The organism is Microbacterium sp. B35-30 (genome assembly GCF_010634855.1).
In the GTDB taxonomy this organism is placed as follows: Bacteria; Actinomycetota; Actinomycetes; order Actinomycetales; family Microbacteriaceae; genus Microbacterium.
The window spans coordinates 57672-111442 of the sequence record NZ_MWLQ01000007.1; the positions used below are offsets into that span (position 1 = coordinate 57672).

Genomic DNA, 53771 nt, shown 5'->3' on the forward strand with positions numbered 1-53771 from the left:
CTGAGACGTGCTCAGCGTCTCGGCGATGTCTGCCTTGACCGCCGCGAGGTCGAGCGCTTCGAACGCCGCCTTGTAGTCGAAGTCCTCGCCGAGCGGGTTCGCCACCGCGGGGTTCTTAGCCAGGATCTTGAGGTTCAGCTGGTTGGGCCACCACACACTATTGGCGTTGCCGGTGGTCGGGTGCGGCTGACCGCCGTGGATCACCGGGCAGCTCTCCGACTCGTTCGGGCGCGGGCGGGTCTCGCCGTCCGCGCGCTCGTCGACCGGCGTGTCGATCGGCGTGACCGCCTGGTCGGCGTCGGTGGGGTTCTCGCCGATCTCCGGGATCGTGTCGTTGGTGTCGGTCATGAGCTTCCTTCCAATCGGGATGGGCTATCAGAGGGTCGGACAGGAGGTCAGGGGCGTGCGGCGACGAGCGGCTCGGCGGTGCTCGCCGGCCGTAACGCAGGCGGGGCACACGCCCCAGAAGGTCACCTCGGCCGCCTGCAGCGCGTAGCCGTGCGCATTGGACGGCGTCAGGCAGGGCGCCTCGCCCACGACGCAGTCGACATCCTGCACGGCGCCGCACTCGGAGCAGATGAGGTGGTGGTGGTTGTCGTCGACGCGCAGCTCGAACAGGCCGGGTCGCCCCGCGGGCTCGATGCGACGTGCGAGCCCCGCGTCGACGAAGTCGCCGAGCGCGTTGTACACCGACTGCAGGCTCGTGCCGGGGACCGTCCGCGCGACGATGCCGAACAGCACGTCGGCGCTCGCGTGCGGGCGCTCGATCAGGGCCTCGACGACCGCGCGCCGGGATTCGGTGACCCGCAGCCCGGCCGCGCGCAGTCGCGCCGCCGTGTCGACCGCATGAGTGTCGACGGCTGCGTGCGGGTGCATGCCCTCAGCCTACCGTTGTTTTGATCCATTCAAAACAGTGATATGCGGCATCCGCCCCCTCGTTCCCCGCCCCATCGTTCACTTGCGCTGAACGTACGTCGATCTCGGTGTAGAGCGTACGTTCAGCGCAAGTGAACGATGGGAGACAGGGGAAGACGCCGCAGGCGAGGCGGATCAGCCGGCGACGAGGGTCGGGGTGCCGGCCTCGTACTCGGTGAGGTCGCCGCTCTCGCCCAGGCGGTGCGCGCGGCGGCCGACCACCAGCATGTAGACGAGGAACAGCGCGAGCGCCGCCGCGCCGATGCCGATCTTGAGCGGCCACGGCCAGGGCTGCGCGGTCACGAATCCCTCGATGATCCCCGAGACGCCGAGCGCGATGACGAGCCCGATCGCGATGGTCGCGAGCGACCGGCCGGCCGCCGCCAGCGACTCGCCGCGCGAGCGCGGACCCGGCGCGACCCAGGCCCAGAAGATCTGCAGTCCCGCCGCCCCGGCCACGAAGATGCAGGTGAGCTCGAGCAGGCCGTGCGGGAGGATGTAGAGCACGAAGACATCGCCGCGATCGAAGGCCGCCATGATCGCCGCGGCGGTGCCGACGCCGACCGCGTTCTGCACGAGCACCATGACGGGCCATACCCCCGTGATGCCGAACAGCACGCACTGCGCGGCGATCCAGGCATTGTTGGTCCAGACCGTGCCGGCGAACACCGCCGCCGGGTTCTCGCTGTAGTACTCCGTGAACTGGTTCTCGGCGTACTGCTCCAGTTGCGCCTCGCTCCCGAGGCTCGCGACCAGCGCCGGATCGCCCGCCACCCACAGCGCAACGACGACGGCGACTGCCACGAATCCCAGCGCGATGGCGAGCGTCGCCCAGCGCACGCGGTACAGCGCGGCGGGCAGCTGCAGGGCGAAGAATCGCGGGATCTGGCGCATGACGTTCTCGGGCGCGCCGGTGAGCCGCAACCGCGCCCTCCCGAGCATGGTCGAGATGTGGTCGCCCTGGATGCTGCGTCCTGCCGATGTCTTGGCGTCGGCGAGGTCGGCGGATCCCGCTCGGTAGCGCGTGACGAGCTCGTCGACCTCTGCGCCCGAGAGACGCCGGGACCGGCTGAGTTCGTCGAGCCGCTCCCACTCCTCGCGGCGAGCGGCCGTGAGCGCGTCGAGATCCATGTGTTTCACTGTAGCCATGACCGCTGAGCGCCCCGCGATCGTCGACATCCATCAGGACGAGGTGCTCACCGGCGAGGCCGTCGCGCTGGACGTGCAGCCGCTCGGCTACTTCCTGCGCGCGCTCGGCGTGCTCATCGACATGGTGCTCGGCGTCGTCGTGCTGCTGCTGTTCGCCTGGGGGGTCGGGTGGTTGCTGAGCATCGACGCCGTGGACCCCGCCGTGGTGCCGATCCTCACGATCGTCGTGTTGGTGCTCGTCATGGTCGTGATTCCCACGGTGGTCGAGACGACCACCCGCGGGCGCAGCCTGGGACGCCTCGCGGTCGGCGGGCGCATCGTCCGCGTCGACGGCGGAGCCGCCGGCTTCCGCCACGCCTTCATCCGCGCACTGGTCGGCGTCTTCGAGCTGTGGTTCACCGTCGGCGCCGTCGCCGCACTGGTCGGCGCCTTCACGCCGCGCTCGCAGCGGCTCGGCGACCTGCTCGCCGGCACCTACTCGGAACGCACACGCACCCCGCGACTGCCCGACGTGAACCTGGGCATCCCGCTGACGCTCACGGAGTGGGCCGCCGTGGCCGACGTCGCGCGACTGCCGGAGCGGCTCTCGCGGCGCCTGGCGCAGTTCGCACGCTCAGCGGTGAACATGGAGCCCACCGCACGCGCGCGGGTCGCGGCATCCCTCGCGCAGGAGGCGTCCGAGCACGTGTCCCCCGTGCCTGCCGTCGACAACGAGACGTTCCTGATCGGCGTCGTGGCCGTGCGCCGCGAGCGAGAGCTGCGCGCGCTCCAGCTCGAGACCGCGCGCGCGGATGCACTGGCGGGTCCGGTCTCCTCCGCGCCGCGCGGGTTCCCGACGCGGTGAGTCGCCTCGCGACGCTCGTAACGTGACGGGGCGAGCCGTCAGTAGCGGTAGTGGTCGAGCTTGTACGGGCCCTCGACCGGCACGCCGATGTAGGCCGCCTGCTCGGGGGTCAGCTCGGTGAGCTGCACGCCGAGCGCGTCGAGGTGCAGTCGCGCGACCTTCTCGTCGAGGTGCTTGGGCAGCGTGTAGACGGCGGTCGGGTACTCGTCGCGCTTGGTGAACAGCTCGATCTGCGCGAGCACCTGGTTCGTGAACGAAGCGCTCATGACGAACGACGGATGCCCCGTGGCATTGCCCAGGTTCAGCAGCCGGCCTTCGCTCAGCACGAGCACGCTGCGTCCGTTCGGCAGGCGCCATTCGTGCACCTGCGGCTTGATCTCGACTTTCTCGATCCCGGAGAGCGACTCCAGCGCGGCCATGTCGATCTCGTTGTCGAAGTGGCCGACGTTGCCGACGATCGCGAGGTGCTTGAGCTTCAGCAGATCGTCGGTGGTGACGACGTCCTTGTTGCCGGTGCCGGTGATGACGATGTCGACCTGGCCGGCGACATCCGCCAGGCGCGCCACCTGATAGCCGTCCATCGCGGCCTGCAGCGCGCAGATCGGGTCGACCTCGCTCACGATGACGCGCGCACCCTGGCCGCGGAGCGCCTCGGCAGCGCCCTTGCCGACATCGCCGTAGCCGCACACGAAGGCCACCTTGCCGCCCATGAGGACGTCGGTGGCGCGGTTGATGCCGTCGGGAAGGGAGTGGCGGATGCCGTACTTGTTGTCGAACTTCGACTTCGTGACCGAGTCGTTCACGTTGATCGCGGGGAAGAGCAGTTCCCCTGCCGCGGCCAACTCGTACAGCCGGTGGACACCGGTCGTCGTCTCCTCCGTCACGCCGAGCAGGTCCGCCGCGATGCGCGTGAAACGCTGCGGGTCGCGGGTGAGGCTGGCGCGCAGCGTGTCGAGGATGATGCGGTACTCGGCGTTGTCGTCGGCGGCTGCATCGGGAACCGCGCCCGCCTTCTCGAACTCGACGCCCTTGTGCACGAGGAGGGTGGCGTCACCGCCGTCGTCGAGGATCATGTTCGGACCGTCGAAGCCTTCGGCCGACCAGTCGAAGATGCGATCGGCGAGGCGCCAGTACTCCTCGAGGGTCTCGCCCTTCCACGCGAACACCGGCACGCCGGCCGGAGCGTCGACGGTGCCGGCCGGCCCGACGACCACGGCCGCGGCCGCTTCGTCCTGGGTGGAGAAGATGTTGCAGCTCGCCCACCGCACCTGGGCGCCCAGAGCGACGAGGGTCTCGATGAGCACCGCAGTCTGCACGGTCATATGCAGCGATCCGGCGATGCGTGCGCCCTTCAGCGGCTGCGACGCACCGAACTCCTCCCGCAGGGCCATGAGGCCCGGCATCTCGTTCTCGGCGAGGCGCAGCTGATGGCGTCCGGCTTCGGCCAATGAGAGATCGGCGACCTCGTACTCGAATCCCTCGACAGAGTCGGAGACCGCGGAGTCGGAGAGCGTGGCGGCAGGCGTGTGGGTCGGCATCCGCCCATTCTCCCACGCCGGCTCAGGCGCGCAGGGTCTCGTGCCGCACGACCACCCAGCCCTTGGGCACCGACAGGCGGTCGGTGTGGATGGCGCACAGGTCGTGCGCGTGAGGATCGCCCCCGGCGCCGAGCGGCCCGAGGGCCGCCATCTGGTCGCCGTAGTCGTAGGTGAGCGTCGACACCGCCTCACGGGCGCAGCCGACCTTGGAGCAGACTCTCTCACGCATCGGGTCGACGCTATCGTGCACCGGTGGCGTGGGGACGGATGCCGCGCCGCAGCGTCTCGTCGTCCACCAAAGGAAGCGGGAGAAAGCGCCCCCGTCGTTAAGCGAGCGATGAACGTGGTCGTTGAGTGAGCTTGCGAGTCGAAACGCAGAGACGAAACGCGCTGAACCGGCGCCAACCTCAACGCGAGGCGTATCCTCTCGGTCGCTGGCGATCCCTCGCTCAACGACCGAAAAGCCCGGGCGCGCACGCCGTCCTAGGATGGGAGCATGGCGTGGCGGCGTACCCGGATCAGCGAACGCACGCAGCCGCGTGCGTCCCGTCACGGACGCCACGGCCGCGAAGGACGCAGCCCTGTCGTGCGGCCTCCCCTGCCGCCCCTCGATACCCGGGTCGACCGCTTCGACCTCTCGGTCGGCACCGCGGCGGAGTTCCTGCGCTCGGCGTGGCCGGAGCTGCGCGACGTGCGGTTCGAGGTGGCCGACATGCCGGCCGGGACGGATGACGACGGCATCCCCCGCTGGACGGCGCTGCCCGATGCGGGCCGCATCATCCTTTACCGCCTGCCGATCGAGCGCCTCAGCCACCTGCACCGCGACGACGAACTGCACCGGCGCATGCTCGTCGAGGGCGCCGTCTTCCGGGCGGCGGCCGAGTACCTCGATCGCGACCCGTGGGACCTCGGCCCGGAGCGCTTCCGGTACTTCTGACACGGCTCGGCCGGAAGTGAGCGCGGGCGCGCGCGCTGCCCAGTCTCAGGGGTAGACGACGACCTCGGGAGTCGCCACATCTGCGGGCCACAACGGCACACCCGCGAGCGCGCCGTCGCCCGCGAACGACAGACCCGCATGCACCGGCGCCTCGGGCTGGAGCCGGTACACGGTACGCGCCGAGAGACGCACGGCGACGGATCCGTTCGCCGGCACCGTGAGCGCGATCGGCGACCCGCCGTCGATCGCGGTGACCGCCACGGCCACCGGTTCGCTCGACGGGTTGACCACCGAAAGCGACGGCGTCGGTCCTCCGGGCGTCGCGAACAGGGAATCGACCGACACCTCCGGCGCCGGCGTGTACCACGCGAAGTCGTCGCCCGCTCGAACGCCGGTCGCCTGCCACACCGCGGACACGACGGGCGCGTCTGCATCGACGGCGACCGTGTACGACCCGGCGGTGAGTGCGTCCAGCGCCAGTTCCAGCGGCTTGCCGGCCTCGAGTGCCACCTCCTGGGGCTCCCCCACCGGCGCGCCGTTGCCCACCGCGGTCACCGTGACACGAGCCGTCGCAGCGGCCGAAGGCGCCAGCATCCGCAGCACCGTCACGTCGTCGGCCACGTCATCCAGCGCGCCGGCCTCGCCGCCGGCCCCGTCTTCCCCGGCGGACCGACGCATCACGGTGATGCCGGTGATGACCTCCGATGTCGCGGCCCGCGCCACCGGACCGACCTGGTCGACACCGCCGGGTGTGAGGGTGCGGATGATGCTCGCCTGCAGCGACGCGCGGATCGGCGCACCCACGGCCGAGACGCGCACCACCGGCGTCTCCTCACCGAGCGCGATGCCCGCGAGTGGGACCACGCGCTGCGTGCCGGGCGGGACCACGAGGTCCACACCTCCCGGCGGGGCCTGTGCCCCGGCTGCGCTGTACACCGTCAGCTGCACGGTCGCCGGAACCGTCCCCGGGTTCGCCAGCAGCACGAGGTCGGCGGCGCCGGTCGCGCCCGAGCCGCCGACCAGCCACGAGTCCAGGAGCGGCGGGCGGCACGCCGAAGCGGCGAAGCCCGAAAGGTCGTCGGCCGACGCGGTCGCGGCGCCTATCGCCGCCACGTCGATCGCCCGGTCGCCGATCGGCGGGGCGGTGAACGCCAGGGGGCCGGGTCCGACGTCGGTCGTCTCGAGCCGCTGCTCCGCGGGCGGCGGGCCCTCGCCCACCCCGACGACGACGGACTGGGGGGCGGCGATCGTGATGGCGGCGGCATCCGCCGGATCACGTCCGATCGACAGCAGCGCACCGTCGCAGGCGATCACCGACGCCGCAGGCGCCGGCGTGGCCGGCACACTCAGCGGTTCACGCACCAGCGTCGGCCAGGGCACCGAGACGGCGGTGACGACGGCGATGACCGCGACGATCGACACGGCGGTGCCGATCAGCAGGCGGGCGCTCGTCGTCGCCCAGCGGAACACGCGTCGGTCGCTCATCGGCCCTCCTGCCAGTGGGGTCCCACGACGCGCGGCGTGCGCCGAGCCTCGCGGACCGAGGTCGCCGTGGGCAGCGCGAGCAGCAGGGCGATGCCGAGGATCGCGAGCTGGCCGAACGCGATCCAGCGCCCAAGGCCGGTGACGGATGCCGGTTCCTCCGGTCGCGGCGCGATCTGGTCCACGACCCGCCAGAGCTCGCCCTTCGCGGTGTCGCCGACGACGACGAGCGTGTCGCGCTGGCCGAGCGCCGTCGTGGCCGACAGTCGCATCGTACGGGCGGCATCGCTCTCGGGGGGTGTGGTCGGCGCCAGGAGGATGAACCCGACGCCGCGGTCGGCGAGGTGCGCCACCACATCCTCCGACGACGGCGTGACCAGATCGGCGGCGAGTGCGGCGAGCTCCTCGTCCTGCGGGGTCGGCGTGGTGCGCGTGGACAGCGTGGTGGTCTGACCGCCGATGGTCTCGCTCGCGCCCCACACGACCTGGGCCGCGACCCCGGCGTCCGCCTGCGGCGTGAGGACGATGGTGCCGACATCGGGGTCATCGCGTCCTTCGGCGGCCACGAAAGCGGGAAGCGTGCTCGCCGGGCCGTTCGCGATCGTCGCGGTGCCGCGTGCGAACGCCGTGAGTGACGGCACGGCGAGCGTCACAGCGGCGGCGAAGACCAGAGTGGCCACGATGCCCCGCACCAGCGCGACGCGCGGGGCGAGGCCGGCGTCGAGAGCGACGAGCGCGCCTCCGAGCGCGCCGAGCCACGCCAGGCTGAGCCCGGTGCCCGGCCACAGCGGCACGGTGAGCGATTGCACGAACGACACGGACACCCCCACCGCGGCGAAGGCCGTGCCGAGGCCGAGAGCCGTGATCGCGAGCAGCCCGATGCCGGCTGCCCACCGTTGCGTCAACGGCGCGGCGAGCGCGAGCAGGGCGAGCGGCACGCTCAGCAGGGGCACCCACCACGTCGGCCCTTCCGGCAGCAGGGTCGCCCATCCCGCGAGGTCGGATGTGGGGATGCCGGCGGCGAGGAGGGCGCGGCCCGAGGCGTCCGCGGCGACCTGGGGGCCGGGCCAGGGCACGCCGGGATCCGCGACGAGCCCCCACGCGCCCGCATGCTCCAGCGCGTTCCAGACGAGCGGGAGCGCCAGTGCGAGGGCGGGGATGAGCGTCCACACGAGCCGGGCGACGCCGCGGCCGGCCCGGAAGAACACGGCGAGGAGCACTGCACCGAACCACAGCACCAGCGTCGCCGGAGCAAGCGACGGCGCGGTCGCGAGCACCGCGGCGAGCAGGAGGGAGGCCGCACCGGCGCCGGCCCACGACCGATGCGCGACGGCACCCGCGTAGAACAGCCAGGGCAGCAGCAGGTGCAGGAGCACGCCGGTGGGGCGCCCCTGGGTGAGCGCGACGAGGAGCGCGGGCGACAGCGCCCACACCGCGCCGCCGAGCAGTCGCAGGCTCGGCCGCTCGGTGACACGAGTCGCGGCGAACCAGCCGCCGAGCGCGGCGAGCGGGAGCGCGAGGACCCACAGCAGCACGAGTGCGCGCGAGGGCGCCCACGGCCAGAGCGAACCGAGCACGGCGACCACCGCCGAGAACGGATCAGCCGGCCCGATCGTGTCGAGTCCCAGTGCGCGCTGCCCGTACGCGGCGTCGTTCCACAGCTGTCCGACCGTGGTCGCGAGCGGCTGGAGGGCGCCCCCGCCGAGCACGGGCCAGGCCAGCAGCGCCGGGAACGCGGCGACCGAGACCGCGAGCGCAGCGAGGACGAGCCATGCGCCGCCGCCGGCGAAGAACCGCAGGTCGCTGCGCCGATGGCCGCCGATCGTGACCTCGGGATCGTCGTCGAGCCTCTCACGCAGTTCCGCCTGCGTCGTCCGCAGCGGGGCGAGCTGCGCCCACGACGCCGCACGGGCGTGCGCGATCCGCCGACGCGCGCGCCATACCGGCATGATGCCGATGAGGGCCACCGCCGCCGCGGCCCACTCCGAGGCGATTCGGCCCGGCTGCTTGCGCACCAGGTCGACGATCGTGCGCCACAGGGCGAGCGGCAGCAGCGACAGCCAGTGCAACGGTGCGGCGAAGGGCGGTGCGTACGCCAGCCGTCGGCGCAGCTGCGCAACGCGCTCGGCGTAGACCGCACGCCGTCGGCGCTGAGGGGTGAGCGGCACGGGCAGACCGGCCACCCCGTCGCCCGCCGTGGCGACCAGGGCGCTCGGGACGAGCGACACGCGGCCGCCGGCCAATCGCGCCCTCACGCCGAGGTCGAGTCCCTCATCGGCGCCCGCCAGCCCGCGGTCCAGTCCGCCCAGCCGGTGCCACGCGTCGGCGCGGACGAGGATGCCGCGTACGTCCGCGCCGAGCACATCGTCCTCGGCGTCGTGCTGCCCCTGGTCGAGCTCGTCGTCGGCGAGACCGACGGTGCGGCCGAAACGCGTCATGCTGACGCCGAGCGAGACGATCTCGGAGCGGTCGTCCCAGCGCACCAGCTTCGGCGCCACGAAGGCGACCGATGGCGAGAGCTCGAGCGCTCCCGCCAGCCGGGCGAGCGCGTCCGGCTCCGGCGCGGTGTCCTGCGCGAGCAGCCACAACGCGCCGTCTTCGCCGCCGGGGGACACCAGGGCGGTCGTCGCAGCGAAGCCCGTCGAGGCGGGCGCCCTCACGACGGACTCCGCGCCTGCGGCCTCGGCGACCTCGAAGAGATGGTCGTCGCCGCCGCAGAGCACGATCGTCAGAACGTCGACGGGCCGCGACTGATCCGCGAGTGCAGCGAGAGTGCGTCGCAGGTGGAACGCCGCTGGCGTGCGCCCGTCGGGACTCACCACGACTACGGCGTGGATCCGATTCGACCCGTCGGCGTGCGACGGCACGGCAGTGGAACGGGCGGTCTCCGAGCGGCTGGCGTCGGCCACGACCGCGTTCGACGTGTCACCGTCCGACGACGGACTGGTCGGCGGCACGGGGGTCGGTGCAGCGGTGGGCATGTCCTGGTCAGCCTAGGCGCGCTCTTCCCTCACCTCGGGCGAACGCGCCGGGTCGGCCGGATCGAACCGGCCGACCGGCGTGCGTTTCAGCCCGCTCGACGCTTGAGCTTGCGACGCTCGCGCTCGCTGAGACCGCCCCAGATGCCGAACCGCTCGTCGTTCTGCAGCGCATACTCGAGGCATTCGCCTCGCACGTCGCACGACGTGCAGATGCGCTTCGCATCACGCGTGGAGCCGCCCTTCTCAGGGAAGAACGCCTCCGGATCGGTCTGCGCACACAGTGCGTCGGTCTGCCATGCGAGCGGATTGTCCTCTTCCGCGTCGATGTTGCGGCGAACCCCCGGTACCCCCAGTTGAACCGGATCGACGAACCAGTCGTCGGGAACGCCGGAACGGTATTGAGAAACCGTCATGTCGTTCTCACCCCCCGTGATCCTGCTCCACGCTGGTGCGTGTACGGATAATTACACCCGTGTAGTTCACCGAGGTCAAGTCGCAGATAGTAAACGCTCAACAACCTCTTGAACCTTCACGACGCGCCGACGGCGTGTCGCGCTGTGATAACAGTCCGATGAGAAAGCGCGTCCGCGAGCGATCAGCGCCCGGGTTGAGCGATGAACACCTCGCCCTCCCCCACCACCCGCAGGCCGCCTTCGTCCGGGGTGACGAGGACGGCAGCCCCCGGGGTCAACACGGCGACACCGCCCGAGGTCAGCCCCGTGACCTGCGGTGTTCCACCGGTGGCGACGGCGATCGCCGGTCCTGCCAGCGCCACCTCCACACCGTCCGGGGCCGGGGTCACGGCGAGCAGCGCGAAGTCATCGACCGGCACGTCGTACTGACGGATGCCGTGACCGAGAGCGCGTGCATGGATCACGGGCGGCACGCCCGGCGTCGGGTCGAGCACGCTCACGAGCTCTGCCGCGTCGACGTGCTTCGGCGTCAGACCGCCCCGCAGCACGTTGTCGCTCGCCGCCATCAGCTCCACGCCGAGGCCGTCGAGATAGGCGTGCAGCACGCCCGCGGGCACGAACAGCCCCTCGCCGCGACGAAGGGTCACGAGGTTCATGAGCAGCGCCACCACGATGCCGGGATCGCCCGGGAACGCCGCATCCAGTGTTCGCGCCAGCTCCAGGTCCGCGGCGAACTCGTCGGACTCGGCCGCGACCGCGGCGGCGATCACCTCGCGCGCGGCGTCGGCGCCATCGGACAGGAGCCAGCCGATGACCGCCGAGAGCGAGGCATCCGATGCCTCCAGCTGCTGCGCGAGCGGCACTGCACGCGATCCGAGCCCGGCGACGAGGCGGCGTGTCGCCTCGAGATCGCGCAGGCCGGCCAGCGCACGGAACGTGTCGCTCAACGCCACGATCAGCTCGGGCTTGTGGTTCGCGTCGCGATACGTACGGTCGGCGGCATCTCGCGGGACCCCGGCGGCCTCCTCACGCGCGAAGCCCGCCTCGGCCTGCGCCTTCGACGGGTGCGCTTGAATGGAGAGAGCGGATGCCGCCGCCAGCAGCTTCAGCAGATACGGCAGCGGCTCGTCGATGCCCGATGCCGCCCCGTCGTCGGCGATCCAGCGGTCGAGCGTGCGGCCGTCGGGGATCTCGGCCGGGTCGCCCGGGTGATCTCCGAACCACACCTCCGCCTCGGGGCGGCCGGACGCCGCGCGTCCCTCGAGTTCGGCGAGCAGGGACAGCGAGCCCCATGCGTAGTCGCGGGGGTCGTTGGCAAGGGGGATCAGCACCCGGACAGCCTATGACGGAGCACTCGTCTCCCTGTGTTCCTCGCTCGCTCAACGGCCGGGATACGCCAGGGGCGCGCTGTACCCTGAGAGCGATGGCCGTCCACTCGAAGCATCCGGCGTCGGCGCCGCCGGGACCGCCGGTCCGCGAGAAGACCGGCCACCTCATGCTGCGCGGCTGGTGCATCCTCGTGCTGTTCATGGCGCTTTCGGGCACCGCCTGGGTGCACGCGTTCGGCGAGCTCACCGCCACCATCATCACCATCGCCGGCGGCGTGCTGTCGGCCGTGCTGTGGATCACCCTGCGCCCGCCCGTGCAGTGGCGGCGCCTCCCCTGGTTCGTGGTCGCGTACGTGGTGTGGGCGACGCTGTCGCTCGCGTGGTCGGCGTGGCCGGCGGCCAGCGCGCTCACGCTCCTGCTGCTGTGGATCACCACGCTGCAGGCGCTGTTCATCGGCAGCGTGCTCACCTGGCGCGAGCTCGTGCGCGCGATCGCGTCGGCGCTCAAGTGGACGATGGCGCTGTCGTTCGTCTTCGAGCTGTGGGTGTGGGTCTTCGTGCGCGCACCGCTGATGCCGGGCTTCGTCGTGGAGACGGCGGACGACCCGATCGAGTACTGGTCGCGCAACAACCTCTTCGAGTGGGACAAGCGCATCCAGGGCATCATGGGCAACGCCAATCTGCTGGCACCAGTGGCGCTGCTCGCGATCATCGTGTTCGGCATCCGTCTCGCATCCGGTGCACCTCGGCGGACGTTCCTGTGGATCTGGGTCGGGCTCTCGGCGTTCCTGTTCCTGCGAGCGGGATCGGCGACCGCCTACCTCACCGCCGCCGCGGTCGCCGTCGTCCTCGTCACCGTGCTCCTCATGCGCACCGCCACCAAGCCCGGCGAGCGCACCAAGTACTACGTCGGATACGCGGTGGTCGGGGTCGGTGGCCTGCTCGCACTGTGGCTGCTGCGCGACACGATCTTCACCGCCCTCGGCCGCAGCGCCGACCTGACGGGCCGGGAGGGCATCTGGGAAGACGTGCTCGAACGCGCGGCGGAACGCCCCTGGACCGGTTGGGGATTCGCGACACCGTGGGTGCCGTCGGACCCGGCATTCGACGAGTGGATCATCGACCACGGCCAGACCGTCATGCAGGCCCACAACATGTGGGTCGACGTCGCGATGCAGCTCGGGATCATCGGGGGCGTGCTGCTGGCCTTCCTCTACTTCGCCTTCGTGTGGCGGGCCTGGTTCTTCGCCGTCGACCGGCCGCGGTGGGATCTCCGCGCCGACCGCCCCTACTCGCCGCTCACGCTCCTGCCCACGCTCGTGGGCGCCATCCTGCTCGTACAGGGCCTCGCCGAGTCCACACCGCTGCTGCTCTGGGGATGGCTCTTCGTCGTCATGCTCGGCGCCAAGATCAAGCAGTCGCCGCACGTCGGCGTCGGACCCGCCGAGCAGAGCGCCGCGATCGAGCGCGGCGACGCCGTCGAACGCGACGAGCACGCGGGCAGGGAGCCCGGCTCCGAGGCGACCGGAACGACGGCGGGAAGCCGCCCGGCAGGGCGCGACGCGTGACCGACACACCGCGGGAGGGATCGCCCGGGTGGCTGGGGGCGCTGCTGGACTCGGCATCCTTCGCCCGCGCCTTCACGCTCATCGTCTTCGGGACGGTCTTCTCGGCGTACGCGATCGAGCGGATCGCCGGCCACGTCACCTACGTGACGATCGTCGCCGGTCTCTGCGTCCTGGGGCTGGCGGTCATGATCGCGCGCCGCCGCGAGATCTCGCTGCTGCGGCTGGTGCCCACGACCGTGCTCATCTTCATCGGTTGGGCGCTCGCCAGCGTCGCGTGGAGCGGGGACGCGAGCGCGTCGTTCTGGAGCTGGGTGTCGATGGCGGCGCTGGCATTCCTCGCCGTCGTCATCGGGCACGTGCGGGACACGCTGCAGACCGTGCGCGCGCTCGGCGACGTGCTGCGGCTGCTCCTCAGCGTGTCGCTCGCGCTCGAGGTGCTGTCGGGCATCCTTCTCGACATCCCCTTCACCTTTCTCGGCATCCAGGGCAACATCGCTCAGCTCGGGCCGGTGCAGGGCATCTTCGGCACCCGCAACCTGCTCGGCTTCGTCGCGGTGATCGCCCTCATCACCTTCCTCATCGAGTACCGGACGCAGTCGGTGCGGCCCGGCGTCTCGGTGGCCTCCGTCGTGCTGGCCGGAGGCCTGGCGGCGCTCAGCGACTCCCCCACCGTCGTCGTGCTCGCGCTCGGCGTCGGCCTCGCCGTCGGCGCGCTCGCGCTCGTGCGGCACGCCCGCGCCGAGCGCCGTGCCGCCCTGCAGCTCACACTCGGGGCCCTCGTCGTCGTCGGTGTGTTCGTCGGCTACGCGGCGCGGCATCCGATCATCGCGCTGCTCGGCGCCGGCACCGACTTCTCGATGCGCGTCGAACTGTGGAACCTCATGGTCGACATCCTGCGTCAGAAGCCGGTGCAGGGCTTCGGCTGGTTCGGAGTCTGGGACCAGCAGGAGTACCCGTTCAACGCCATCAACTACTTGCTCGACACCAACCACGCGACCGGCCTCAACGCCTACTTCGACGTCGCACTGCAACTCGGGTGGCTGGGCCTCGTATTGTTCCTCGCGGTTGCGGCATTGGCCCTGGCACGATCCTGGCTCGTGGCCGGCGAACGCCGCTCCGTCGTCTACGCCTGGACCCCGCTCATTCTCGTCACCCTCCTGATCGACTCGATGTTCGAGAGCTTCGTGCTGACCGGGCTCGGCTGGCTCATGTTCGTGCTGTGCGCAGTGCGGGCGGGACAGTCGCGGTCGTGGCGCGAGCGGCTGGGCAGCGGGACGGATGCCGGCGGCGACGGCCCTGCGGAGGCAGCGGCGCTTCCCCACGCTGAGGAAGGGAAGGCCTAGCGCGGGAGTGCCCCGTCCACAGGCATCAGAAGCAGCGCTCCGCGGCGCTTAGGATCGTCTGGCGGACGCAAGGGCGGCACCACTGGGGTGCGCCGCCTCTCTGACCACAGTGGGTCGCGACGCGGCTGGGGAGACACCTGTGGCGGCGATACTCGTCGAGCCTTCGCGGAGCCGTTCGACCGCACCGCGCCCCGGGTTCATTCCCGAGATCGAAGGCATCCGCGGGCTGGCGCTGACCCTGGTCGTGCTCTTCCACGTATTCGGCAACGGCCGTGTTTCCGGCGGTGTCGACGTCTTCCTCTTCATCACCGGTTACCTGCTCACGCGCTCGCTGGTCGCGCGGGCGGATATGCGGCGGATCCAGCTCCGTCGCCAGTACGCTCGGTCGCTCTCTCGACTCGTGCCCGCAGCCACCGCCGTCCTTGTCGCCGTAGGGATCGCGGCGTGGCTGTTCGCCCCTCGCACCCAGTGGATTCAGACAGCGCACGAAGTCATGGCATCCGCTCTCTACTACGAGAACTGGGAGCTGATCGAGTCCCAGCTCGCGTACGGTGCCGCCGGGCCGTCGACGAGCCCGCTGCAGCACTTCTGGTCCCTTTCGGTCCAAGGCCAATTTCTGCTGCTCTGGCCGCTGATGGTGGTCGGCGTCGCGATGTTCACAGGCTCCCGGCCCCTGGTGCTCCGCCGAGTGGTGCTGTGGGTGGCCATAGCCGTGTCGATCACATCGTTCGGCTACGCCGCTTGGCTCGGCGAGTTCGACCAGCCGGTCGCCTACCTCTCCTCGTTCACGCGAGCTTGGGAGATCAGCGCCGGTGCCGTCGCGGCGATCGTGCTGGCGAGGCACTCGATCCGGCGTCGCTGGAAGATGATCCTGGGCTGGACCGGCCTCTGCATGATCATCTCCTGCGGATTCCTGATCGATGGCGCATCGTCGTTTCCGGGGCCGCCGGCTCTCTGGCCGATCATCGGTGTCCTGCTCATGGTGATCGGCTCGGGGGCCGCAGGCCGCGCGACCACCGGACGCCTGTTGTCGACGCGGCCAGTTCTCGCCGTCGCCGGGATGTCTTACGCGCTGTACCTCTGGCATTGGCCCGTCCTCGTCTTCTACATCCAGAGCCAGCACCAGACGCGTGTGGGATGGCGCGGAGCCATCGTCGTCCTCGCGATCTCCCTGGCACTGGCGTGGGCCACACAGCGCTTCATCGCGAACCCCCTCATGCACGACACGCAGCGCACGCGCAGCGGCGCTCGCCTCATCGCGATGGCCACCATCGCGTTGCTGATCGCCGGTGCCGCCTGGTCGGCCGCCGCGCTGCTCGAGCGCGAAAGGAATTCGAATCTCGCTCTCGCCGCGTCGTCGGGGCCGGATCATCCCGGCGCCCTCGCGGGGGTCGGCGCATCGACGGAACGGGAGGTGCCGTTCGTCCCGGCGCCCGACGCGGCCGAGAAGGACCTGCCTGCCGTCTACTCCGAGGGCTGCGTTCAGAACTACCGGGGCGACGCCAAGTACGACGCCGTGGAGATCTGCGAACCGTACGGCCCGGCGGAGGCGACGAAGACGATCGTGATGTCGGGGGGCTCGCACGTCGTCCAGTGGCTCCCCGCGCTGTCCGCGATCGCCGACCAGGAGGGTTGGCAGATCATCGTCGTCGATAAGGACGGCTGCCGGCTCTCCGATCCCGACCTCGACGAGGAACTAGGCCGCTCATGCTCGGCCTGGAACCGGGCTGCCCTCACGACCATCGAATCGCTCGGACCCGATGCCGTGTTCACCGTGGCGACGAGGACGCCTGAAGACGACACCGGCGAGACCTTCAACCCGGCGCAGGCCGATCGGTGGCTTCAACTCGTAGACCTCGGGATCCCTGTGGTCGCGATCCGGGACACCCCCCGATTCACCCTCGACATCCCGACATGCATCTCACGCTCGGAACATCCCGAAGCCTGCGCGCGCGCAAGAAGTGAGATCTTTGAAGAACAGACACCGGTGGCTTCGGCCGTGCGGGAGAACGAGATGGTGGCGTTGCCGGACTTGACCGACCACTTCTGCACTCTGTCGAGCTGTGGACCGATCGTCGGCAACGTCCTGGTCTACCGCGACCGGGACCACATCACTGCAACGTATGCGCGAACGCTCGCGCCGGCGCTGCGCGCGGCGCTTGCCGAGTCCGCGCCGTGGCTCTTCGACTGAGCTGCCTGAGAGGCTTCCCATACAACGGTGTATCCAAACTCATATGATCTGTGTCATCCCCTCGTCAACCACAGTGAGTGAACAGTGCGTGAACTTCTCCGTGGCTCGCGTCTTCTTCGCGCGCTCCGCTTCCTGCCTTACCGCGCGTCCTATGCCGTCGCATCCTCGCTGACGCCGATGCGCCGCAACCGAATCCTCTTCCTCTCCGATTCGCATGCCGGTTTCACCGGCAACATGGCATTCCTGCGCGACGGACTCATCGCGCGGTTTCCGGAGGCAGACATCCGTGCGGTCTTCAAGTCGTCACTGGGGTCCCGCCGTCCCCTCGTCGACGCGTTGCGACTGCCGACCCTGCTCGCCACCAGTCGCGTCATAGTCGTCGACGACTTCTATCCCCTGATCTACCCGATCCGCCTGCGTCGAGGCACGCGATTGGTGCAGGTGTGGCACGCGGCCGGGGCATTCAAACGTGTCGGTCACAGCCGAGCCGGCCTGCCGGGCGGCCCCACGCCGGGAAGCGACATCCATCGGAACTACACCGATGTTTACGTAAGCTCGGAGGGAATCCGGCCCCACTACGCCGAGGCCTTCGCGATCGATGTGGCTCGGGTGAGGGCGCTCGGGGTACCCCGCACCGACTTCTTCCACGACGTGGATGCTGTCTCCTCGGCGCGGACGCGCGTTCGCAGCAGACTCGGGGTCGCCGGAGATCAACGACTGGTCCTCTTCGCACCGACATTCCGTGGCAACGGGCAGCTCAGCGCTCACACCGACGAGAGCGCCGACTGGGTCCAGGTGGCTCGCGAGCTGGGTGGTGGGTGGCAGGTCGCCATTCGGAATCATCCCTTCGCCACTCGCACGGGTGCGACCGTGCCCGCCGGACTGATCGACGCCTCCGGGATCGAAGACATGAACGAGCTCCTCGCGGCGGTCGACGTTCTCGTGACCGACTACTCCTCGGCCATCTTCGAATACGCGCTCCTTCGACGGCCCATCGTCTTCTTCACCCCAGACCTCGAGGACTACGCGACCACACGCGCCTTCTACCGCTCGTTCGCCGAATATGCGATCGGACCCACCACCGACTCCGCAGACGAGCTCGCGGGGCTGATCACGCAGGCGCGCGTCGATCCGGCTGCGTACGACAGGTTCCTCATGGAGTTCTGCGGATCACTGGATGGTCGATCCACGGCGCGTGTCGTCGACGACATCGGGCACCACCTCGACAGTCGTCGCACCGCCCGGCCGACTCTCATCGGGGTCCTGAGGCTCCACCTTGTCGCCGCCCACGCTGCGCGCGCTGCTCTCTCCGTCGCGAGCGCGCTGATGCGGATCCTTCCCCGACGCCGGAAGGTCACGATGCTCACCCGAGAACACAATCGCGTTCCCCTCGACTTCGTCCTCCTCGAGAGGGCGATACGTCATCGCGATCCGGACATCGAAGTCAAGGTCATCGCGCGCATGATCCCGCCTGGCATCTTCCCGAAGATCCGGTACGCCCTTCATCTGCTGGTGGAGACATACCACGTGGCCACGTCGCGCGCGCTGATCGTCGACGGGTACTCGATCGTCGCGAGCGTCGCGCGGCACGCTGACGGGCTGACTATCGTGCAGATCTGGCACGCTCTGGGTTCGCTCAAGAAGTTCGGACGAAGCATCCTCGGCCGTCAAGAAGGCCGGGACCCCCGGGTGGCGAGAGCGTTGCGCATGCACGAGAACTACGATTTCGTGCTGACCAGCGCAGAAGCGTGCCGCGGACCGTACGCGGAGGCTTTCGGCGTGGACCAGTCAAAGGTTCTGGTCGCACCACTCCCCCGCGTCGACTACCTCCGTGATCCAGAGGCGCGTGCTCTCGCGCGAGCACGCTTCGCAAGGGCCCACCCCGAAGCCTCTCGCCCGATCGCGCTCTTCGCTCCCACGTTCCGTGCACATGGCACGCCGCCAGGCATCGATGCGGTGCATCTCACGCGGGCTCTCGCTGGTATCGGCTACACCACCGTCACCAAGCTGCATCCCATCCTGGGAGAGACGGATCACCCCGAGCTCACGGTGGCCATCGGAATGTCGACTCAGGATCTGCTTCATGTCGCTGACATCTTCATCACGGACTACTCATCCGCGGTGTTCGAAGCGGCCGTGGCGGATGTCCCCTCGTACCTTCTGGCGCCGGACCTCGACCAGTATTCGCTGTCGCGCGATTTCTATGTCGACTATCGGACGGCGCTCGGCCTTCCCCTCGCGCGCACGATCGATGAGCTCGTCAGGTCTGTCGAGAACGGCGCAGCAACGGACGAGCAGTCGAACGAACTGCGCCGGCGCTTCGTCGCCGACTCTCCCACAGCCGCCGCCACAGCCGCCGCTGACGCACTTGCCGCCCTCGCCCAGGGCTGGACCACCGCTCGGATCGGACAACCGACGTGACCCGCACATTCACGGTGATCAGCCCGATGTACAACGTCGCGCGTTATCTCGGAGAGTACTTCTCATCGCTCGAGTCTCAGACCTACGGCATCGAGAACCTCGAAATCGTGCTGGTGGACGATGGGTCCGATGACGACACGCATGCCACTGCGCTCCAGTTCGCCGCCCGCCATCCCGACACGGTCACCGTCCTCACGCAGGAAAACGGCGGCCAGGCGTCGGCACGGAACCTCGGTCTGAGTGTGGCTACCGGCGAATGGGTGACGTTCCCGGATCCGGACGATGTGCTGGCGCCGGACTATTTCGAGCGCGTCGCCGCCTTCATGACTTCGCCCGGCGGTCGCGGGGCCGACATGTACACCACCCGCATGCTTCTCTGGCACGAGGCGGACAACACCATCACAGCCGATCATGCACTCGACTTCCGCTTCGACGGCGGCACGCGCAAGCTCCACCTGGCGCGCGACCCTCGGATCGTGCAGGCGCACGTCACGACCGGCTTCATGCGACGCGACCGTATCGCCCGCCACGCGATCTCATTCGAGGAAAGGCTGCGCTACCGCTTCGAGGACGGCCACTTCGTCACCCGTTACCTCCTGGCCGACGGAGACCCCTCAGTGGGCATCGTCGCGGAGTCCGAGTATCGATATCGCCAACGCGCGGACAGTTCTTCGACGATTCAGCAGTCGGTCTCACAGCCGGCGAAGTACGTCGATCCCATCCGCTTCGGATTTCTCGACATCGCAGCTGGTGCATCGCTCGCCGAGGCAGGGCTCCCACGATGGGTGCAGAACCTGTTCCTCTATGACCAGCTCTGGATCTTCCGCAGCTCGCAGACGGCCGCGGTACGCCACGCGAGGTTCCCGGAGTCGATGTACGACCAGCTCGGCGATCTGTACGCCCGCTGGCTGGGTCATATCGATGAAGCGGCCATCATCGGGTTCGATCTCATGCCCGTGGCGCAGTGGATGCGTGACGCGCTCCTGCTACTGAAGCGGGGCAGGGGCCACTCCATGCCCTACCTCGCGTCCGTGGACAAGCACCGGGACCTCGTGCAGATCAATTACCGCTACGTCGGCACCGCCCCGCGCGAGTCGATCCGCGTGAGCGGTGAAATGGCGGAAGCGCACTTCACCAAGGACTACGATCTCGAGCTCGTCGGCAGACCGATCATCCATCAGCGCACCCTATGGATCTCGGCTGCGGGGCCGATCGAAATCGACCTGGACGGCGTGCAACAGCGGATCGGCCTGAGCGAGACGAGCCAGCAGGTGTACACGATCCACCGCACTCTCATCGAGAAGCGGATCGGTGCACGCCGGGTGGAGAACCCGGGCGACAGCCTGCCCCGTTGGCTCGGCCCGCTTCACCAGCCTGCGACAGTGGCCCGCAGGAAATGGCACACCATGCGACGCGTCGGATTCGGGACCGCCGCTCGCGCATGGGCGACGCGCGCAGCAACCCGGGTCGCTCTCAAGTCCACGCGGCTGCGCAGCCGATTCCGCAACGCGTGGGTCCTCATGGACCGGGACATCGACGCGAACGACAGCGGCGAGGTGCTGTACCGGTGGATTGCCGAGCACCAGCCAGACGTCAACGCATGGTTCGTCGTCCGTCGGAACACGAGTGACTGGAGGCGCCTACGGCGCGACGGGTTCCGGCTTATCCCGTATGGCTCCGCCCGATTCTTCGCGCTCATGATGAACGCGACCCACGTCGCGTCGAGCCACGCCGATCGCTTCATCACGGATGCCGTGCCCGCGAAGTACGGCAAACCCTCCTATTCGTTCACATTTCTCCAGCACGGCGTCATCAAGGGCGACATCTCGCGATGGCTGAACGCGAAGACGTTCTCCACGTTCGTCGTCTCGACCGACGACGAGTACGACTACGTGAGTGGCCCCGGGCCGTTCAAGTTCAGTGGCCGAGAGGTGCGGCTGTGTGGCCTGCCCCGGTTCGATGACCTCCTCGAACGAGACGAGAAGACACCGGCGTCCCAGCGGGATCTCGTGCTCATCATGCCCACATGGCGCGATCATCTCCTGGGAGCCATGGGCTCGACGTCGGCGGAACGGACGCTCGCAGCTGATATTCGCGACACGCTTTACGTGCAATCGATCCGGATGCTGCTGCAAAGTGAAGAACTGCGTCGGACTGCGGACCACCACCGCTGCAGGCTCGTCTTCATGCCTCATCCCAACATGCGTGACCACCTCGATGTGTTCGACGTGCCGCCGCATGTCCAGATCCTGTCCTACGCCGACGCGAACGTCCGCGACGTCATCGCGCGGGCGCGAGTGATGGTCACGGACTACTCATCCATCGCGTTCAACATGGGCTTCCTGCAGCGGCCCGTCGTGTACTACCAGTTCGACGCGAACGAGTACTACCGCAACCACACCGAGCGCCCCGGCTACTTCGACTACGCCACCCACGGCTTCGGCCCCGTCACGGAGACTGCGGACGAGGCGGCGGCGGCGGTGGGTGCAGCGTTGGAGGGCGACCTCGACTCGAAGTACGCCGCACGCGCGGCTGCGACCTTCCCGGTACGGGACGGGCAGAACAGCCGGCGCGTCTACGAGGCGATGCTCGCCAGTCGTCAGCCCTTTGCTATCGGCAAGGCCACGAAGGCAGCCGCACATGAGACGTGGTCTCATGAAGGTTGAGCCCGTCAGCCTGTCGCTGGTCGTCCCGGTGTTCGATGTCGGCGACTACCTCCCCGCGTTCCTCGATTCGCTGGCCCGGCAGCGCACCGAAGGATGCGACCTGGAGGTCGTCTTCGTCGACGACGGATCGACCGATGACGGCCCGGACCTCATAGAGGACTGGGTGCGCCGCCATCCACACATGGGCGCACGGCTGATCCGACAGCCCAACCAGGGGGTGAGCACGGCCCGCAACCGCGGGCTCGATGCCGCGACGCGCGAGTGGATCTCGTTCCCCGACCCCGACGATGTCCTCGCCGAGGGATATCTCCAGGCGGTCCGCCGATTCCTCGCCACTCAGGGCTCGCGGGTCGACGCGGTCACTTCGTCGATCCTGAGGATCGACGAAGGTCGCCAGCGGGTTCGCGACATCCATCCGCTGAGAACACGCTTCTCACGCGGATCACGTGTCGTCGATCTCTCACAGGAGCCCGACGTCATCCTCCTCAACGTCGCGACTGCATTCTTCCCCCGATCGCGGTTGATGAGCGCCGGCATCCGCTTCACGGTGGGTCTTCACGCGTCCGAAGATGCATTGTTCGTGGCTGACTGGTTCCTGTCGCTCAGCCGTGCTCCTCAACTGGGTCTCGTCGCCGGCGCGCGTTATCTCTACCGGAAGCGAGCCGCCGGGACCTCCGCGGTGGACGGATACCGTCGCCGCCCGGCAACCTACATCGATCGATTTCGGGACGGATACCTGCCTCGGTTGCAGCACGCCAGCCTCACGGCTGTTCCGGTATGGCTGCAGCACGTCCTCCTCTACGAGTACCGGTGGCTGTTCGACGCTCAGACACGCGGCTCCACTTACGGTGCCACACTCGACGACGGGCAACGCGCGGAAGTGCTTCGCGTGACACGCGCATGCCTGCAGTACGTGGACGACGCGGCAATCGACCGGTACAACGCGACTCCGCTCGGCCTCGAGACGAGGTTCCTGCTCCGCGCGCTCAAGGGCGGTGATCTCCCGTCGGCTGGACCGTACGTGACCCGCGTCCGTCAGGACCGGGTCGAGTGCCGATGGATGACCGTGGCGGATGCTCCGCCACCGCTTGCCGCCCCTGACGCCAAGCGTCGCGTTCCCGACTACTTCGGCCAGAAGCACATCATCGAGTGGATCGCGTGGCTGCCGAGCTCCGCTGTGGGTCCCCGCGCGGCCATCCTGCCGACGGGGGCATCGCTCGCACGATGGAGTCCGCTCCCTCGTCAGTGCTCGTCCCTATCATGGCGTGCTCGATCCATCGTCCGGCGCGCACGCGCCACCTGGGCGAGCCGCATCGGTGCACTGCGGCTTGTCGCCGCGCTGAGACCTCGCGATCGGTGGGTGATCGTCCCCACCGGACTTCCGGAGCGCACTGTTGCGGCCCTCACCGCGAACGCGCGTCTGCACGGCCGCGCACTCGTCACGCTGCCGATAGCCGCGACGGCTTCGGTGGGAAGGATCTCCCGCCGCCAGGTGCTGACGATGCTGAACGCTGCCGTTGTCATCAGTCCCGCCGCCCTCGCAGAGAAGGTCGCTGTCAGCCATCCCCAGGGCACGTACCGACGCTGGATCGGCGTCGCGATCTTGGATCGTCCGCTTGGACGCGCCGAAACGGCCTCGCTGGAATCCGCTGCGGTGGATCTGATCGCGGCGACGACCATCGATCTGGCGGCCACAGTCATCGCCCCTGATTCGAACCTCGGCTACACGCCCGCGGATGTCGTCACCGCCGCACCCGAGGTCGTGATGGCGTCGATCGAGGAGCGGCTGAGAACATCCACCCGAAGGAAGAGAAGCCCGATATGACCAGCAAACCTCGAACCGTCGCGGTGATCCTCGCAGGCGGTATCGGCGTGCGCGTCGGCCTGGGCATCCCCAAGCAGCTCATCAAGATCGCGGGGAAAGCGATCGTCGAGCACACTGTCGAGATCATGAATGCCAGCCCGTACATCGACGAGGTCATGATCGTCATGAACGCAGGCGCGATCCACGAACTCGACTCACTCGCGGATTCCGAGCGCTTTCCCAAGCTGACGTGCATCATCCCCGGTGGCGCGACGCGCAACGACTCGACGCAAGCCGCTCTGGCAGTGCTCGGAGATGACCCCGACACGAAGGTGCTGTTCCACGACGCGGTCCGTCCGTTTGTCGACGATCGGATCATCCGCGATTGCATCGACGCTCTCGACGACTACGACGCCGTCGACACCGCCATCGCTTCGGCCGACACCATCATCGAAGTCGACTCGGCCTCGCATATCACGGCGATCCCGGAGCGGTCGCAACTCCGCCGCGGGCAGACCCCGCAGGCGTTCCGGCTCGGCACGATCGCGCGTGCGTACGAGCTCGCCGGCCAGGACAAGTCATTCCACGCGACGGACGACTGCGGCGTCGTGTTCACCTACCTCCCCGATGTGCCGATCTATGTGGTGGACGGCACTCCACAGAACATGAAGGTGACCGAGCCGATCGACGTGCATATCGCCGACAAGCTGTTCCAGCTGCAATCGGAGAGCCTGTCGGCCGATACGGAGGATCTGCCCGACCTCTCCGACAAGGTTGTTGTGGTGTTCGGGGGAAGCTACGGCATCGGGCGGAGCATCGTAGAACTGGCACGACAGTGCGGCGCACGCGTCCACGAGTTCAGTCGCTCGACGACGAAGACCGATGTGCGCTCCCGGGGACTCGTCAAGCGCGCGCTGAAGGACGTCTTCGACGCCGATGGGAGGATCGACGCGGTCGTTCTGACCGCCGGAATGCTGCAGATGGGGGCGTTGACCGACACGAAGATCCGCGATGTCGAGACGACGATCGAGACGAACTTCTTAGCCCCGGTGATCGTCTCACGGGCCGCCCACAGATACCTCGCCGCCACTCAGGGTCAGGTCCTGCTCTTCACGTCCAGCTCATACACCCGAGGGCGCGCGAACTACGGCGTCTATTCGGCGAGCAAGGCCGCGGTCGTGAACCTCACCCAGGCGCTTGCCGAAGAATGGACTACGAGCAGCGTGCGCATCAACTGCATCAACCCGCAGCGCACGCGCACCCCGATGCGATCCTCTGCATTCGGCGACGAGCCGGCTTCGAGCCTGCTCGAGCCCGGCCACGTGGCAGACGTCAGTCTCCGCGTGCTGGCGTCGTCGATGACCGGCCAGGTCGTGACGGTGCGCGTGGAGCGGGCCGAGGCCGCGGCCGGCAATGCTGACCGGCGCTGACACCCCGACCAGGTAGGCTTTGCACTCGGCCGACGCATCTGCGGCCCCTCTACCTCGCACTCGGAGAATCTCCCCTGTGACCTCTGTGCCCATCTCCCCTTTCGATCCCACCACCGCGACCATCGCCGTCGTGACATACAACCGCTCGGGACTTCTCACGCGCCTGCTCGCCAGCATCACGGAGATGGATCCGAAGCCCGGACATGTCGTGGTCATCGACAACGCGTCGACCGACGACACCACCGACGTGGTCGAGTCCTTCCGTAAGAGCCTCGAGCCGGCGACGCTCGTATACCGCCGCATGGAGACCAATACCGGCGGTTCCGGCGGATTCAGCGAAGGTATGCGCGTCGCCTACGAGCTCGGCTCTCAGTGGATCTGGCTGATGGATGACGACGTCGAGGTGCTGCCGGACGGCCTCGCCAAGATGGGCAAGTGGGCGCCGCGGTTCAAGAGCATCCAGGGCCGCCGCTACGACTACGACGGCAGTGCGTTCTACTGGCAGTACCGCGTCGCCGAGCCCCTAGGCATCCCGATCCCCTTCGCGCCTGCGGAATTCGACGAGTCCGGCTACAAGCCGATGAACTCCGGATGCTTCGAGGGCATGTTCATCCACCGCGACATCGTCCAGCAGATCGGCCTCCCTGATCCGCGCTTCTTCATCTACTGGGACGACCAGACATACGGCTGGCTAGCCTCCCGCAGGACGCAGTCGGTGATAGTCGACGAGTTCGTGCTCCGCCGCACGCGCGAGATCAAGCAGTGGGACATGGGCATCCGCCACATGAACGCGTCGAGCAACGCCTACCGGTACTACATCATGCGCAACCGGGCATACATCAAGAAGTACTACCGCACGCTCGGCGTCTACAACCCGGTGCTGTTCGGGCTCGGCACGAGCCTGACGTTCGGCAAGGAGCTGATTCGCCTGCTGTTCGTCGAGCGCACGGTGCGGGGAACATCGAACCTGTTCCGGGGTCTGCGCGACGGCCGCAAGATCGCGAAGGATGCCTCCTGGCAGCCGATGCCGCCGCTGACGTCCTGACCCGATTCATCCTTGGTGTACTGACCTAGATCGTTGTTGACGTAGGAGACCCCCACCGTCGACCGAATCAACAACGGTCGCAGCGCGAACATCTAGGCGCGAGACGGGAGCAACCTGGCCAGCGCGCGAAGGGGCCGAGTGATCCTCCAACTCCTGCTCGCATGGATCGCGACGATCCGTTCTTCAAGATCGTCGAGCTGCTTCTGCAGCGCGTCGATAGCGGCAGCTTGCCGTTCTTCCTTCTCGACTCTCGCCCGCACCTCCATGCGCACTTGCTCCAGCTCTTTGGGAAGCGTCAGCAACCACGCCTGCTGGGTACACAGCTCACCAAGTCGGCTGAAATCCGCGCGAATGCGATCGGCCGTCGCCTGGTCGGCGTTGAAGAGGGCGCGAAGGGAGGGCTCGGATGGTTCGCCAATACTCAGAACGCCCAGCCCGTGTCCGTGCTCGAAGGCGAAGGACCTGCCGGGCGTCGCGATCTCCTCCCACAGGCGCCAGACTCCGAATCCCTTCTCGGTCTCGGCGATGTCATGGAACAGGACAACGCCGCCCTCGCGCACGCTACTCTTCCACTCTGAGTAGTCCGCCAGCACATCCTCGTAGGCATGTCGACCATCGACGTGCAGAAGGTCGACCGACGAGTCCTCGAACAGGGCGCGAGATTCGGTGAAGAGTCCACGGTGAAGTCGCATCGACTCCGGATACTGCTCCTGAGAGATGGCTTCGACATAGCGGAGTACTTCGTCATCGTAGAAGCCGGCGTGATCATCGCCTATCCACGTGTCGAGAGCATGGATCGAGACAGGGAGCCCCAAGCGCTTCGCAGCCTCAGCGAAAGCAAAAGCCGAGTAGCCGTAATGCGTTCCAAGCTCGACGACGACGGTCGGCCGGAGCGCGTCCATGATCCACGCCGCGAAAGGTGCGTGCGTACGCCAGGCCGACGTCGGAAAATGCGTCGGGGTCCAGTAAGCGGGCGGCGTCAACCAAAACGGCACGCTTGCCTCGCGCTGGATGACGGGAATCTGTTCAGCTGACGCCATTCGGACTGCTCCATTACTTGAGTCCGAGCAAGCATATTCTCTCGCTCCGCAAAGGCACACACGCCCGTGCACCCCCGGGCCTTCTCGCAGCGCGTGCGAGACCCCGGAGCTCGTTGTCAACCCCACCGCGCCGCCCTGGCCCGCAATCTGGGAGGGTCAGCCCACCGAGTAGTCCGCGTCGTATCGGTCGAGCACCTCGTCGATCGACGCGTCCATCGCGAGTTGCCCTTTGTCGAGGTAGAGACCGCGGGTACAGAACCGGCGCAGGTCGCGTTCGTTATGACTGACGAAAAACAGCGTCCTCCCCTCGGCCAGGATCTCGTCGATGCGCCTGTAGCACTTTTCACGGAATGCCTTGTCGCCCACCGCGAGCACCTCATCCACGAGCAGGATCGGCTCGGGCAACTGCGAGACGACGGAGAACGCGAGCCGCACCTTCATGCCGTTGGACAGGTGCTTGTACGGAGTGTCGAGGAACTCACCGAGCTCGGCGAAGTCGATGATGCCGTCGAACCTCCGCGCCACCTCGGCTTTCGGCATGCCGTGCAGTCCCGCCGTCAGCCGGACGTTCTCGCGCACGCTCAGATCACCGACGAACCCGCCGGTGATCTCGATGAGGGGCGCGACGCCGCCGTTCACCGACACGGTGCCCTCGTCCTGCATCAGCACGCCGGCCACGAGCTTCAGCAGAGTGCTCTTGCCTTGACCGTTACGCCCGACGACCCCGATCGACTCGCCCGGGCGTACGCTGAAAGTGACGTTCCGCAGGGCCCAGAACTCCCCCGGCTTCGACCTCCGGGAAGCGTCGCCGAACAGGTCCTTCAGGCTGCGACGACCCCGCTTGTTGCGGCGGAAGCGCACACCGAGGTCACGCACTTCGATTGCCAGATCGGATGCCGTCAGCCCAGCTCGCTCGGTCATCACAGCTCCTTCAGCACGGGGCGCTCGAGTCGCCGGAAGACGACCATGCCGAGGCCGAGGAAGACGAAGCACATGAGGGATCCCACGACCACGGACAACGTGTTCCACTGATCCGGGAAGAATCCGACGCGATACATCGTGAAGATCCCGGCGAGCGGGTTGAATGCAACGAGGTCGGCGAAGATGCCCGGCAGATCGCTTACACCGTAGATGATCGGGGTGGCGTAAAACAGCGCCCGCAGGATCAGGCGCGTCGTGCGTTCGAGGTCGCCGAACAGCACGCACAGTGGCGCAACCAGGAGTCCGAGCCCGACGAGCAGCACGGTCTGGAGCAGTACCGCAACCGGGAACAGCAGGATCGCCCAGTTGACGGTCGCACCGCCCACCACGGCGAAGCCAACAAGCACCGGGAGCGAGAAGAGGAACTCGATCCCCTTACTGAGGACGATCCGGTTGACCCAGATCGTTCGCGGGATCGAGGTAGACCGGACCAGTCGGGCGTCCTTGTTGAAAGCCTTGGTGAAGTCGGTGACGGCCGCGTTGAACCACGTCCAGGGCAATAGCACCGAGATCAGGAACACGATGTACGGCTCCTCGCCGACGCCGCGGCCGAACACCTGAGTAAAGATGAACCAGTAGATGAGGCTCATCACGAGGGGGTCGAGCACCGACCACAGGTAGCCCAGCGCACTCGTGGCGTAGCGGACACGCAGATCGCGTGACGAGAGGAGCCACAGGGAGTGCAGGTAGCGCCGGGGCGAGCCGGGAGCCCCGACGGTGGCAGTGGTCACCTGACGAGTTTAGAGGTTGAGCCGTCCCGACCCAGCCGCCGAGCCCTGTTAGGGTTTCCTGGTTGCACGATGGGAGTTGCCGTGTCCAAAACGGGTGAAGTTGCCGCGCGGCCGCACGTGCTGCTGCTCACCGGCGACCCCATCCAACAGAAGATGGCCGGACCGGGGATACGCGTCTGGAACATGGCCGATCAGCTGAGCGAGCTGTGCGATGTGCGGATCGTCTCATGGCAGCGGATCGCACGAACTTCCGACCGGTTCGAGTTGCATTTCGTGCATGAATCCGACGATCACGGAATGTCGCTGCACGAGCAGTGGGCGGATGTCATCGTCGTTCAGGGGGTGGCGTTTCGCATCTTCCCATCGGTCCGTGAGTCGGAAAAGATCGTCGTGGCGGATCTCTATGACCCGTTCCAGCTCGAGCAGCTCGAGCAGAACAAGTACCAGGACGCTGCGATGTGGGCGGAGGAGATCGAAAAGGCCGTCTCACTGCTCAACGAGCAACTCATTCGCGGAGACTTCTTCCTGTGTGCCTCAGAACGCCAGCGCGACCTGTGGCTAGGTGGCCTGTCGTCGATGGGCCGGCTCAACCCACTCACCTATACGGACGACCCGACCTTCAGCTCTCTGATCGGCATAGCGCCTTTCGGCCTCCCAGCTGAGCCGCCTCAGCGAACGCGTACCGCGATCAAGGGCGTGGTCGAGGGAATCCACGAGAACGACCGCGTGCTGCTGTGGGGGGGCGGCATCTACAACTGGTTCGACCCGGTGACACTCGTCGAGGCCATGGGTCTGCTCGCGGCAGATCATCCCGACATCAAGCTCTTCTTCCTCAGCGCAACCCACTTCAACCCCGATGTTCCCGAGATGCAGGCGGTCGCCGACACCATCGCCGCATCCGAGCGGCTCGGCCTGACCGGACGATCGGTGTTCTTCAACGACGACTGGGTCGACTACGACGACAGAGTCAACTACCTGCTCGATGCCGACCTCGGAGTGAGCGCCCACGTCCTCCACGCTGAAACGCGCTTCTCGTTCCGCACCCGAATCCTGGACTATCTGTGGGCTGGCCTCCCGGTCGTCGCCAGTGACGGCGACGCGTTCGCGGAAATCATCGGGAGCGCGGGCGCGGGACGCATCGTCCCTCCGGCGGATCCCGTCGCGCTGGCGGAGGCTATCCTCGACCTGCTGTCGACACCCGACGCTCTCGTTGCGGCGCGCGATCGGGCGCAGGCGCTTCGCAGCCGCTTCCTTTGGAAGGAATCGCTCCGGCCGTTGATCGATTTCTGTGCAGATCCCCAGCCTGCTGCCGACCGGGCACAGCTCGCCCAACGTCGCGCCAATGCGGCCGGCAGCCGATTCGCTCGGATTCTCCTGATGCCCAAGGGCCGCCGTCGCGATGCGGCGCTTTTCGCGTACTACCTCAGACGCGGCGGTTTCAGGCTTGTCCGCGAGAAGTTGAGTGAGCGCCGAGGGCGGCTTCTCGACAACGTCGTCGATACGACTGAGTACTGAGCCGTCGGCTCACCGGGCCGGCAGCCGACCACACTGATCGATGCGATACAGCGTCGACTCGCCGTCGGTCAGCAACGGTTCGAACAAACCAGCCCCGACCGCATCGTGGATCGCGAAGAACTGGTTGCCGATCGGATCTCCTCCGCCGAACTCGTGCGGGTTGTAGACGACGTACCGCACGCGGAGTGCGTCGAGAGCCTGGCAGACCTCAGGCACCGTCTCGATCTCGCCCAGGCGCTGCGCGAGCAGGAGTCGGTGCGGATCCCACTGCCCGTTGACATGGGGGAACACCGGCTCGCGATCCCCAAAGAGCAGGGACATCGCCGACCCATCCCACGGGTCGCCCAGCAGCCGCTCGTCAGCCGGCACGATGCGACCGACATCCTGAAGGAATTGAATCTGACGAACTGACACCACCTCGTCCGCAGCGCTGGCCGCAGGAAGCGCGAAGACCACCGCGATCGCGGACGAGCCCCCGCTGACGACGAGCGTGAGCGCCGAGACGAGAGCGGTCCCCCAGGCGAAGGCGACCGCCCCGGTTCGCCGGCGAACCGCGCGGTGACCGAGCCAGCGCGCCGAGACCAGGATGCCGAGGGCAGCGAACGCGACGCCGAACACGGGAAGGGCGGAGCTCAGCCGGTAGCGATCCTTGTACCAGAGCGCCGTGAGCAGCTTGGTCAAGACGTCGTCCGCCCCCGCAGCGATCACGAACAGGATCGCGAGCGCGAGATACGACACCAGCGCCCACCGGAGCCTGCGCCCGCGCCACACCGCGACGATCCCGACGATGACGAAGAGCGCAAGCGGAATCGAGGGGAACGAGATGGTACCGGTGGAGCCCGCCGGCCAGGCCTGACCGAGGACCTGGGAGATTCCCGCGGCTACGGATTGGGAGGCTTTGGCCTGCGGACCGCCGAGGCGATCGTCGAGAGGCCGCTCGAACAATCCGAGGCGGAAGACCACATACGCGAATCCCACTCCGGCGGCGACCACAAGCGCCCCGACGGCGGCCACGAGCGCGGTGACCGCGCGTCGGCGATGCCGGCCACCTGCGCGCCAGGCTGGCCGATACGCACGCCAGGCGAAGTACAGCACGAACGGAGCCATCATCACGGCCCAGGTCGCGAGCACCCGAGGCTGGGCGAACACGATGGCCGCGAGGACCGCGGCGAGACCCGCCGCTCCGGCGAGCACGGCACGACCCACTCGAACGCGGAATCGCGGCGGCCACACCGCGACTGGTATGGCGATCGCCGCGGGCACCAGGGCAGTCGCGAGGAAAGTCGGGTAGAGAGTGCCCCATGACAGCAGCGCATACGGCATCGCGCCGAATGCCGTTCCGAGAGGCAGCGCGATCAAAGCCACACGGCCGGACTCGAAGGGGCGCGCGATGAGCTGCGCCAACCAGGCGACCCCTGGAAGCCACACGGTGGCACAGACGGCGATCCAGGTGGCGTTGACGGCGACCGGAACGCTCACGCCACACAACTGAACATTCAGCGCGACCAGCGAGTGCCAGGCCGAAGGGTACGGCGCCCACGCACGTTGCGGTTCGATGAGTGTGCGCAGCGTGAGCGAGGATGCATCACCGCCCGCCAGGATGTGCGAGATTGCGCCGAGGTGGAACACGTTGTCATACGTCTGGCTGAACTGCTCCGGTGAGGCGACTCCCCAGAAGGCGACGACCGCGATGAGGAGCGCGGAGAGCACCCACGCCGAGGCCAACCACCACCAGCGCACGCGCTCGCGCGGGGCGTCGGGCACCCATCCGCGAATCAGCCAGGCTACGACCCCAAGCACCAGCGCTACGAGGACCACCTGCCAGGCGGCGAAGAAGACCCCGAACAGCGAGAAGGCAACCCCTGCGATGCCGATGCACGCGATGCTGATAGCGGAACTCAGCGCGATCCGTGCGACCCAGGCAAGCCGAAGCGGCGCTGTGGCGATCAAGCCCGGCACCAGCAGGATCGCGGCGCTCACCAGCATCGCGGGCGCGGCGGCCCACCAAGCACCCGTCACGAGTGCTCCGCGAATATCTCAGCCCACTGGCGCGGCGAGGAAAGTTCCGCGGCGGCGCCTCGGAACCGACGTGCCAGCGCCGGCCATCGCCACCACAGGAGGGCATGCAGGCGGATGCTGCGCCCGAGGGCACGCACAGTAGCACCGCGGCTGCGCCGATACCACACCGTCGCTGCGCCGTCAGGAGTGTCCACGAGCGCGCTGTCGATCTGGGTGAACGTCGACCAGCTCAGTTCGTCGGCCTTCACATGGGCGTCGGGACGAGTACGGGATGAACCGGCAGCGGGCACCAGGAGCTGGCGCATCCAGAGCCTTGCCAGCAGAACCGCTTGAGCCGCCCGTCCGGACGGGACGGCACGCACACGACCAGTGCCCACTGCGTGGGCGGCGGGGTCCACCGTAGTCGCGTCCGCGAAACCCGCCCAGAGCGCCCTGACCTCGCCCGCACGGGTGGCGAGGCGACGTAGCAGCGACTCCGGCCCGTCGAGCACGTCGCGGATGGCCAATGCGCGCAAGCGCACGGCCGAGTACTGCAGTGTCAGCAGCGGCTTGAGGTCGCCGAAGAAGGAGTGCGCGACGACGAGATGAGGACGACGCTGCGGCGAGTGCAAGAGCTCGCCGATCAGACGGTTTCGATGCAGGAAGTATGCCTCCCACGTACGGGTCGGCGCCTTGCCGCCCCACCCCAGATGCCACAGGGCGATGCCGGGGACGCTCACCGTCGCCACTCCTCCGGCCTTGGCCCGCAGCCCGAACTCGACATCGTCACCCTTGAGAAAGAGGGGCAGCGATAGTCCATGCGCGCGCAGCACTTCCACCGGGATGAGGCACATCCACCAGCCGTTGAAGTCGGAGCGATGCAGCCTGTGGGCGAAGGGAGTCGATCGGAACGGAGTCCGGGCGAAGTCATGGTCATAGGCGTCTGCGCGGTTAAGGTCGACCCACCCGATCCGCGTGTCCCACTGCTCGCTCTGCGCGTACAGCACTGTCCGGGCATCGATGTGGATCATGCCGCCGCCGACGATGGTGGGTGCCGACGCATAATCGGCGAACCGCACGGCCCGCACGATCGCCTCCGGCTCGCAGATCGCGTCATCGTCCAGAAGCAGGACGTAGTCGCTCTCGCCGCGGTCGAGGGTCTCAGCCATGGCGCGCGAGAACCCGCCGGACCCACCCAGGTTGGCCTGGCGCACCAGCACCAGCCGGTCGCCCAGGCTGCGCGCGACGTCCTCGAAACCCGCCTGCGCGGTCACGAGGTCAGTGCCCTGGTCGACGACGATGATCCGATCGAGCACGGCGAGCACCGTAGGGTCACGCGCAATCGTGTCGAGCTGGGAAAGACAATCGGCGGGCCGGTTGAACGTCGCCATACCTACGGATGCCGTCCCCGCAGGCCGACTGGCCGCCACCGTCCAGTCGGCACCGTCGAAGACCAGTCCGTCATCGTCGGCCACGAGGTCGAACCAATAGCATCCACCGTCATCGAAACCATCAAGACCGAGATCGAACTGTTCCTCGCGAACGTCGGTGATCCCGCGTTCCTCGACCAGCATCGGCCGGGCCTCGGGATCCGATCGCATCACCCGGACGACGCCTCCGGCTCCCCTGATGCGAACGGTCAATCGCACCTCGCGCACCCCGGTGTGTGCGCTCCAGTAGGAGGCCGGAAACGCATTGAAGTACGAGCCGAACGACACTGTGCGACCAGCGTCGACACGCAGCGAATGCCTCCCGAGAATATCGAACCCGACGGTGTCCGGCTCCCCGTCCAAGTAGAGCGGAAGTACCTCCGTGGTATCGCTGACCGGCAGTACGGCGCGCGCCACGACGGGACGGGTGGGATCCTCGGCGCTCACGCGAGCTGGTTGTTCCACATCGACAGCGCGGAGCCGATCGCCATGTGCATATCCAGATACTGGTACGTTCCGAGACGGCCGCCGAAGTGCACATCCGGCTCGCCCTTCTGCAGCTCTCGGTACGCCAGCAGACTGTTCCGGTCCGACGCCGTGTTCACCGGGTAGTACGGCTCGTCATCGCGCGTGGCGAAGCGCGAGTACTCGCGCATGATGACGGTCCGGTCTGCTGGGTAGCGGTCTGCGCGCTCGGGGTGGAAGTGCTTGAACTCGTGGATCCGCGTGTACGGCACGTCGGCGTCGGCATAGTTCATCACGCTGGTGCCCTGGAAATCGCCCGTCGCCACGACCTCCTGCTCGAAGTCCAGCGTTCGCCAGGCCAGCTCGCCGGCAGCGAAGTCGAAGTACCGGTCGACCGGGCCGGTGTAGACGACAGGAAGCTGTCCGACGATGGCCGCCTTGTTCAGCGGCTGGCTGTCGTCGAAGAAGTCGACATTGAGCCTCACGTCGATGCGGGGGTGGTCCGCCATTCGGTCGAGCCACGCGGTGTACCCGTCGGCGGGCAGGCCTTCCCAGGTGTCGTTGAAGTAGCGGTTGTCGTAGTTGTACCGCACCGGCAGTCTGCTGATGATGTCCGCGGGGAGCGCACGCGGATCGGTCTGCCACTGCTTCGCCGTGTAGTCGCGGATGAATGCCTCGTACAATGGGCGACCGATCAGGCCGATGCCGCGCTCCTCGAGATTCTTGGCGCGCTTCGGGTCGAACTCACCGGCCAGCTCTTTCACCAGCGCCATCGCCGAATCCGGCGAGTGAGCCGCCTGGAAGAACTGGTTGATCGTGCCGAGATTGATCGGCATCGGGAACACCACGCCGTTGTGCGTCGTGTAAACGCGATGCACGTATCGGGTGAACGCGGTGAAGCGGTTGACGTACTCCCAGACGGTCGCGTTGGACGTATGGAACAGGTGAGCACCGTAGCGGTGCACCTCGATGCCGGTGGTCGGCTCGGCTTCGCTATAGGCATTTCCGCCGAGGTGGTGGCGTCGCTCGACGATCGTGACCTGTCGACCGGATGCCGCGGCGCGCTCCGCGATCGTGAGGCCGAAGAGGCCGGAGCCGACGATGAGCAGATCCATGGAGCCCCTAGCGGTGTCGTCTCGGTGTTGAGCCGGCTGCAAAATGATCGTGCAGCGACAGCCCCGAAGCGTCATTGACGTGATCCGCACCCATGACGCTGGACGCGGAAGATCCGCGTTCGGGGAGGTGTCCATCGCGCGCGATAAAGACCTGATTCATGATGAACGGATCGTCCCCTACACTCTGGCGGTCGCGTCGAGCTCCTGGCAGATCCGAGCGCCCTCACCGATCACGCTGCTCACCCGATCGTCACGCCGCCGGGCTATTCGGCACGCTCCATAATACCCATCACCGTCGTAGACCCACGCCTCGCTGACGCCCGCGGCCGGAGTCTTCTCTCAGGACCGCCTCCGGTAGACTCGTCACGTAACGATCCCGCGCGATCCGCTCGGTGGTGCGAAGCGAGGGCAGGAGAGGCGAGATGACCGGATGCATCGTCAGTCCGCTCTGTCGTCCCCGAGACGGAAGCCAGCTGTCGCGATCGTGAGCGCAGGAGCTGAGAGCCGCAAGTCGGCCCCGTCAGGCTTCCGACCCGAGATCCAGGTACTGCGTGCGGTCGCAGTCGGTATCGTCGTGGTGTACCACCTCTGGCCCGGCCGCCTGCCCGGTGGTTTCGTGGGGGTCGACGTGTTCTTCGTCATCTCCGGCTATCTGATCTCCTCCCACCTTCTGCGCAGCAGTACGCAATCCGACGGATTGCGCCTGTTCTCGTTCTGGGGAAACCGCGCCCGTCGCTTGCTGCCCCTGGCGAGCGTGGTCCTCCTTGTGTCGGTCGGGCTGGTGCTGGCTTTCCTCCCCCAATCTGAATGGCGCGCAAACCTGCGCAACATCCTCGCCTCCGCCTTCTATGTCGAGAACTGGTCGCTCGCGAGCAGTTCGGTGAACTACCTCGAGCAGAATCAGCAGCCGGTGATCTCGCAGCACTTCTGGTCGCTATCGGCTGAGGAGCAGTTCTACATCTTCTGGCCGCTCCTTCTCCTCGTCGCGATCCTCATCGCCCGCAGGACCGGGCGCGATCGGCGGTCCAGGCTCGGCTCCCCCAGCGCCGCGGAGCCCAGCAGAATCCGTCTCTTCGGACTCATCGCCATCGCCTTGGTCTTCGTCGGCTCTCTCGCTGCGTCGCTATGGCTGACCGCGACCGAGCCCGGCCTCGCCTACTTCGCGACCACGACCCGCGCATGGGAGTTCGCGGCGGGTGGCTTGCTCGCGTTCATCCCGAACGCCGGCTTCGAGACGGGGCCCCCGCGCCGCGCGATCGTGGTTCGAACAGTGGCATCCTGGACGTCACTCGCCCTCATCTTCGGCTCCGCCCTCCTCATCACCGAGACGACGCCGTTCCCAGGCACCGCGGCGCTGGTCCCGGTACTGGGAACGTGCCTCTTCCTCTGGGCGGGCAACGCGCCTGGACTGTTCTCGCCTGCCGTCACGTCACGCGTGCGCCCACTTACCTACCTCGGTGACATCTCGTATGGCATTTACCTCTGGCACTGGCCGCTCATCATCGTCGCGCCATTCGCACTCGGCGCAGCGCTTGACGGATTCAGCAAGCTCGGGATCATCGCGCTGACGATTCTGCTGGCAGCCGTCAGCAAAATCCTCATCGAGGATCCTTTCCGGTTCGGGGCCATGTGGCGTGTCACCGTGCGCCGATCTTTCTATCCGGCGGCTGTCGGGATGCTGGCCGTGACAGCCCTCACGGGTTCCGTGATCTTCGGGATGAACCAGACGTCGGCCGCGGCAGCGCGCCAGCAGGCGGCAATGCCGGCACCGAGCGTCGCGGCGACCACGGTGCCGGATGCGCCGCTGACGCCCTTGGTCGCTGACCGCAAGCTCGACTTCGCCGTGATGTACGACTGCTTCGACATGGGCGGTGGAGAGCCGTCGTCATGCCAGTACGGCAGTCCGGACGCCGATTTCTCAGTCGCCATCGCCGGCGACTCCCACGCCGCACATCTGATTCCGGGGCTCAAGGCACTCGCAGAGCAGCGCGGCTGGCGCCTGACGACCTATGTGGGCATGAACTGCGACAACGGCAGCGGCGAGGCGTGCTCGGGCAGCCCTGAATGGCTCGACTCGATCGTGCACGGTGGCTACGATCTCGTCCTCTACAGCTCATTCAGGATGTCTGCGACACCGGCAGACGCTCGGGTGTCCTACGTCACCGCCCTGCATGATGCGGGCGTTCCGCTGGCGCTGATTGCCGACATCCCGTTCAACCCCACGAATTCCCACGCGTGCGTTGACGATAGCGGGGGGTCCGCCGCTGCGGCAGCGAAGTGCGCGACTCCCGTCGCGGACGCGCTCGACGTGTACCCGGATGGACTCCCTGCCCTCAGCGCCGAGCTCGGCGTGCCTCTCATCGATCTGACCGACATCTTCTGCGATGATTCGGCCTGCAAGCTCGTTCTCGGGAACGCCATCGTGTACCAGGACACACCTGGTTCCCACTTGACGAACACCCTTTCCACGATCCTCGCCACTCCGCTCGGCGAGAGGCTGGACGCGGCGCACGTAACCCCGACGAGCCGGTAGTGATCTGGCCTCGCCTCGTCGCTGGCCCGGCGCCGATCGAAACCCGCTGACCGCACTCGAAGCTCTGCGTGCACAGCGCTCCTCCGGCGGCGCATACCGCATCGAATCCGGTGGACCAGTTCCGCGGCAAGCGCGTCGTAAGCCGACTCCGTCGCCAGCAACCGACACCGTGGCGAACGCAGGAGCCTATGGGCGCGGAGACTGCCGCTCACTCCCCGCACCACAGTAGGACCGGGTCATACTCGGTCGGTCGCCTCCCGGATTTCCACCGCTGCCGAGACAGTGCCCTGGGTTGTGTCACTTCCGTGCACGGTCAGCATCGCACCCTGCATGAAAGAGTGCGAGCTCGGCTCGCTGATGCCTGAAACATTCGCGTTGATGTAATACTGCCCGGGACCGAAATGGGCTTGGTCGATGTGGAAGTCCACTGCGACCTCCCCGATGATCGGCGCGAGCGTCACTTCCAACCAGGTCGTGTTCGACGCCAGCACCATCTGGCCCAGGGGCGTGTCGATGCTGAAGCCCGCGGCCCACTCCTCGACTTCGTGCAACGCGTCGACATGAATGCGAATCGTCACGGCGTCGCCCTCGCTGATGGAGTTGGAGGGAGCCCCGAATTCATCGAGCAGCTCGATCTGCTTCACCTCGATCGTGTGCGTCGTCTCTTCGGGACGCGCCTCGCCGACCCGGCGCCCCTCGAGGATGTCGCGCAGTGCTCCGATGGCGTCGTTGGCCTCGCCGTCGAAGACCACTTTGCCCGCGCTGAGAACGATACCCCGGTCGCAGAGCTCTGCGACCTGCGCAGCCGAGTGACTCACGAGGATGATCGTCCGTCCCTCTTGACGGAACTGCGCGATCCGGTCCATGCACTTCCGCTGGAATGCCTCATCGCCGACCGCCAGCACTTCGTCTACCAAGAGGATGTCGGGGTCTGTGTGCACGGCAACCGCGAACGCGAGCCTGACGAACATGCCCGAAGAGTAGAACTTCACCTGAGTGTCGATGAAGTCGCCGATCCCGCTGAACTCGAGGATATTCGGGAATTGAGCGTCGGTCTCAGCTCGGGACAGACCGAGGATCGATGCGTTCAGGTAGACGTTCTCGCGGCCGCTCAGATCAGGGTGGAAGCCGGCGCCGAGTTCGAGCAGCGCGGCGACGCTTCCACGTGACTGGACCTCGCCGGACGTCGGCGAGAGGATCCCGCCGATCAGTTTGAGGAGTGTGCTCTTGCCGGAGCCGTTTGGGCCGAGGAGTCCCACCGTGGTACCGGCGTTTACAGCCAGGGTCACATCGTCGATGGCGATGAAGTCTTCGCGATGCGCTCGTCCGCGGCGCCCCAGATGAACGACACGCTCCTTGAGGGTGTTGTCCTTGCGGACACGGAAGTGCTTTGTCACTCCGGTGATCCGGACGATCTCGGGTCCGGTCTCTTTCGACTTCTTCACTAGAGCTCCTGTGCGAAGTTGCCCTGCAGGCGCGTGAACGCACGGTGGGAAACGACCAGAACAATCAACCCGATCACTCCCGCTATGAGCATCCGCAAGGCGAGGTGGTCGGGGTAATCTGCCGAGGTTCCGGCACCCCAGAATGCGCGATGGAAGCCGAGGACGCCCAAAGTGACGGGGTTGTTGATGTAGATCTCGAGCGCCCATGCCGGCAGGCCGAAACTGTCGAACACGCTCTGCACCATCGTCCACGAGTAGACGATCGGCGATCCCCACATGGCCAGCATCATCGCCACTTCCGTCAAGTACTGGACATCACGGAGATAGACGTTCAGTGCGGACAGCAGGATGCCGATGGCCAGACCCCAGACCAGGATGAGAATCACGGAGGGGACGAACCACAGCATTTCGATCGGCGAGGGGAGAGCGTTGAACAGGAGCGCCGCGCCAGAGAGCACGATGACCTGGACGAAGAACATGAAGCCGGCCGCGCCGACGCTCGCCAACGGAAAGACCTCGCGGGGGAGGTAGATCTTCTTGACCAGGCCGGCGTTGTTGAGGATCGACGCTGTTGACCCGAACACCATGTCCGAGAAGAACGAGTACAGCGTGAGACCGGAGAAGAGATAGATGGCGAAATCGGGGATCCCCTTCGCCGCGCCGAGGAACTGTCCCAGCACGATGAAGTACATCAGGAACTGGATGATCGGCCGGATCAGCGTCCAAAGGAACCCGAGGAAGCTATCGCGATAGCGCGCCTGGAGGTCACGCCGGATGAGGAGCCCGAGGAGCTGTCGGCGGGTGAAGATCTCCCCGACCTTGCCGCCCCTTCCGCGGGCTCGAAAACCGCGCGCGTCAATAGTCGAGAAGGGGGCCGCGGCCAGCCTGCTGAATCGTTCCGAAGTTCCCAAGGGCCCCACTCATGTCGCTTAGATCAACTCACCTACTGTACCCGATGCCTCGTCGGCAAGCCGGCGGCGGCCACCTATAGGCTCGTATGAGAACCGTTCCCATCATCAGCAAGGAGTGCCATGCCCGAACAGCACTTGGGCAGCGTCCTCGTCACTGGAGGCGCCGGTTTCGTGGGATGCGCACTGGCCTCGCGGCTCGCGGCCACCGCCGATCGGTGGATCGCTGTGGATTCGCTGAATCCTCGCATCCATGCGAGTCCCCGCCGCCCGGCCGGGCTGACGGAGGCCGCCGAACTCGTCATCGCAGACATCACCGAGCCCGAAACATGGTCCGCTCTCCTGCAGGATGTCCGACCCGACATCGTCGTCCACCTCGTCGCAGAGACCGACACCGGGCTCTCACTCGACAACGCGACTCGTTTCGCTGCGGTGAACGTGGGTGGCACGGCGGTGATGCTCGACCGGCTCGCCCAGCACGACGCGGTCCCCGCGCACATCCTGATCGCCTCGAGTCGCGCGGTCTATGGCGAGGGGCTGTGGCGCAGCCGATCGAGCGGCGATTTGTTCTCCCCAGGCCAGCGCACCCATCGGCAACTGGCCGCCGGCCAGTGGGATTTTCCGGATGCCGACCCTCAGCCCTCGGTCGCGGGTGTGACACCCGCCCACCCCACGAGCATCTACGGCGCCACCAAGCACGCGCAGGACACGATGCTGTCTGCGTGGTGCGGATCGCGTGACGTCGAGCTCACCATTCTCCGTCTGCAGAACGTGTACGGTCCAGGCCAGTCGCTGATCAACCCGTACACGGGTCTTCTGCCGCTCTTCGTTCAGATAGCCGGGCGCGGGGAGCCCATCGATGTATTCGAGGACGGACTCATGACCCGCGACTTCGTACATGTGGAGGATGTCGCGCGGGCGTTCGAGACAGCAATGCAGAACCCCCGCCCCGGGGCGGCACGCGTCATCGATGTCGGGTCGGGTGAGGCAACGCCGATCCTCGAGGTCGCGCGACTCGTGAGCTCGATCGTCGGTGGTGCCGAACCCGCGGTCACCGGAAGGTATCGTGACGGCGATGTCCGGCACGCGTGGACCGAGACGACGCTCGGACGGACCGAACTCGGATGGAGCCCAAGCATCGGGTGGAGAGATGGGATCAGCGACTACGTGCACTGGTACACATCACTGGCGCCGGTCGGAGGCGGCAGATGACCGCCCCGGTCCTGGTAACCGGCGCGGGCGGCTACCTCGGTCCGCACGTGGTGGAGTCGTTGCTCGATCGCGGGCATTCCGTCACCGCGGTGGTGCGCCCGGGCTCGGGCGCCACACTCGATCCGCGCGCCGACGTGCTCGAGATCGACGTGCTCTCGGAAGAGTTCGCGACCGATATCCCCGCAGCCTCCGGAATAGTGCACCTCGCCTGGCAGGACGGCTTCGCACACAACTCGCCCGCGCACATGATGAACGTCTCGGCGCATTTCCGGCTTCTGACCGCCGCTGCCGCAGCGGGCGTCCCGAGAATCGTCGCCCTCGGCACGATGCACGAGGTCGGGTACTGGGAGGGTGCGATCGACGCGGCGACCCCGACAGCACCGATGTCGCAGTACGGCATCGCGAAGGACGCACTGCGCAAATCGCTCGCCCAGGCGATCTCGGCGACGACGAGCTTCACGTGGGCCCGCTGCTTCTACATCTTCGGGGATGACCGCCGGAACAACTCGATCTTCGCCCGAGTGCTCGATGCGGCGGATGCCGGCAAGCGCACCTTCCCCTTCACGACGGGTACGAACAAGTTCGACTTCATCGAGGTCAGCGAACTCGGCGTGCAGATCGCTGCGCTGTTCGGGGCGCCGGATGCGACGGGGATCGTCAACTGCTGCACCGGAGTTCCCGTGTCGCTCGCCGACAAGGTCGAGGAGTTCATCGCCCAGCGCGGCCTTGACATCTCACTCGAATACGGGGCGTTCCCTGACCGGCCCTACGACTCCCCTGCGATTTGGGGCGACGCCGAGCGGATCAACGAAATCGTCAGCCGCGCCTCCACGTCCTAGGGTGCCGTGCCTTCCAGAACAGATGTCGCGCGCGCGCGACCTTGGGTATCAGCCGCTCGAGCTTCGGGGCAAGCTCCGGTCGATTCACGGCCAGATACATGCGCGCGATGTTCTTCAGACGACCTTCGCCCATGAAGCCTGCGCGACGGATCAGCAGCACCTGCTCATCGATCCAGCCGGGAATCGTCATCGCGATGTGATCCAGGTTGAAGTCGAAGGCCGTGTGACTGATGGACATGTACTCTGCCGTCGAGACGGTGCGCGTGTGGAACCCGAGCTCACCGGCGGCGTATGACGGCATCCGCTCGAGAATGTGCGCCAAGCCCCCGTCGCGATACGCGTCGGGGCCGGCGAAGTCCTGGAAGGTCCACTCATTCGCAACCATCAACCGCAGCGCCTCGGGGCGAGCGATATACATGGAGCCGTACGGCGCAAGCGGTGAGATGTCGTCCAGCGGTACTCGGATCCCGAGTCTGTCGCACAACGCCGCGAAGCCGGGCTTGTTCGACCACCACCCGCGACCCATTGTCGGATACCCGATGTGGATCGTCGGTGGGTAGACGAGACCGAGGCCGGGCTCCTTCTGGAACAGGGCGAGGAGATTCGCTGTATAGCCCTCGCTGTTGAGCAGGTTCGTGAACTGCTGGGTCTTGAAATGGCGGCCGATGTTGAAGCCGTCCTGAACGGTCTTCTTCGAGTGCAGCTTGACCAGCAGATCGTAGGAATCGCTGAGGATGATGTCGCGACATGCCACAAGGAAGGCACTCTGATCACGTCCATCGTTGGACTCGAGCACCCTGATGTCAACGTGACGGCCTTCGCGCGGGCGTCGGCCGATGATGTCGGCGATCGCCTCGGCCTTTTCTGAGTCCGGCGTCGTGACCACGAGGTCATAGGCGCCGGGAAGGGTGTCGGCTCGATCAAGGATCTCGTCCGTCATCTCGTCGTAGAAGATGTGAGCGACGACAACGATGCGGAGGGGGCGCGTCGGGTCATACGAGACGTCGACCTCCGGGAGAACCTCGAGCAGGTTCGCGTCCGCGTTCAAGTCCCTCGGCGCGACGTTCTTAGCCAGATTCTCTAGCATCAACGGCATGGGGTACCCGTGGCGTTCGACTGCCTCGAGCGTCCAGCGTCCGATGACGGCATTGCGATCCAGAAGGGGTGGAAAGTGGAACATCGGGCGTCGCTTCACCACCGGACATCCGTCTTCGATGAGCATCTCCGAATTGAACAGCGTTGGATTCTTGGTCGGGTACGAAGACTCCGGGAACGCCGAAACCCAGGCGAACCCTGCGTTCGCGAACCGCTCAGTGAAGATGGTTTCGTGCTTGAGAACCGCGTCGAGGTAGCCCTCCATAGGAGGGAGGTCTCGCCAGTAGGTCTTCCACTCGTCGGATTGGAACATGTTGCGTCGGACGACCGTCCAGTACGACTGGATGTGCGCGGGAAGCGTGCCGACGTTCGTGAATGGGTTGACCTTCTCCATCTGATGGTCGGTCAATCCCCAGAAGTCCACGGCCTCCGCGTCCATCCGATCGAAGAGATCGCGGAATGAACGAACCGGCCCGTACCACGTGTCGTTGGTGAGCAGGACCTCGTCATACTGCTCGAGGTCAGCGCCGAGTGCGTCGAGTGCGGCCTTGTAGCCCCAGATGTCGAAACCCACGTTTTCCCGAACCAGGATCGTATCCGCAACGGGTTCAAGGCTCGATCGCCCCTCTTCACTCAGCGAGCCGTTGACCACCACGAAGATGTGATCCGCGTTATCACGCAAAGCTTCCAGCGCGTGGACGATGTATCTGTCCACACCTCCCCGGCGGTCGAACACGACATAGATGATGATGCGCTTCCCACCCTCGGGGAAGCGTGCGCGGCTGGTGGACTCAGCGGACAGGTTGGTCAAGATCGTGAACCTTCGTCAGGCGTATTCTCGGCGGGTGACAGATTCTCAGGGCTCGACCGGAGAGCGCGGAGCATGTAAATTGCCCGGCGCGTCACGTTGTTGAGCGGCAGCAGGAGCCGCGCCGTGCGTGGCCAATGCAGGCGCAGATACATCCGAGACAGGGCCGGCAGGCCTGCTCGGCCCATCCAGCCTGCGCGGTGGAGGAACTGGATCTGATCATGCGGGTAACCGATGGTCGTGGAGAGCAGCTGATCGACCTTGTACTCGAGGGAGGTGTGGCTGATCGACGCATGCGACTCATTGAGCACCGTCCGCGTGTGGTACCCGCGCTCCCCCGCGGCATGTACGACGATCAGTTCTTGAGCGTATGCAAGCCTCGTGCCCTTGCTCGAAGAGCCCTTGGCGTAGCTCTGATACGACCAGTCGAAATCCGCGATCAAGCGAAGAGCCTCCGGGCGAGCCACCCACATCCCTGCGACCGGCGCCAATGGCGATACGTCATCGGCAGGAACCCGGATCTTCAGCGCTTTCATGAGTTCGACCGCCTGGGCGCCGTCGACTCCCCAGCCGCGGCCCATCCGATCGAAACCGATGTGCGCCATCGGCGGGAAGACGACACCGAGACCGACCTCCCTCGTGAAGAGGGCGAGCAGATTCGCGATGTAGCCAGATGAACTCATCAGGCTCTCGAGTTGCTGTCGCGCCACATATCGATCGGCGTTTGACGTCCTGCGGGAAGAAGGCATCGTGCGAACCTTGGCTACGAGGTCGTAAGCTCCCGCACTGAGCACGTCGCGACACCCGACGAAGAAGGCGCTCATGTCATTTCCTCCGCGCACGGGAATGACGCGGATCTCGTGCGTCTCCATCTTGGCCACGTCCATCCCGCCGAGGATCGATTCGATCTCACTCGGCCATGCAGGATTGGTCGTGGTCACATACAGGTCGAAGGGACTCGGGAACATCGCGACGCGACGCAACAGGTCACGGGCGAGTTCCAGGTGATCGACGTGCGCCACGACCGCGATGCGCATCGGCGCGTTGCTCGGAGCGGTGACATCCACATCAGGAAGGACTTCGAGCATCGCGAGGTCGGCGTTGAGCGTATGGGGGGCGACATTGCGCGCGAGATTTCGGAGGATCATCCAGACTGGGTAGTCATATTTCTCAGCCTCCTTCAACGTCCAGCGGCCGATTACTGCATGTCTGTCGAGGAACGGCGGATAGTGAAAGAACTGTCGCCTCTTCAGAATCGGGCATCCGTCTGCGAGCAGCAGGTCCGCATTGAAGATCGCGGGGTTATCGGATGGGTAGTCCGCGGAGGAGAAGGCGACCGCGGAACGAAACCCGAGTGCCTCGAAGTGGTGTGTGAACCGCGCCTCGTGATGCAGAATCGAATCGGCGTAGCTCGTCATCTTCGGCATGTCGCGCCAGTATTCAGACCACGTCTGAGAGAGGAACATCCGCCGACGGACGGAGATCCAGTGGGTCTGCAAGTGACGGTGCAGTCCGCCTCTTCCGGTTGACGGATCCGGCGGCTCCTCCGCGTGATCCGTGACACCCCAGAAGTCGACAGCCGATGCGTTCATTCGATCGAAGACTGGCGCGAAGGGACGAACAGGGCCGAACCACGTGTAATTCATCAAGATGAGTTCGTCGTATTCGGCCAGTCGACGCTGACCGAACTCCTCGAGCGCGTCTTTGTAGCCGCCGACATCGAAGCCCACGTTCTCACGCTGCCACACCGTATCGGCCACAGGAGCCAAGCGCTCGCGGCCGAGATCGGTGAGTTTTCCGTTCACGACCACAAAGATGTGCTCGACGTGCGGCCTCAGCGCGTCCAATTTGTGAACGATGTAGTCATCGACATCGCCCCGCGAATCGTGGAACAGATAGAAGACGACCCGTTTGCCGTTCGCAGGGTAGACGATCGGCTCATCCACCGAGACTGCGCTTTTCTGCAATTTTCACCCTCAATTCGCCGTCGGAGTCAGCATCTGCGATGCCGCCCGCTGCGCACCAGCGCCTCTTCCCATCCTACGAGCGGGTCAGCTCCGCCCCTGTTCGAGAGCCGACAGGAGGTACTTCCCGTAACCGCTCTTGATCAGCGGCTCGGCGATTCGCCTCAGCTCGTCATCGGTGAGAAAACCCATGCGCCATGCCACTTCCTCGGGGCATCCGATGGACAGGCCCTGCCGCTTCTCAACGGTTCGGATGAACTCCGTCGCTTCGCTCAGCGAGTCGAATGTGCCGGTGTCGAGCCAGGCCGTCCCACGCGGCAGCAGCTGCACCTTGAGCTCGCCTCGAGCGAGGTACTCCAGGTTCACATCCGTGATCTCGAGCTCACCCCTGGGCGAAGGCTTGAGGTTGGCTGCGATGTCGATGACCTGGTTGTCGTAGAAGTACAGGCCGGGGACCGCGTAGTGGCTCTTGGGCACCGCCGGCTTCTCTTCCAGCGATACGACCTTGCCCGTCGCGTCGAATTCGACAACGCCATACGCCGTCGCATCCTCGACTCGGTACCCGAAGACGACTCCGCCGTTCAGATCGCTGTACTGGCGAAGACGCGTGCCCATGCCCTGGCCGTAGAAGATGTTGTCGCCGAGGACGAGTGCGACTGTGTCGGAGCCGATATGCTCGCGGCCCAGAATGAACGCCTGGGCGAGACCGTCGGGCGAAGGCTGCTGTTTGTACGTGATGTTGACGCCGAACCGCGAGCCATCCCCGAGCACCCTGGCGAACTGGTCCGCGTCGTGGGGCGTGGTGATGACCAGGATGTCGCGGATACCAGCGAGGATCAGTGTCGACAACGGGTAGTAGATCATCGGCTTGTCATACACCGGCACCAGCTGCTTGGAGACGCCAAGAGTGATCGGATGCAACCGGGAGCCCGTGCCCCCGGCGAGAATGATGCCGCGCATTCCTCTAGTCTCGGCCATCCTCACGGCTACTCCAAACCGGTGGAGGTGCTCCCGGTAGGCTGGGCTAATGCGCAGACTCCTCGTCACCGGGGGTGCCGGCTTCATCGGCTCCAATTTCGTCCACCACGTGATCGGCTCCACGGACGATCACGTGACAGTCCTCGACAAGCTCACGTACGCAGGAAATCGAGCTTCGCTCGACGGGCTCCCCAACGACCGTCTCAGATTCGTCCAAGGGGACATCGCAGATGCTGCGCTGGTCGACGAACTGTTCACCGACGCAGATGCGGTGGTGCATTACGCCGCTGAGTCGCACAACGACAACTCGCTCCACGATCCGCGCCCGTTCCTCGACACCAACATCATCGGCACGTACACGCTGCTTGAGGCAGCGCGCCGGCATGGAACGCGACTCCACCACATCTCGACCGACGAGGTGTACGGCGATCTCGAAATCGACGACCCCGCCCGCTTCACTGAGTCGACCCCCTACAACCCCTCGAGCCCCTACTCGTCGACGAAGGCCGGCAGCGACCTCCTGGTCCGCGCATGGGTCCGCTCGTTCGGCGTGCGCGCGACGATCTCCAACTGCTCGAACAACTACGGGCCGTACCAGCACATCGAGAAGTTCATCCCGCGCCAGATAACGAATGTTCTGACCGGAGTGCGACCGAAGCTCTACGGCAAAGGCGAGAACGTCCGTGACTGGATTCACGCCGACGACCACTCTTCGGCGGTGCTCACCATTCTCGAGAAGGGTGTGATCGGCGAGACCTACCTGATCGGCGCCGACGGCGAGAAGAACAACAAAGAGGTCGTCGAGCTCATCCTCGAATTGATGGGCAGGCCGCGCGACGCCTACGACCACGTCAGCGACCGGGCCGGCCACGATCTGCGCTATGCGATCGACGCGACAAGACTGCGCACCGAGCTCGGCTGGTCGCCCAGTTTCCAGGACTTCGAGGCCGGACTGGCCGCGACGATCGACTGGTATCGGAGCCATGACCAGTGGTGGGCTCCGGCCAAGGCCTCGACGGAGGCGTTCTACGCCTCGAAGGGTCAGTGATGACCGATTTCGGTAAGGCACTCCATGCAACCGAGACGGCGATTCCCGGGTTGGTCGTGTGGGACGTTCCCGTACACGGCGACAGTCGGGGCTGGTTCAAGGAGAACTGGCAGCGGGAGAAGATGGTCGCCGCGGGCCTCCCCGACTTCCTCCCGGTCCAGAACAACATCTCGTTCAATGACGCCGTCGGCACCACACGTGGCATCCATGCGGAGCCGTGGGACAAATGGGTCTCCGTCGCCACGGGCAAGATCTTCGGTGCATGGGTCGATCTGCGCGAGGGACCGACCTTCGGAAACGTGTTCACGACCGAGATCGACCCTTCGCGTGCGATCTTCGTACCGCGCGGCGTCGGAAACGCCTACCAGACGCTCGAGGCCGACACCGCATACGTCTATCTGGTGAACGACCACTGGTCGCCGGACGCGACCTACACGTTCCTTAACCTGGCGGACGAGGCATCCGCCATCGCATGGCCCATCCCCCTCGATGACGTTGAGATCTCACCCAAGGATCTCGCCCATCCTCGTCTCTCAGACGTGACGCCGATGGCCCCACGCAAGACCCTGGTGCTCGGAGCGAACGGCCAGCTCGGCCGCGCATTGCGTGCCGAGTTCGGCCCATCCTCCAACGTCGTCTTCGCGACTCGTGCCGAATTCGACCTCGTCGCGCCACCAACATGGCGATGGCGCGATTTCGGCACCATCATCAACGCCGCCGCCCACACCGAGGTCGACCTCGCCGAGACCGCTGACGGGCGCCGCGATGCATGGGCGGCGAATGTCTCGGGCGTCGCCACGCTCGCCCGGATCGCTATCGAGAACGGGATCACCCTCGTGCACGTCTCGAGCGACTACGTCTTCGATGGATCCCTCGACCGCCCCTATCGCGAGGACGATCCGATCTCACCGCTCGGCGTCTACGGCCAGACCAAGGCCGCCGGCGACGCTGTCGTCGCTACAGTTCCGCGACACTACATCGTGCGGACGTCGTGGGTGATCGGCGACGGCAAGAACTTCGTGCGCACGATGGCCTCGTTGGCCGAACGTGGCATCAGCCCGAAGGTCATCGACGACCAGAGTGGGCGACTGACGTTCGCCGACGAAGTTGCTCGCGGCATCCGCCATCTGCTGCAGGCTCGAGCACCCTACGGCACATACAACCTGACTGGGAGCGGTGAGCCGACGACCTGGGCTGACATCGCGCGGCGCGTATTCGACCTGACCGGACACGACCCGAACAGCGTCGATCGCGTCACGACCGAGACGTATTTCGCGGATGCGGCCACCCCCGTGGCGCCGCGCCCCCGCAACAGCGTTCTCGATCTGACGAAGTTGGAGGGCACGGGGTTCATCTCGCACTCGGCCGATGAATCGCTGAAGAGGTATCTCGGAGCGAGCTAGTCGCGCGACGTGCGCCAGCAACGGTCACGGCAGCGGTTGTCACGCTGACTCGAGCGCTACCCGCCGGCCCGTCCCGTGGTCGTCCGGGAAGACCCAGCGATCGTATGTGAAGAATCTGAACAGTGTCGCGAGAGCTTGTCCGATGAGTGTCCCGGAGACGTTGTCGGCAACCGGCCCTTCCAGACCCAGTACATACCGCGAGAACGCCAGGCATCCGACCTGGATCCCGATCGCGGCGATGTTGAGCGCGACGAAGATCGCGTATCGCGAGAAGCGGCGTGTCAGCTGCCGAGTGCCGAACGTCCAGTACCGGTTGCCGACGTACGTCACGACTGTCGCCAGCAGGATGGCGATGATCTTCGCAACGATGGGCAGATCGTACAGCGGCCCCGTGCCTGTGAACCCGAAGGCGAGAATGTTGAAGACCGCGGCATCGACGACGAAAGCGAGTCCGCCGACGACAAGGAATGCGCCACCCTTGCGTAACACGCCCGGCTCTGCCTTGGTCAATTCGCTCTCCTCTGCCCGTCCCTGTGCCGGACCCGACGACCGCCCCATGATAGCTTGGTTGCCGCCGGACACCGTGAGAGAGCCGCGCGTTCAAGGAGTCGTTAGCCGTGCCCGAAGCCCCCGCGATGCGCGTTGCTGCCATCGTGCCCTGCCACAATGAAGCCCTCGCCATCGGCAAAGTCGTCGCGGATCTGCGCGCAACTGTCCCACATATGGACATCTACGTCTACGACAATGCCAGCACGGATGAGACCGTCGACGTCGCTCGCAACGCCGGCGCGATCGTCCGACACGAATACACAAAAGGAAAGGGCAACGTCGTTCGTCGTGCGTTCGCCGACGTCGACGCTGATGTCTACGTGCTGATCGACGGCGACGACACGTATGCCACCGCCGATCTGCCTGACATGATCGATGCGTTGCTGGAAGGCCCGTACGATCACGTGCTCGGCGTGCGTCGAGAAACCGAGGCAGGCGCTTATCGCCCTGGCCACGAACTCGGCAATCGCGGATTCAACTGGTTTGTGAGTGGTGTCTTCGGATCTCCGGTGAGTGACATGCTGAGCGGATACCGGGTCTTCTCCCGCCGTTTCGTGAAGAGCTTTCCGGCCCTCTCGCGTGAGTTCGAGATCGAGACCGAACTGACCGTGCATGCGATGAGCCTGCGCGTACCTCAGAAGGAAGTCTCCGTCGGTTTCAAAGATCGTCCGGCGGGAAGCGAGAGCAAGCTGCGGACGTACCACGATGGCTTCCGCATCCTGGGTCTCATCATCGGACTCATCCGCCACGAACGCCCGATGCTCTTCTACGGGCTCACCGGAGTGGCCATCGCGTTCCTGGGTGTCCTGGTTGGAATCCCCGTCGTCCTCGATTTCCTCCAGACGGGACTCGTGCCGCGCCTTCCGACCGCGATACTGACCGTCGGCATCGTTATCGTCGCCTTCCTGGCGTGGATGATCGGCTTGATCCTCGATGGCGTGCTGAAATCGCGCCGTGAGTTCAGCCGCCTCAACTATCTGCTGTACGCGGCTCCATGCTTTGCGAACGGCGCAGGATCCGATGGCCGACACAACGATTGAGCGACCTCCATCCGCGACGACAGAATTGATCACCGCCAAGGTGAGATGGGGTCGCTTCGCACGAACCCGGGCGGTGTGGGTCGGCCCTCTGATCGCGTATCTCGTCCTTGTCCTCCTCGGCATCACGAACTCGAATATCGGTTTCGACGCACTTCGAGAGGATCCTGAGGCGCCTCTCGGACTTCAGATCGGCGCATCGCAAGGCATCCGATCTGACGAGTGGGGCACAGAATCGCCGCTGTGGCTCGGTCAGCTCGCCCGCGCCGGCGCCGAGGACTCCACCCCCCTCAGCGTTTCCAATGACTTCTTCGCGCAGCTTCCCAGCGGACCGATATCGGCTGTCGTCTTCTTCGATGGAACGGCGCTCGCGCTGGGCGGGTGGTTCCCGCACGAGATGCTGTTCGCGGCGAAATGGTGGCTGCCCACTCTTCTGCTCTTCATCGGAGTGCCGATCTGGTTCCGACAGATCTCTGGCCGTTTGCGATGGGGTTATTTCGCGGCCTTCCTCATATTCATCGCGCCAGGAAGCGTCTGGTGGTCCGGTAGGCCCGTCAACACGCTTGGGTTCATATTCGCCGGCTGCGCGCTTGCGATCTACGGGGCCCAGCGACTCTCGGACCGTCGGTGGGTAAGGGCCGCCCTCGCGATCATCGTCGCCGGACTACTGCTGGCCCGCTTCCCCACGTACTATCAGCCACTCGCGATCGTGATCGGGATCCCTGTGGTGCTCGCCACCGCCGGTTTCCTCCTGTGGCGCGACGTCTCGTGGAAGCAGCGTCTCGGGGGTCTCGCGGCGATCGCCGCATCGGGACTGGTCTGGACTCTCCTCCTGTTCTGGGAGAACCGCGAAGCGGTGACGGCGGGTTTGTCGACCGTCTACCCCGGAGACCGAAAGAGCACCGGCGGAGCGCTAACCGCAGGCATGGTGTTCGGAGCCACCAACCTGGGCTGGCTCGAGGACCTCGGGACTGTGCTTCCGCTCAATCAGTCCGAGATTGCGACGTCGTTCACTGTCCTGCTGATAATTGTCGTTCTGTTGTTCGCGACCAGCCGATGGCGAGGGGGAACACTTCTCGCCGCGGCACTCATCCCCCTGGTGGCCGCCGGGCTGTTCTGGCTGAGTTGGGGAACATTGAGCTGGGGGTCCTTCGGAGCGGCGATTCCACTGGTGAACCGCGTTCCCAGCAACCGCGCGATGCTCGGCGTCGGCTACATCGCGATCCTCGCCTTCTGCCTTTACATGAGCCAGTGGAAGCCTTCGAAACGAGTCGCTGTACCCCTCGTCGCCGGCGGCACTGCGGCGTTCCTTTCTGCATATGCCGGATCTTCCCTTCAGACAGCTCAGATAGCCGGGTTGACGTCTGCGATGATCTGGGCCAGCGCATTGATTACAGGTGGCGTGATCTTCGTCCTCATCGCCTGGCCGCTTCGATGGTGGTCCATCACCATCGCCTCCGTCGCCGCGGCGTCGCTCACCTTCGCGACCGCGCCGATAGTGGTCGGACTGGGCGACCTGAGAGCGAGTGCATCTGCGGAGGCATTCATGGAATGGGGTGCGACGAGCCGAGAGGACGGAACTGTGTGGGCTTCCAACTCGCAGTACGTGGACTCACTCATGATGGCGACCGGAACGCCGACTCTGAGCGCCCGCCAGCAGATCGGCCCGGACGTCCAGCAGTGGGAGAGGCTCGATCCGGGCGGCGCTCACCGAGAGATGTGGGATCGCGGAGGTCTGCACGTCACGTTCGAATGGACCGACGAGTCTGGCGTCCAGTTCGAGCAACCCGCCAACGACACCGTCGTGGTCAAGGCCTCGCCCTGCACCGTTGCCGCACGAATGCCTGAGTTCCAGTACGCAGTATCGAGCGAACCGCTGGATGATGCGTGCCTGTCTGAACTGTCCACGTTCACGTGGAGCGGGATCGACTACACGGTGTACCGCGTCGACGCGTAGCGCGGAGGTTCTCCGCGCAATCGGTCCTACCGTCGTCGGCGCACTCCGGATTGTCTGACGCCCGCGTCGCACCTACCGAAGGATGACTCGCGCGCCGTCGCGGGCGCTCCACAGTATCTGACCACCCTCAAACGCCTGCTGACATCCGACTTCGGTCGATCCACAGGTTTCTTCCCCGATTGGATAGCCGAGGGGCCCGTTCTCGTACCCGGCATTCGCCCAAGCCGCGAGCATCCCAAACCACACCGCGTGGCTTTGACCCGCGACTGAATATATTCGCCCGTTCTCGAACTGTTGGAAGCAGCCGCCCACTCGTAGTCCGCAGACGCGGGTTCCCGTCGGGTAGCCGAGCTTGCTATCGACCGAACCGAGCTGCACATAGCGGCTTCTCATGGGCTCTTGGACGGCGAACGATCCTATTTCCGGGGCCCAATAGATCGTTCCATCCTGGAACGTCTGCTCGCATCCACCGCCCCTCAGACCACATCCTTCGCCTGATGTCGGGTAGCGAAGTGGTCCGCGCTCGTAACCCGTGCTTGCCCAGGTGGCGAGAATCCCGTACCACACGGCATGCGCCCCGGTTGCAGCTGACCAGTAGATCTTGCCGTGTTGGAACTCCTGGTAGCACCCATCGCTCGGCAGACCACAACCCTGCTCCTCGATCG

At 66.3% G+C, this 53771-nt stretch carries 39 protein-coding genes (1 of these 39 only partly in view); 18 read left to right on the forward strand and 21 right to left on the reverse strand.

Going from position 1 to position 53771, the window contains the following annotated elements; translation table 11 throughout:
• The 3 genes from katG to B2K11_RS03240 all read right to left on the reverse strand — a co-directional run.
• Positions 1–348: the start of a catalase/peroxidase HPI gene (gene katG, locus B2K11_RS03230; RefSeq protein WP_163616784.1), read on the reverse strand. 1962 nt of this gene lie to the left of the window's left edge; only the first 348 of its 2310 coding nucleotides appear in the window; the start codon lies at positions 346–348; its stop codon lies beyond the left edge, outside the window.
• Between the two features lie 27 nt (positions 349–375).
• Complete coding sequence (locus B2K11_RS03235; protein ID WP_163616786.1) at positions 376–876, reverse strand: Fur family transcriptional regulator; 501 nt, start codon at positions 874–876, stop codon at positions 376–378.
• Between the two features lie 174 nt (positions 877–1050).
• Positions 1051–2046 carry a stage II sporulation protein M gene (locus tag B2K11_RS03240; RefSeq protein WP_163616788.1) on the reverse strand — a complete coding sequence of 332 codons (996 nt, stop codon included), beginning with the start codon at positions 2044–2046 and terminating at the stop codon, positions 1051–1053.
• Positions 2047–2062: 16 nt separating this feature from the next.
• On the opposite strand from B2K11_RS03240, the gene B2K11_RS03245 reads away from it, so the two are divergent.
• Positions 2063–2908, forward strand: coding sequence for an RDD family protein (locus B2K11_RS03245; RefSeq protein ID WP_163616789.1), 846 nt, complete (start codon positions 2063–2065; stop codon positions 2906–2908).
• A 38-nt stretch (positions 2909–2946) separates the two neighbouring features.
• Here the strand turns inward: B2K11_RS03245 and ahcY are convergent, their stop codons facing one another.
• Together ahcY and B2K11_RS03255 are read right to left on the reverse strand one after the other, a co-directional pair.
• Positions 2947–4446: an adenosylhomocysteinase gene (gene ahcY / locus B2K11_RS03250; RefSeq protein ID WP_163616791.1), complete on the reverse strand. Its 1500-nt coding sequence runs from the start codon at positions 4444–4446 to the stop codon at positions 2947–2949.
• Between the two features lie 22 nt (positions 4447–4468).
• The gene (locus B2K11_RS03255) at positions 4469–4675 is read right to left on the reverse strand and encodes a DUF3499 family protein (protein WP_163616793.1); all 207 of its coding nucleotides are present in this window, start codon (positions 4673–4675) and stop codon (positions 4469–4471) included.
• Between the two features lie 267 nt (positions 4676–4942).
• Here B2K11_RS03255 and B2K11_RS03260 point away from each other — a divergent pair, with 267 nt between their 5' ends.
• Positions 4943–5383, forward strand: coding sequence for a metallopeptidase family protein (locus B2K11_RS03260; protein WP_204259991.1), 441 nt, complete (start codon positions 4943–4945; stop codon positions 5381–5383).
• Between the two features lie 45 nt (positions 5384–5428).
• Here the strand turns inward: B2K11_RS03260 and B2K11_RS03265 are convergent, their stop codons facing one another.
• The 4 genes from B2K11_RS03265 to manA all read right to left on the reverse strand — a co-directional run bounded on the left by B2K11_RS03265 (position 5429) and on the right by manA (position 11590).
• The gene (locus B2K11_RS03265) at positions 5429–6868 is read right to left on the reverse strand and encodes a DUF5719 family protein (protein ID WP_163616795.1); all 1440 of its coding nucleotides are present in this window, start codon (positions 6866–6868) and stop codon (positions 5429–5431) included.
• On the reverse strand, positions 6865–9846 hold the full coding sequence (locus tag B2K11_RS03270) for a glycosyltransferase (protein WP_163616796.1): 2982 nt from the start codon (positions 9844–9846) through the stop codon (positions 6865–6867). Before B2K11_RS03270 ends, B2K11_RS03265 begins: the two co-directional genes overlap by 4 nt.
• 86 nt (positions 9847–9932) lie before the next feature.
• Positions 9933–10259, reverse strand: a complete 327-nt coding sequence (locus tag B2K11_RS03275; protein WP_163616798.1) for a WhiB family transcriptional regulator — start codon at positions 10257–10259, stop codon at positions 9933–9935.
• A gap of 182 nt (positions 10260–10441) precedes the next feature.
• Positions 10442–11590: a mannose-6-phosphate isomerase, class I gene (gene manA, locus B2K11_RS03280; protein ID WP_163616800.1), complete on the reverse strand. Its 1149-nt coding sequence runs from the start codon at positions 11588–11590 to the stop codon at positions 10442–10444.
• 92 nt (positions 11591–11682) lie between these two features.
• Here manA and B2K11_RS03285 point away from each other — a divergent pair, with 92 nt between their 5' ends.
• The 8 genes from B2K11_RS03285 to B2K11_RS03320 all read left to right on the forward strand — a co-directional run bounded on the left by B2K11_RS03285 (position 11683) and on the right by B2K11_RS03320 (position 26055).
• A complete protein-coding gene (locus B2K11_RS03285; RefSeq protein ID WP_163616802.1) occupies positions 11683–13155 on the forward strand; it encodes an O-antigen ligase family protein in 1473 nt (490 codons plus the stop codon).
• Positions 13152–14498: an O-antigen ligase family protein gene (locus B2K11_RS03290; protein ID WP_163616803.1), complete on the forward strand. Its 1347-nt coding sequence runs from the start codon at positions 13152–13154 to the stop codon at positions 14496–14498. The genes B2K11_RS03285 and B2K11_RS03290 overlap by 4 nt, the downstream gene beginning before the upstream one ends.
• A 139-nt stretch (positions 14499–14637) precedes the next feature.
• Positions 14638–16689: an acyltransferase family protein gene (locus tag B2K11_RS03295; protein ID WP_163616805.1), complete on the forward strand. Its 2052-nt coding sequence runs from the start codon at positions 14638–14640 to the stop codon at positions 16687–16689.
• An 84-nt stretch (positions 16690–16773) separates the two neighbouring features.
• Complete coding sequence (locus B2K11_RS03300) at positions 16774–19110, forward strand: CDP-glycerol glycerophosphotransferase family protein (protein WP_275576713.1); 2337 nt, start codon at positions 16774–16776, stop codon at positions 19108–19110.
• Positions 19107–21776, forward strand: coding sequence for a CDP-glycerol glycerophosphotransferase family protein (locus B2K11_RS03305; protein ID WP_163616809.1), 2670 nt, complete (start codon positions 19107–19109; stop codon positions 21774–21776). Before B2K11_RS03300 ends, B2K11_RS03305 begins: the two co-directional genes overlap by 4 nt.
• On the forward strand, positions 21766–23601 hold the full coding sequence (locus tag B2K11_RS03310) for a glycosyltransferase (RefSeq protein ID WP_163616811.1): 1836 nt from the start codon (positions 21766–21768) through the stop codon (positions 23599–23601). The genes B2K11_RS03305 and B2K11_RS03310 overlap by 11 nt, the downstream gene beginning before the upstream one ends.
• Positions 23598–25010, forward strand: a complete 1413-nt coding sequence (locus tag B2K11_RS03315; RefSeq protein WP_163616813.1) for a bifunctional cytidylyltransferase/SDR family oxidoreductase — start codon at positions 23598–23600, stop codon at positions 25008–25010. The genes B2K11_RS03310 and B2K11_RS03315 overlap by 4 nt, the downstream gene beginning before the upstream one ends.
• A 76-nt stretch (positions 25011–25086) precedes the next feature.
• Complete coding sequence (locus B2K11_RS03320; protein ID WP_163616815.1) at positions 25087–26055, forward strand: glycosyltransferase family 2 protein; 969 nt, start codon at positions 25087–25089, stop codon at positions 26053–26055.
• Between the two features lie 92 nt (positions 26056–26147).
• Here B2K11_RS03320 and B2K11_RS03325 read toward each other — a convergent pair whose 3' ends face one another.
• From B2K11_RS03325 to B2K11_RS03335, 3 genes are all read right to left on the reverse strand, one after another.
• On the reverse strand, positions 26148–27095 hold the full coding sequence (locus B2K11_RS03325; RefSeq protein ID WP_163616816.1) for a class I SAM-dependent methyltransferase: 948 nt from the start codon (positions 27093–27095) through the stop codon (positions 26148–26150).
• A 156-nt stretch (positions 27096–27251) separates the two neighbouring features.
• Complete coding sequence (locus tag B2K11_RS03330; RefSeq protein WP_163616818.1) at positions 27252–28016, reverse strand: ABC transporter ATP-binding protein; 765 nt, start codon at positions 28014–28016, stop codon at positions 27252–27254.
• Positions 28016–28807, reverse strand: coding sequence for an ABC transporter permease (locus B2K11_RS03335; RefSeq protein ID WP_163616820.1), 792 nt, complete (start codon positions 28805–28807; stop codon positions 28016–28018). Before B2K11_RS03335 ends, B2K11_RS03330 begins: the two co-directional genes overlap by 1 nt.
• Positions 28808–28888: 81 nt before the next feature.
• Between B2K11_RS03335 and B2K11_RS03340 the strand changes: the two genes are divergently transcribed.
• Entirely contained in the window at positions 28889–30322 is a 1434-nt protein-coding gene (locus B2K11_RS03340) for a glycosyltransferase family 4 protein (RefSeq protein ID WP_239525673.1), read from the forward strand.
• A 9-nt stretch (positions 30323–30331) separates the two neighbouring features.
• Here B2K11_RS03340 and B2K11_RS03345 read toward each other — a convergent pair whose 3' ends face one another.
• The 3 genes from B2K11_RS03345 to glf are packed head-to-tail and all read right to left on the reverse strand — an operon-like array spanning position 30332 to position 35330.
• Entirely contained in the window at positions 30332–32341 is a 2010-nt protein-coding gene (locus tag B2K11_RS03345) for a DUF6541 family protein (RefSeq protein WP_163616822.1), read from the reverse strand.
• Positions 32338–34197 (reverse strand): glycosyltransferase, encoded by a 1860-nt coding sequence (locus B2K11_RS03350; protein WP_163616824.1) that lies wholly within the window; start codon positions 34195–34197, stop codon positions 32338–32340. Before B2K11_RS03350 ends, B2K11_RS03345 begins: the two co-directional genes overlap by 4 nt.
• On the reverse strand, positions 34194–35330 hold the full coding sequence (gene glf, locus B2K11_RS03355; RefSeq protein WP_163616826.1) for a UDP-galactopyranose mutase: 1137 nt from the start codon (positions 35328–35330) through the stop codon (positions 34194–34196). The genes B2K11_RS03350 and glf overlap by 4 nt, the downstream gene beginning before the upstream one ends.
• A gap of 484 nt (positions 35331–35814) precedes the next feature.
• Between glf and B2K11_RS03360 the strand changes: the two genes are divergently transcribed.
• Positions 35815–37863, forward strand: a complete 2049-nt coding sequence (locus B2K11_RS03360) for an acyltransferase family protein (protein WP_163616828.1) — start codon at positions 35815–35817, stop codon at positions 37861–37863.
• Positions 37864–38099: 236 nt separating this feature from the next.
• Here the strand turns inward: B2K11_RS03360 and B2K11_RS03365 are convergent, their stop codons facing one another.
• The gene (locus B2K11_RS03365; protein ID WP_163616830.1) at positions 38100–39308 is read right to left on the reverse strand and encodes an ABC transporter ATP-binding protein; all 1209 of its coding nucleotides are present in this window, start codon (positions 39306–39308) and stop codon (positions 38100–38102) included.
• Positions 39308–40219, reverse strand: a complete 912-nt coding sequence (locus tag B2K11_RS03370) for an ABC transporter permease (RefSeq protein WP_239525674.1) — start codon at positions 40217–40219, stop codon at positions 39308–39310. The genes B2K11_RS03365 and B2K11_RS03370 overlap by 1 nt, the downstream gene beginning before the upstream one ends.
• Positions 40220–40339: 120 nt before the next feature.
• Between B2K11_RS03370 and B2K11_RS03375 the strand changes: the two genes are divergently transcribed.
• Both B2K11_RS03375 and B2K11_RS03380 read left to right on the forward strand, forming a co-directional pair.
• Entirely contained in the window at positions 40340–41428 is a 1089-nt protein-coding gene (locus tag B2K11_RS03375; protein ID WP_163616832.1) for an NAD-dependent epimerase/dehydratase family protein, read from the forward strand.
• Positions 41425–42267: an NAD(P)-dependent oxidoreductase gene (locus tag B2K11_RS03380; protein ID WP_163616834.1), complete on the forward strand. Its 843-nt coding sequence runs from the start codon at positions 41425–41427 to the stop codon at positions 42265–42267. Before B2K11_RS03375 ends, B2K11_RS03380 begins: the two co-directional genes overlap by 4 nt.
• Here B2K11_RS03380 and B2K11_RS03385 read toward each other — a convergent pair.
• The 3 genes from B2K11_RS03385 to rfbA all read right to left on the reverse strand — a co-directional run bounded on the left by B2K11_RS03385 (position 42245) and on the right by rfbA (position 47094).
• The gene (locus tag B2K11_RS03385) at positions 42245–44173 is read right to left on the reverse strand and encodes a rhamnan synthesis F family protein (protein ID WP_239525676.1); all 1929 of its coding nucleotides are present in this window, start codon (positions 44171–44173) and stop codon (positions 42245–42247) included. The genes B2K11_RS03380 and B2K11_RS03385 overlap by 23 nt on opposite strands.
• Positions 44170–46116, reverse strand: a complete 1947-nt coding sequence (locus B2K11_RS03390; RefSeq protein WP_163616836.1) for a rhamnan synthesis F family protein — start codon at positions 46114–46116, stop codon at positions 44170–44172. Before B2K11_RS03390 ends, B2K11_RS03385 begins: the two co-directional genes overlap by 4 nt.
• A 105-nt stretch (positions 46117–46221) precedes the next feature.
• Entirely contained in the window at positions 46222–47094 is an 873-nt protein-coding gene (gene rfbA / locus B2K11_RS03395) for a glucose-1-phosphate thymidylyltransferase RfbA (RefSeq protein ID WP_163616838.1), read from the reverse strand.
• A gap of 67 nt (positions 47095–47161) precedes the next feature.
• Between rfbA and rfbB the strand changes: the two genes are divergently transcribed.
• Together rfbB and B2K11_RS03405 are read left to right on the forward strand one after the other, a co-directional pair.
• Positions 47162–48160: a dTDP-glucose 4,6-dehydratase gene (gene rfbB / locus B2K11_RS03400; protein ID WP_163616840.1), complete on the forward strand. Its 999-nt coding sequence runs from the start codon at positions 47162–47164 to the stop codon at positions 48158–48160.
• Complete coding sequence (locus tag B2K11_RS03405) at positions 48160–49563, forward strand: bifunctional dTDP-4-dehydrorhamnose 3,5-epimerase family protein/NAD(P)-dependent oxidoreductase (protein ID WP_163616842.1); 1404 nt, start codon at positions 48160–48162, stop codon at positions 49561–49563. Before rfbB ends, B2K11_RS03405 begins: the two co-directional genes overlap by 1 nt.
• A 39-nt stretch (positions 49564–49602) precedes the next feature.
• Here B2K11_RS03405 and B2K11_RS03410 read toward each other — a convergent pair whose 3' ends face one another.
• Positions 49603–50073 (reverse strand): GtrA family protein, encoded by a 471-nt coding sequence (locus B2K11_RS03410; RefSeq protein ID WP_204259992.1) that lies wholly within the window; start codon positions 50071–50073, stop codon positions 49603–49605.
• A gap of 107 nt (positions 50074–50180) precedes the next feature.
• Here B2K11_RS03410 and B2K11_RS03415 point away from each other — a divergent pair, with 107 nt between their 5' ends.
• Positions 50181–51152, forward strand: coding sequence for a glycosyltransferase (locus tag B2K11_RS03415; protein ID WP_239525678.1), 972 nt, complete (start codon positions 50181–50183; stop codon positions 51150–51152).
• Positions 51133–53106, forward strand: a complete 1974-nt coding sequence (locus B2K11_RS03420) for a hypothetical protein (RefSeq protein ID WP_163616844.1) — start codon at positions 51133–51135, stop codon at positions 53104–53106. The genes B2K11_RS03415 and B2K11_RS03420 overlap by 20 nt, the downstream gene beginning before the upstream one ends.
• The last annotated feature ends 665 nt before the right edge of the window (positions 53107–53771 follow it).

What these genes read in the sequence shown, in the direction of transcription:
- B2K11_RS03235 (WP_163616786.1), bottom strand. Translation starts at nt 876, where the DNA reads ATGCACCCGCACGCAGCCGTCGACACTCATGCGGTCGACACGGCGGCG.
- B2K11_RS03240 (WP_163616788.1), bottom strand. Translation starts at nt 2,046, where the DNA reads ATGGATCTCGACGCGCTCACGGCCGCTCGCCGCGAGGAGTGGGAGCGG.
- B2K11_RS03245 (WP_163616789.1), top strand. Translation starts at nt 2,063, where the DNA reads ATGACCGCTGAGCGCCCCGCGATCGTCGACATCCATCAGGACGAGGTG.
- ahcY (WP_163616791.1), bottom strand. Translation starts at nt 4,446, where the DNA reads ATGCCGACCCACACGCCTGCCGCCACGCTCTCCGACTCCGCGGTCTCC.
- B2K11_RS03255 (WP_163616793.1), bottom strand. Translation starts at nt 4,675, where the DNA reads ATGCGTGAGAGAGTCTGCTCCAAGGTCGGCTGCGCCCGTGAGGCGGTG.
- B2K11_RS03260 (WP_204259991.1), top strand. Translation starts at nt 4,943, where the DNA reads ATGGCGTGGCGGCGTACCCGGATCAGCGAACGCACGCAGCCGCGTGCG.
- B2K11_RS03265 (WP_163616795.1), bottom strand. Translation starts at nt 6,868, where the DNA reads ATGAGCGACCGACGCGTGTTCCGCTGGGCGACGACGAGCGCCCGCCTG.
- B2K11_RS03270 (WP_163616796.1), bottom strand. Translation starts at nt 9,846, where the DNA reads ATGCCCACCGCTGCACCGACCCCCGTGCCGCCGACCAGTCCGTCGTCG.
- B2K11_RS03275 (WP_163616798.1), bottom strand. Translation starts at nt 10,259, where the DNA reads ATGACGGTTTCTCAATACCGTTCCGGCGTTCCCGACGACTGGTTCGTC.
- B2K11_RS03285 (WP_163616802.1), top strand. Translation starts at nt 11,683, where the DNA reads ATGGCCGTCCACTCGAAGCATCCGGCGTCGGCGCCGCCGGGACCGCCG.
- B2K11_RS03310 (WP_163616811.1), top strand. Translation starts at nt 21,766, where the DNA reads ATGAAGGTTGAGCCCGTCAGCCTGTCGCTGGTCGTCCCGGTGTTCGAT.
- B2K11_RS03315 (WP_163616813.1), top strand. Translation starts at nt 23,598, where the DNA reads ATGACCAGCAAACCTCGAACCGTCGCGGTGATCCTCGCAGGCGGTATC.
- B2K11_RS03325 (WP_163616816.1), bottom strand. Translation starts at nt 27,095, where the DNA reads ATGGCGTCAGCTGAACAGATTCCCGTCATCCAGCGCGAGGCAAGCGTG.
- B2K11_RS03330 (WP_163616818.1), bottom strand. Translation starts at nt 28,016, where the DNA reads ATGACCGAGCGAGCTGGGCTGACGGCATCCGATCTGGCAATCGAAGTG.
- glf (WP_163616826.1), bottom strand. Translation starts at nt 35,330, where the DNA reads ATGGATCTGCTCATCGTCGGCTCCGGCCTCTTCGGCCTCACGATCGCG.
- B2K11_RS03375 (WP_163616832.1), top strand. Translation starts at nt 40,340, where the DNA reads ATGCCCGAACAGCACTTGGGCAGCGTCCTCGTCACTGGAGGCGCCGGT.
- B2K11_RS03380 (WP_163616834.1), top strand. Translation starts at nt 41,425, where the DNA reads ATGACCGCCCCGGTCCTGGTAACCGGCGCGGGCGGCTACCTCGGTCCG.
- rfbA (WP_163616838.1), bottom strand. Translation starts at nt 47,094, where the DNA reads ATGCGCGGCATCATTCTCGCCGGGGGCACGGGCTCCCGGTTGCATCCG.
- rfbB (WP_163616840.1), top strand. Translation starts at nt 47,162, where the DNA reads ATGCGCAGACTCCTCGTCACCGGGGGTGCCGGCTTCATCGGCTCCAAT.
- B2K11_RS03405 (WP_163616842.1), top strand. Translation starts at nt 48,160, where the DNA reads ATGACCGATTTCGGTAAGGCACTCCATGCAACCGAGACGGCGATTCCC.
- B2K11_RS03420 (WP_163616844.1), top strand. Translation starts at nt 51,133, where the DNA reads ATGGCCGACACAACGATTGAGCGACCTCCATCCGCGACGACAGAATTG.